This window comes from Parabacteroides sp. 52 (assembly GCF_010500925.1).
Taxonomy (GTDB): Bacteria; Bacteroidota; Bacteroidia; order Bacteroidales; family Tannerellaceae; genus QVMG01.
Genome location: NZ_QVMG01000014.1, coordinates 1 through 57,671, shown reverse-complemented (window position 1 = coordinate 57,671; position 57,671 = coordinate 1). Strand labels below are relative to the sequence as shown.

Below are 57,671 nucleotides of genomic sequence, written 5' to 3'. Positions count from 1 at the left end.
TTTGTCTGCCGGTGGTGTCTCTTCGGGCCAAAACGCGGGTACTGTCTGGCTGACGAGATTGGAAGCGTTGGCGGATGGCATCTCTGTAAGGCAACGCTTCGATACTGAAGGAGCTGTTGGCGAACATAGCTCCCATGTGTGAAGGCATATCGAAGTAGCGCAAGGAGTCGACGGTTATGCCGGCCAGGAGTTGGGGGATCTGTTTATCTGATTCCGACGGTTTGATACCTCCACGTAGATAGGTGTTCTTCGCTACCACCCATACGGAGTCGGGTAAGCGGGTTCTGATGCTTTCGATCTGTATATGGGAAGTGATGGGCATGACGGCAGTCGTATCGATCGTCGGTGATGTTTTAGCTGTCAGGTGCAGCCGGGTCAGGTTGGTGTTGATTTCTTCTTTGTATCTGATCTGCATACTGTCGACCGTAAATAGAGCCTTCATCAAATCATTGCCCGCGATATAGGAACTTGTTGTTTGGCTTGAGTCGACAGCAAAGTGCATATGAGAGACAAACATATCCAGGTCGTAAGGCAGGCTTCGAGCGATAAGGGTATCGATATCCAGGTTGCCTTTTATCTTTACGTTATTGTAGCGACCATCCATCAGGTCTGTTAATAGGAAAGAAGTCTCCAGGTCTGTATCAATCAGGCCTTGCAGGGAAAGAGTATCCGGGTTAAGAAATTCCTCGGCCAAGCAGGTAAAGTCGATTTGTCCTTTTACTGAGGCATGTACGGCGGGGGATAGAAGTAGATTGTTAGCCTCCCCCCGTATGGACAGGGATGTATTCAATCCTTCCAGGATCAATTTTTCCAGCTTTATGGAAGACAATGCCGGTTCCATTCCGTCGATATGCAGATCCATATCCAGTTCCAGATTGTCTATGCCTTGTTTGACGTCTTTGAGGAAAAAAGAACCTTTTTCTACTTGGCAACAGGCATTTACTGTAGGAATGGCATTTTCTCCCAGTTCACCCATGATGTTGACATCCAATGTGACAGCTCCGTTTGTTAGGATATTTTCCCGGTTTTGCAGATAAATATCGGGGATAAAAGACAAAAGGTCATTCATATCTGATGCCTTCAGTCCCATCTCGATGTTGATACCGATCATTTTGCTATCGGGCAGGTTGGTTACCGAGCCGTCGGCGGTAAAGGGTAGATTGTTTATCTTCATTTCGGCCCCGTATAATGTCACAGTATGAAAATGATCGGTTAATTCGATGTTGCTTTTGAGGTGCAGGGCCAGGGAGTTCTTTAAGGTATAGTCCGGGCTTTGGAACAGGATAGAGGACGATCCTGTTTCGATGGCTAATGTATTTCCTCCGTCAATCAAGGAGCCGGCCGATTGCAGGAAGAATCCTTCTATCTCTGCATACATATTGGCTTGCCGGTCGTCGTAGATGAAATGCCCTTCTATTATACGCACTTTCTGCAGGTCGATCGTCGGTAGAGAAATAGAGGAGTCGGAAGTGTCGGAAGGCTCTGTCTCATCGTTGTATATATCCCAGTTGGCCTTTCCGTCTTCCCTTATATATCCATAAAAATACGGATTATTTATACATACTTCCCCGATGGTTATTTTCTTTTCCCACAGATAATCTAAGGGATGAAGAACGAGGGTCGTCTGGCTGAAATGCAAGAGAGAATCAATCGGCTGGTTGTCGGCGACCGAATCTTTGGGGTTGTCTTTCATGGCATGGGAGAGGAGATTCCCGTTCGTTATGCGAAGTCCTAAATGGGGATAAGTCGACAGGAATGTCAGTTCTATTTTCTCACATGCGAGTTGTCCGTCAATGCGTTTATTCACCTCATTGACTACGAGCGGGGTTAATTTATGGGAAGGAAGTATGCCCCAGTTTATTATGCAGAATGCAATAAGTGGCAATACAAAAACGATTGTACAAAATGAGGCAAGTAGAATGAATAGAGTTTTCTTTTTGTTTTTCATGTGCACGCAAATAAAAAGGAACCAGGCAAAGGTAGGAAAAAGAAATCTGATGAAATAAAAAAAGGGCTGTCCATTTTTTCTTTTGGACAGCCCTTTGAGAAATGAGATAAGCGAAATATATATTTGCTTAGAACTTGAAATAATTCTTTGCGTTATTATAACTGATATCTTCGACCATTTGTCCCAGGAAGGGTAATTCAGAGGCCGGTAATTCTCCATTTTCCACATCTGTACCAATCAGGTTACATAAGGTGCGACGGAAATATTCATGACGCGGGTAAGAAAGGAAGCTGCGTGAGTCGGTCAACATACCCACAAACCGACTGAGCAATCCTAAAGAGGAGAGGGCATTCATTTGTTTTTCCATGCCATCCTTCTGGTCGAGGAACCACCAGCCGGAGCCGAATTGTATTTTTCCGGGTAGGGTACCATCCTGGAAGTTGCCGATCATGGTGGCAATCATCTCATTGGCACAAGGGTTCAGGTTGTATATGATTGTTTTGGTCAGTTTGTCGTTTTGATCCAGGCGATCCAGGTATTTAGACAATGCAGCGGCAGTGGTGTATTCTCCGATAGAGTCGCAGCCGATGTCCGGTCCTAATTTTTTGAATAGGCGGGTACTGTTATTGCGAAGTGCCCCGTAATGGAATTGTTGTGTCCAGCCTTTTTCCCAATTCATCTCCCCAAAAGCGACCAATAAGGCCGATTTAAACTTACGTATTTCTTCCCGGGTAAGATGGATGCCTCCATAGACTTTGTTAAAGATCGTGTTTATCTCTGTTTCTGTGTAGTCTTCTGCATAGAACTCTTCTACTCCATGATCCGAAAGCCGGCAGCCATGATCGGCAAAGAAGTCATGCCGTTTTTTTAAGGCTTCCAGTAATTGGGGATAAGAAGCGATAGAGATACCGCTCACTTCGGATAAACGATTGACATAGGCGATGTAAGTTTCCGGATTCTCTACGGCCATGGCTTTGTCCGGGCGCCAGGTCGGATACATCTTGATTTCGAAGCCGCTCTCCAGGGTCTGTTTATGCCATTGCAAAGAGTCGATCGGATCGTCGGTGGTACAGACTGCTTCTACGTTGTAATGCCGCATCAGACCACGGGCAGAAAACTCGGGAGATTGCAGTTTCTCATTACATTCGTCAAATATTTCCCGGGCAGTAGAAGGATTTAAAAGCTTGGTGATACCAAATCCTGTGCGTAATTCGAGGTGCGTCCAGTGATAAAGAGGGTTGCGCATGGTGTAAGGAACGGTCTCTGCCCATTTCTCAAATTTTTCCCAATCGGTGGCATCTCCGGTGCAATACCGTTCGTCTATCCCGTTTGTGCGCATACCGCGCCATTTATAATGATCACCTCCCAGCCAAAGTTCGGTGATGGAACGGAAGCGATGATCGGTAGCAACTAATTTGGGATCTAAGTGACAATGATAATCGATAATAGGCATTTTTGCCGCATGCTTGTGATAAAGATCCTGTGCTGTTTTTGTTTGCAATAGGAAATTGGAATCCATAAATGCTTTCATATGTTGTTTTTTTATTGATAATGCGTATTCAGGTAGGCAAAATAGGCAAAAAAAAGCGGAAGAAACAAGCATTGTTTTACTTTTTTGTGTGCGAACACATGGGGCGGTAACAAAATTTATTACATTTGTGCAAATGTTCATCCGCGGGGTGGGTATAGATAAGTGGAATCATTTAATAAAATAAGATAGAAAAACATGGAAAACTTATTTAGTGTAGAAGGAAAAGTGATCGTAATTACCGGAGGAGCCGGTATTTTAGGAAAAGGTATTGCCGGTTATCTGGCAGGGCAAGGAGCAAAGATTGCTATCCTTGACCGGGATGCAGCAGCCGGAGAGAAATTAGTCGGAGAAATCAATGCTCAGGGAGGGGAGGCCGTCTTTTTTGCGTCGGATGTATTAAGTAAAGAAGTATTGGAGCAAAACCGGGCGGATATTGTGGCCAAATATGGAAAGGTAGATGTTTTGTTGAATGCTGCCGGAGGAAATATGGCAGGTGCAACTATTCCACCGGATAAAACAATTCTGGATCTGGAGATTGATGCTTTCCGTAAGGTGGTAGACTTGAACTTATTTGGAACTGTATTACCAACGATGACCTTTATTCCCGAATTGGCTAAACAAGAAAAAGGATGTATCGTGAATTTTGCCTCTATCTCCTCCTTGCGTCCGTTGACACGTGTGGTAGGGTATGGTTGTGCCAAAGCGGCCATCGCCAATTTCACCAAATACCTGGCAGCAGAATTGGCACAAAAATTCGGATCCAGTCTGCGCGTGAATGCGATTGTGCCCGGTTTCTTTATCACACAACAGAATGAATCTTTATTATTGAATCCGGACGGATCTTATACCGATCGTTCCAAGTCGATATTAACCCATACTCCATTCAATCGTTTTGGTGAACCGGATGAATTGTTTGGAACCATTCAGTATCTGATCAGTGACGCCTCTAAATTTGTTACCGGCACGTTGGCTATCGTAGATGGCGGGTTCGATGCTTATACGATCTAAATAATTATAAATTATAAAATTGTCAATTATAACAGAGAAGGGAAAAGGATGACCTTCTAATTGACGATTACCGTTTACCGATTAGTAATAAACAATTAATAATGAACGAAATGTATTTATGTGAACAATCATGGCGCTGGTACGGGCCGAACGATCCCGTCAGTTTAGCCGATATACGTCAGGCTGGGGCTACAGGTATTGTAACTGCATTGCATCATATACCTAATGGCGAGGTTTGGACCAAAGAAGAGATCCTGAAACGGATAAAAACGGTAGAAGATGCCGGTTTGAAATGGGTGGCAGTAGAAAGTGTACCTGTGCATGAACATATCAAAACGCAGACGGGTGATTTTCAGAAATATATAGATAATTACAAAGAGAGTGTCCGCAACTTAGGTGCTTGTGGCGTCGAAGTAGTGACATACAACTTTATGCCGGTATTGGACTGGACCCGTACCGATCTATTGTATGAAATGCCGGATGGTTCCAAGGCGCTTCGTTTTGAGAGGGCGGCATTTATAGCCTTTGATCTTTTCATACTGAAACGTCCCGGAGCGGAGGCAGCCTATACGGAAGCGGAAAAAGCAAAAGCCAAAGCGCGCTTTGAGGGAATGAATGCGGCAGAACGGGAGTTGTTGACCCGTAATATCATTGCCGGTTTACCCGGTTCGGAAGAGAGTTTTACGGTACAGCAATTTCAGGAAGCATTGGATCGTTACAAAGATATCGATGCGGAGAAACTGCGTGCGAACCTGATCTATTTCCTGAGAGAGATCACGCCTGTTGCTGATGAGGCGGGAGTGAAGATGGTGATCCATCCGGATGACCCTCCGTATTCGATCCTGGGCTTGCCGCGTATTCTCAGTACGGAAGAAGATTTCCGCAAAATAGTGGAAGCCGTGCCGAATGAGAGCAATGGTCTTTGTCTTTGCACCGGCTCTTATGGTGTCCGCAGGGATAATGACCTGGCCGGCATGATAAGCCGTTGGGGCGAACGTATTTACTTTGTTCATTTCCGTAGTACCCAGGGAGATGCAGAAGGTAATTTCTATGAAGCCAATCATTTGGAGGGCGATGTAGATATGTATGGAGTCATGAAAGCCTTACTTGAAGTGGAGCAGAAGTTACAACGTCGTATCATTATGCGTCCGGATCATGGACACCTGATGATCGATGATTTGCATAAAAAAACGAATCCGGGATATTCTTGTATCGGACGTCTTCGCGGATTAGCCGAATTAAGAGGTTTAGAGATGGGTATCGCTAAATCTATGAAATAATACATATCTTTGTACCCGAATAAAAACGGAGACATAAAGACACTGAAGTTTTGATTATTATCTGTGTTTTTGTGTCTCCGTCTTGAAAATTACATAAAAGAAACATGGAAAAAAGAATTGTTACTTTTGGAGAGATCATGTTACGTCTGGCTACTCCGGACTATCTCCGATTCAATCAGACGGATAAACTGAATGCCACCTTTGGCGGTGGAGAGGCCAATGTAGCTGTATCGCTTGCCAATTATGGTTTAAAGGCTGAATTTGTAACTCGTTTACCCAAGAACGATATCGCACGAGCTTGTGTGATGGACTTGCGTAAATATGGAGTAGGAACCGATCATATTGTATATGGAGGGGACCGTTTAGGTATTTATTTCCTAGAGACAGGGGCTGTAGCCCGTGCCAGTAAGGTCGTATATGACCGGGCGCACTCTTCTATTGCAGATATTCAGCCGGGAATGATTGATTGGGAAGAAGTATTGAAAGGGGTGACCTGGTTTCATTGGACAGGTATTACTCCGGCCATTTCCCAGGGAGCAGCCGATGTTTGTCTGGAAGCTTTGCAGGCGGCAAACAAACTGGGTGTGACTGTTAGTTGTGACTTGAATTTCCGTAAGAACTTATGGAAATATGGAAAGACAGCGTCTGAAGTGATGCCTGCTTTGGTAGCCTGTTGTGATGTGGTCTTAGGCAATGAAGAAGATTGTGAAATGGTCTTTGGCATTAAACCGGAAGGATTTGATGTGACAGCCACTCATGGTGAAGTGAATGCAGCTGAGTTTGAGTCGGTTTGTGTACAGATGCAAAAACGTTTCCCCCGTGCGAAGAAGGTGATTATCACTTTGCGTGGTGCCGTGAATGCCAACCATAATACCTGGGGAGGTGTTTTGTATGCCGATGGTAAGCTTTATCAATCCCGTCGTTATGATATCACACATATTGTGGATCGTGTAGGAGGGGGTGACTCTTTCATGGGGGGACTTATCTATGGATTGATTTCTTATCCTTCTGATGACCAGAAGGCGTTGGAATTTGCCGTTGCTGCCTCTTGCCTGAAACATACGATTTATGGGGATTATAACCAGGTGACTGTTGATGAGGTTGAAAAACTAATGGGAGGGGATGGCTCCGGCCGTGTTTCCCGCTAATAGATCATAATAATTTACAATTTAGAATTAGAATAAAGTGGCTAAATTCAATAAACTACAAACGCTGGAAGCAATGCGTTCAACAGGTATGGTACCTGTGTTTTATCATGCCGATATAACGGTTGCTCAAAATGTGTTGAAGGCCTGTTATGCTGGTGGTGTACGGGTTTTCGAATTTACTAACCGGGGTGATTTTGCTCAGGAGGTATTTGCTGAACTTGTAAAGTTCGCTGCCAAAGAATGTCCGGAAATGATTCTGGGGATAGGCTCCATTGTGGATCCGGCTACGGCAGCTATCTATTTGCAGATAGGGGCAAACTTTGTGGTAGGTCCTCTGTTTAATCCGGAGATCGCAAAGGTGTGTAACCGTCGTTTGATTCCTTATATACCGGGCTGTGGTTCGGTCAGTGAGATTGGTTATGCTCAGGAAGTAGGATGCGATGTGTGCAAAGTATTCCCGGCAGGCAATGTGGGAGGTCCTTCTTTTGTGAAAAATGTAAAGGCTCCTATGCCTTGGTCTATGCTTATGGTAACCGGCGGTGTGGAACCGACAAAAGAAAATCTGAGTGCCTGGGTAAAAGCAGGAGTTTCTTGTGTGGGCATGGGGTCGAATCTTTTCCCAGCCCAGGTTATTGCAGCGAAAGAGTGGGATAAAATATCTGCACTTTGTAAAGAGTCTTTGGATATTATCCGGGAAGTACGCTGATTATTCTATGATCACATATGCCCGGTAACGTGTTTCCGGGTAGACAGGACAAAGCGGGAAGTATCCTTTGAGGAGCTTTCCGCTTTTCCATTTTAAGGGGTATTCCTTTTGCATGGCTTCATGAAGGGCGTAGGCTTCTTTCTCGTGTGTTATTTGAAAATAGCCGGTAGCCTCCGAAGCAACGAAACGTTCGAATATCCGCAAAGCAACCATACCCATTGTGTAGCGCATATTGATTTCCACACAGGGGTGGATGGTTACCTCTCCTCTTTCGTTGGTATATACCATCATGTCCACTCCGAGATATCCCGTGTAAATGCCTCCGTAGACTTCTTTTAAAACACGACTGACTACAGTTTGTACTTCCCGGTAGGATTCTTCTCCTATCCATTCGGTTATTTTTTTTTGCATCTTCTCCTGGGGCTCCAGGCGGTTGCCCGAATAGAATCGTTTTCCGGCTGTTTCAAACAGGGAAAGGCCTTCAAAGCTCGTCTCTCCTGATTCTTTTATATAAAACTCCATGGCGAAGTCGAGTTTTTTCTCTAAGCCTTGTTCGATGCTTATGTTTTCTTGTTTTCGGATAGCTCCGGTCACCCATTCGGCATCTTTTTCCTGTAACTCTGGATCCTCTATCCATAGGAGTCCACGTCCGGAGGAGGAGTAAAGCATTTTGAACATAAAAGGAGGGAGGTGGTGCTTCATATACAATTGCACTTCGCTCATGGAAGAACAGAAGGTGGGGGTTGTGGGAAGGGATACTCCGGGTAATTGTTCACGTATTTTATCCAGGCATATAGCTGCAGTCTTTCGATTTATTAAAGTGGTGTATGCCTCTTTCCAAGTCGGTATATGAATCTTTTCACAGGTTTGCTGCACTTCTTCGAATGCGTGTATGCTTTGGGGCGATAATCCCCAGGGGCAGGCTTCCATCAGGGGAAACGAAGAGGTTGTTAGTTCGTGAGGGTTTACCTGAGTAGCTAGTGCCGGAAAATCAGAAGGTAAAGCAGTAAAAGAGTCTATTGGAACAGGTTCTTTTACCCAGACAAAATCATGGGGAGCTGCATACCAGACAGGCAATAGGGCCAATTCTTCACGCATTCTTTGTATGTTTCCCGGTGCCGTATAGTTTACAGAGCCGATCCATACCCCCATTTCATATCCCGGATTAAAAAGATGTAATTTCACTGTTTCTTTATCGTATAAAATGAAAGTTGACAACCAAACGTTTTTACAACGCTTAACTGTCAACTTCCGTTTAGGCTGATCTCTGAGATCAGTATGCAGCCCTATTCCAGATTTTCATCAATCGCATTAATTTTCTTAATCGTCAATTCCATTTCTTCTTTGATCTTTTCGATCTTGCGTTCCATTTCTTTCACGAGACCGCCTCCTCCTTTGGAAGAAATACTGAGGAATCCGATATTGTTTTCGTATGTTTGAAGTTCATTCTTCATTCTATCGTACATACGCATTAGTTTTTCCCGTTCGCCGTACAATTTGCCTTTTCCTTTTTCATCGTTGGCCATGTCGTTCAGGTTGTTGCGGAACGATTGCATTTTACGATCGGTTCTATCGACTTTCAGTCTATCAAATTGTTTGTCTACAGCTTCATGGAATTCTTTGTATATCTTATCCTTTTCTTTGAAAGGCACAAAACCGATACCACTCCATTCGGATATATACGCTTTTAGCTGAGTCAGAGCTTCATCAGCGTCTGTAATCTCCGGCAGTGTATTGATTTTTTCAATCAATTCTTTTTTGGCTGCCAGGTTGGTTTGTTCCACGCTCTTTTGGGATACCACATTTTTATTCTTTTGTTCAAAGAAATAATCACAGGCAGTAATAAAACGTTTCCAAATAGCATCGGAATGCTTGCGTGTGACCGGTCCGACTTTTTTCCACTCTTTTTGGAGAGCAATCATTTTATCCGTAGTCTCTTTCCAGTCTGTATTTTCTTTTAATGCTTCGGCTTGTTCACAAAGAGCTTTCTTTTGTTCAAGGTTCTTTTCCATATCTTCCTTGATCCCTTTGTAGAATTCACTCTTCTTGTTGAAATAAGTATCACAGGCAGCCCGGAAGCGTTCGAATATTTTGACATTGAATTTCTTAGGAGCAAAACCGATTGTTTTCCATTTTTCCTGTAAAGCAATCACTTCTTTGTTTTTTTCTTCCCAGTCTTTAAATGTTTTGATCGTTTCAAAATCGATGGCTTCTATCTGTTCACAAATAGCAGTCTTAGCCTCCAGGTTTTCTTGTTCTCTTTCTTTCAGTTTTTCGAAATGTTCCTGGTGACGTTTGTTGATTGTTGTGGAAGCATTTTTAAAACGTGTCCACAGGTCTTCACGCAATTCTTTGGCCACCGGTCCTATTTCGCGCCATTGTTGATGCAGCTTTTGTAATTGATGGAATGCGGAGATAACATCCGTTTCTTCTTCTAATTTCTCAACTGTTTCACAAAGGGCTGTTTTCAATTCCAGATTTTTCTTAAAGTCGTAATCTCTGAACTGATTATTTATCTTGATGATATCATAGAACTTTTCGCTGTAGACCTGATAGCTTTTCCACAGATCATTGGCATGTTCTTGTGGAATCAGTTTGATCTCTTTCCAACGTTGTTGGATATCTTTGAATTCGTTGTATAATTTATTGAAATCTTCCTGGCTTTCCGTCAAGGCTTTCAATTGATCGATCAATTGAAGTTTGAGTGTGTAATTCGCTTCTTTTACCTTTTCCTCTTCAGCATGTATCGCGGCACGCTTTTCTTTATAAGAAGCGAGTAATTCTTTGAATCTAACCTCTGTTTCATCGTCCGGAGCTTTAAAATCAGCTTCTATTCCACCCTCTTCGAGGAAGATCTTTTTGAGTTCTTCCACTTCATTGCGGCGAAGTTTGTAATATGCTTGTTTTAATGATTCCACCTCGCCTCGTGCAGGTTCTGTCGCTGCGACTACCCACTCTGCTAATTTGACGATGATTTCTTCTTTGGTTAGTTTATCTGTGGCCGAGGACCCTTCTTGCTTTTCGTTTGCCGTTTCTTCAGCTACTGTTTCTGCAGGAGTAGACTCTTCCGGTTGTTCTTCAACAGCAGGTTCAGAAACAGATGCTTCCGGTTGTTCGCTTGGTTTAATTACTTCCAATGGTTCTTCTGTAGCGGGAGCTTCTTCCGTTACTACTTCAGCAACCATCTCTTCAGGTTTTGCCTGGTTTACTACGTTACTTTCTGTTGTACTACTTTCCGTCGTTTCCATCGGAGCCTTAGCATCTTCCAATTTGTTCGTTTCTTCCGGCAAATTGGTTTCAAGAGTGTCCTTCATATTCAATCACATTTAAGAAAAGGAAATCACTTTCCAAATAATTAGGTCACAAATTAAAGTAAATATTTTTGGATTACAGCATTTGAATACAATTATTTCAAGAAAACGAACGGTTTATGAATAAAAAAAGGTTTTGGGGGAAATAAAAAGGGCATAGACTGTATTCATTATACAGTCTATGCCCTCTTATTATTAATTATTCTTTATCCTAAGAATGATATCAATACCCCTGCTGCAACAGCAGAACCGATAACACCAGAGATGTTACTGGCCATACAATATTGAAGTACATGATTTTTAGGATCATGCTTCAAGGCGATTTCGTTAGCCACACGAGAGGCCATCGGAACCGCACTCAAACCGGTTGCTCCGATCAGCGGATTGATCTTCTTTTTAGTGAATAGGTTGAATATTTTGACAAACAGAATACCACCCGAGATAGAAAGGGCAAAGGCAAGGAACCCACCTATGACGATACCAATTGTTGTCCAGTTCAAGAATGCATCAACTGTCATAGTAGCTCCGACGCAAAGCCCCAGGAAGATTGTTGCCGTATTCATGATACTATTGGATATAGCGTCGAATAAACGGCTAACAGATGAACCTATTTCTTTTATCAGGTTACCGAACATTAACATACCGATCAAAGGAACTGCACTGGGGACGAACAGGGCCACAATGATAGTCACTGCTATCGGGAAGAGAATCTTCAATACACGCATATTTTTAATTTCTGTGTCTGAAGGGAACTTCTTCTCTTGTTCTTTCATGTTGATCTTCAGCTCTTTTTTGGTGCATAATAGATTTGCTACCAAAGGTATAATCACCGGAACCAGTGCCATGTAGGAGTAAGCTGCTATGGCAATAGGCCCTAATAAATGCGGGGCTAATTTGATGGTAGTAAAGATGGCCGTAGGTCCGTCTGCTCCACCGATAATACCCAACGAGGCAGCTTCCTGAGGGGTGAATCCCATCAAGATGGCCACTAATAAGACTGTGAAAATACCCAGTTGAGCCGCTGCACCAAAGATGGATAAGCGTAAGTTTCTTAACATTGGACCAAAATCGGTCAAAGCCCCTACACCCATAAAGATGATGGGAGGCAGAAAACCTGTCTTAATCAACATATAATAAAGAAAGTTCATAATACCCAGCTCGTGTGCAATCTCGTGCAATGGCATTTCCCAGATATTTTTCATGACTCCCTGAACATTGATAAGCCCTTCCTCATTCGCCTGTGTTACTCCCATTTCTCCTCCCGGGAAGTTGGCCAGTAGTACACCGAATGCTATTGGGACCAATAAGAGTGGCTCGTATTGCTTCTTGATACCTAAATAGAGCAATACCAGTGCAATGGCGTACATGATCAAGAACTGCGGTTCAGCAATAATATTACTGAACGCAGTCATCTCATATAAATTTTTTAATATATCTCCCATTATTGTATCGTCATTATTACGTCGTCTTCACCTACTGTATCACCAGGGGTGAGGAGGATGGCAGTGATAGTTCCATCAAACTCTGAGCGCACAGCATTATAGGTTTTCATTGCTTCTACATAACAAAGCAGATCACCTTTTTTTACCATATCACCTACTTTAAGTGGTGTTTCCGAAGTGTCTTTCACCAGGAAGAATTTGCCTTCTAAAGGAGAGAGCACTTCTTGTCCGGCACCGGAGGCAGGAGCGCTAGCCGGAGCAGTAACCGCCGCTTGGGGAGTTGCCGCAGGAGTAGCAGGAGTATTGCCCGTATCTCCAAAAGCAACCGTTACCCGATAGGATTGACCGTTTACATCTACGCTCATTACCTGGGGAGTAGTTGGTAGAACCATTGCTGTTGTTGCAGGAGCGGAGCTGGTGGCAGCCTGCCCTTCATTTGCTTTTTCTGCTTTCCGTTTAGCAACGTCTGCAATAAATTCAACTTTGGCTTTTCCGGAGCGGTAGGCCTCGTATTGTGCAGGGTGCATAGCGTATTCGAAGAGTTCTTCATCATCTTCGCCTACTTCCCATTGTTTTTCGTTCATCATTTTCCGGTACTTATCCAATGCGTCCGGATAGTTCGTTTGCGGGTCACCGGTGAAGAATTCGCGTCCTTCTGCTTTAGCCTTTTCAATGATTTCAGGGGCTAAGGTGCCTGGTAAGCGACCTGCTTTTCCCAGTAGCATATCCCAGATGTCATCAGCAATCATGCTCCAGCGTGCTTTTCCTTTTTCCATCTGCATCACATTCATCATAGCCAGGTTTTTTACATACTGACTGAACGGGGTAACTAATGGAGGATAGCCTACACGAGGCCATACATAAGCCACTTCATCAAATAACTTAATCAGTAACTGATCTTGAGTCATCAATGCAAGGTTATTTTTTTGTTTACTTTTATTGATTGTCTCCAGGTTCTTTTCCAAGTCGGCCATTAAGCTGCCCATCATTCCCCCCGGTAATCCGGGAGCAATCAATAGGGAATTCATCAAACGGTTTTTAGGGCTGATATACAATCCCAACCAATCGTCCATGAATTCCTGTACCATGCTGCGTACTTTCATATAGGCTTCCATATTGATTTCCGGAACGATATATCCGGCATCTTTCAACATGGCTTGTACGGTCAACAGGTCAGCGTGTCCGGTTCCCCAGGAAAGCGGTTCCATACCTACGTCGATATAATCGCAACCGGCATCACATACTTCCAGGATGGAGGCGATGCTGAAGCCCGGACCGGCGTGACTATGGTATTGGATAGGTATCTCCGGATATTTACTTTTGATGTTTTTTACGATTTGTCCCAATGAATAGGGGCGACCTATACCTGCCATGTCTTTGATACAGATCTCATCTGCTCCCAATTCAATCAGTTCCAATGCCATTTTAGTATAATATTCTACCGTATGGATAGGGGAGTGGGTGATGGAAAGGGCGCATTGTGAAATCATACCTGCCTCTTTTGCATACTGGATGGATGGTGCAATGTTACGCACATCATTCAATCCGCAGAAGGTACGGGTGATATCTGTCCCTTGCGCTTTTTTGACTTTATAAAATAACTGACGTACATCAGCCGGAACCGGACTCATCCGTAATCCGTTCAGGGCGCGATCCAGCATATGGGTTTGAATACCTGCCTCGTGGAAAGGTTTAGTCCACTCACGAACCGCTTTATTGGGATTTTCTCCAAAAAGTAAGTTTACTTGTTCAAATCCCCCTCCATTTGTTTCAACGCGAGCAAAACAACCCATCTCTATAATGGCCGGGGCTACACGGACCAGTTGGTCTACTGTGGGAACATATTTGCCGGCAGATTGCCACATATCCCTGAAAACCAAACTGAATTTGATCTCTCTTTTCATGCTATTAAATTAAGTATATGATTTTATATTTTTTCAATCTTTGTCACCTTGCCCTGTCCACCTGTGGCAGCACTAACAGCAGAAACAATTGCTGCCGTATCTTGGGAAGATATACTCCCTGTTGCAACTGCTACACGTGTCGGGTTTTGTTTTTTTACAATAACCTCCTCCGGAACATATTTATTTACCAATGCAATAAGTCCTTTGCCCAGGTAAATAACTATCAGAAGGATTATGAATACTGTAGTCATCCCGACTGTCATCAATAAAAGTCCTGTTTGAATGTTTTCCATATAATCTTATTTTGTGGCGCGCTAAAAAACGTATTGATACCAGATGTAATCAATTGGAACTATTTTAGCTAAATTAAAAAACAGTTGCAAACTTACTAAATTAGACAAGCCCCTCCAATAGCCATTTCTATAAAAAAATGAAAAAAGGGAAGGTTTGTTTTGGAATAAATATTCAATCGGAAGAAAATATGCGTATTTACTTATGAATTGTAACAAAAGTGGGTGGGTTTGTCTTTATCCTTTAATCATACAGATAAGAGTATTTGCTTTTGTTTTTCTCTCTGTTTTGTTATGAAAAATGAAATATTGATGTAAATTTGCATCTTCTTATTACAAATCATAATCAAAAGAGAATAAATAAGTATCAAATCGTAGTATGGGAAACAACAAGATTATCGGAGAGAAAATCAAGGGTATTCGTGAATCAAAGCAGCTTACTTTAGAAGAAGTTGCTTCTCGTTCCGGCTTAAGTATCGAACAAATAGAACGTATTGAAGGAAATCTGGATTTCCCATCGTTGGCCCCCCTTATTAAAATAGCACGTGTGTTGGGGGTGCGCCTGGGAACATTTCTGGATGATCAGACCGAACTTGGGCCGGTGATCTGTCGGAAAAAAGACAGTACAGATACGAACAGTATCGGATTTACGAATAATGAATCCCAAGGACGTAAACATATGGGCTACCACTCGCTCTCGCAGGATAAGTCGGGACGTCATATGGAACCCTTTCTGATCGATGTTTCTCCATCGGAAGAGGGGGTGGATTTTGTCTTGTCCATGCATGAAGGGGAAGAATTTATTTATGTCTTGGAAGGAGTGATTGAAATTAACTATGGAAAGAATACCTATATACTGAATGCCGGTGATAGTATTTACTATGATTCTATTGTCGCTCACCATGTGCATGCAGCCTCCAATGAAACAGCACGTATCCTGGGGATAGTATATACTCCTTATTGATTATATTATGGAATATCAATTACAAGAAAGAACATTGGGTCAATGGTTGGAACATTGGACTGCCGTAACGCCCGATAAAGAATACCTGGTTTATTCAGACCGTGACCTTCGCTTTACCTGGAGTCAATTCAATAAACGGGTGGACGATATGGCCAAAGGGATGCTTTCGGTGGGAATCAAACGAGGAACTCATGTAGGTATCTGGGCTACCAATGTGCCGGACTGGCTTACCTTTTTATATGCTGGGGCGAAGATTGGGGCGGTTTTGGTCACAGTGAATACAAATTATAAACAAAGCGAACTGGAATATCTGGTAAAGGACGCTGATATACACACGCTTTGTATTACAGAAGGAGTCTTTGACGGTAGCTTTGTGGATATGGTTTATACGATGCTCCCAGAATTGAAAGAATCCCAACGTGGTTATTTAAAAAGTGAACGTTTTCCTACGGTAAAAAATGTGGTTTATATCGGACAGGAAAAATACAGGGGTATGTATAACACACCCGAATTATTGCTTTTAGGACAAAATATAAGCGACAAGGAATTGGTGGAAGCCAAAGAGCAGGTTACTTGCTGGGACGTGGTGAATATGCAATATACATCAGGGACTACAGGTTTTCCCAAAGGTGTTATGTTGAGTCATCATAATATAACAAACAATGGTTTCTTTACCGGAGAAGGCATGGGTTTCACTTCGGAAGATAAACTTTGTTGCTGTGTGCCTTTATTTCATTGTTTTGGAATAACGTTGGCTACAATGAATGTATTGACGCACGGATGCACCCAGGTGATGGTGGAACGATTTGACCCCCTGGTGGTTTTGGCTTCTGTTCACAAAGAAAGGTGTACGGCTTTATATGGTGTACCTACGATGTTTATTGCTGAGTTAAATCATCCGATGTTCCATATGTTTGACCTAACATCTCTTCGAACAGGTATCATGGCCGGTGCGCTTTGTCCGATAGAGTTGATGAGGAATGTAACGGAAAAGATGCACATTACGCATATTACCAGTGTATATGGTTTGACTGAATCTTCACCGGGAATGACGCATACCACCTTGGCGGAGAGTTTTGAAGAACGTTGTACAACGGTTGGTAAAGAATATCCTTTCACAGAGGTTGCTGTAATAAACCCGGAAACAGGAAAAATATGTGCTGTGGGTGAACAGGGGGAAATCTGTTGCAGAGGTTATCTGGTGATGAAAGGATATTATAAGAATCCGCAAGCTACGGCAGAGGCTATTGATAAAGATGGCTGGTTACACAGTGGCGATTTGGGAATGAAAGAGGAGTCGGGTAATTATCGGATTACCGGACGTATAAAAGATATGATTATTCGCGGAGGTGAAAATATATACCCACGGGAAATAGAAGAGTTTCTGTATCATCTCGAAGGGGTACAAGACATTCAGGTGGCTGCTATCCCTTCCGAAAAATATGGAGAAGAGGTTGGGGCTTTTATTATTCTAAAAGAAGGAGCTTGTCTGACTACCGAAGAGGTAAAAGATTTCTGCAGAGGTAAAATCGCCCGTCATAAGATACCGAAATACGTCTTTATTGTAGATAGTTTCCCACTTACAGGAAGCGGAAAGATTCAAAAATTCAAATTGAAGGATGTAGGGTTGAAACTCTTGGCAGAACAGGGAGTAGTGCCGATATAATAAATAAGAATATATATAGGGTTAGAGCGTAAAGAAGTCAGTACTGCTGAATTTTTTACGCTCTAATAGTTTAAAGAATCAGGAGTTTTCTAAGATCCGGATATCATCCGGAATAAATCCGGTACGTATTCGCCATTCGGGGGGGTAAAGATTGTTGGCCCTATTACCTATATTTTTGACAAACCCTAAGGGATGATCGTTGTAAGTGACTAATACATACCCTTTTTCTGTATCGGTCGGAAGAAGAAGAACTTCTTTTTTTAGGTATCGGATGGCTTCTTCCCAATTAAGGGACACGGTAGGAAAAGCGGATGACTCCAGGGCATGATTTACCGCTATGCAATGATTGGGGAGAATGTCTTTTCCTTTTATTTCTCCGATCCGGATACCTGCATGCATAGGGTGTAATTGCTTTCGTATCTGTTGATACGCCTCAATCTGTGTCAATGGAAAGGCTTGTATACTATCCGTTTGTACTTCGAAATGGTATTTTTCGGATTCTTTTATCCATTTGTAAACAATCGGAGGAACCGGAAGGGAGTTTTTGTTTTTTTCTTTTTTTCTTTTTGATCTCAACGGAGATTCTTTGATTTCTCCTTTATCCTTTCGAAGTATAGCCAGGAAAAATCCTTCTCCCCGGCTTTTGTGTGGGAAAAACCTGTAAACCGGGTGATTGTATTTTAGGGGACCGGTGATCCCCCATTTTTCCTGGATAGGAATAGGGAGAGCCTCTGCTCCCAATTCATTTATGATATAATCAATGTTTTCTTCGTTTTCTTCAGTATTATAAGTACAGGTGCTATAAATCAATAATCCGCCGGGTTTGAGAGCCTCCCATATATCATGAATGATCCGTCGTTGACGGGAAGCACAAAGTTTTACATTGGCGGCATTCCACTCGGTAATGCTTGCCGGGTCTTTGCGGAACATGCCTTCACCGGAACAAGGTACATCCGTGACGATAAGGTCAAACAAATGTGTCAGGCGTCCCATTTCTTCCGGATCGTTATTGGTTACGATCGTATAAGGGGTTCCCCATTTTGTTATATTCTCTGCCAGGATATGACTCCGGGAACGAATCACCTCATTGCTGACAAGTAAACTGTTTTCCGGTAATATACTGGCCAGGTGGGTTGATTTCCCTCCGGGAGCGGCACATAGGTCTAAGCATTTTACCGGTTGCGCAATATAGTGGTGGATTGCCTGTTCCAGAAACATAGAGGAGGCCTCTTGTACATAATATGCACCGGCATGAAAAAGAGGATCAAAAGTAAAAGATAACCGCTGTGGCAGATAATATCCATCTCTACACCAATCTACCGGGTCTCCGGATACTTTTGTTATTCCTTTGAGAGGATTGACTCGGATGCTGATGGGTGCTTCAGCTGTTAAGGCTGTTTCTAACCGGGTAAATTCATTGCCAAGCAATGAACGCGTACGTTCGATAAAATCGGGAGGAAGTGTCATCATGCTGTTTCTTTGTTGCAAAAATAGTATATTTGCCCAAAACAAATTATATGCAAGCATCTCTTTTCCTGATACCTGTTACTTTAGGGGAAACAGACCACCGGAGAGTATTACCTGAGTATAACCGGGAGGTGATCCGGCAAATCAAACATTTTGTTGTTGAAAATATACGGACGGCCCGTCGTTTTTTGAAAAAGACGGATCCGGCTATTGTTATTGACGACCTTACTTTTTATGAGTTAAATAAACATACGACACCGGAACAGGTAACGGCTTATTTGACGCCTTTGTCAAAAGGAGAATCTGTCGGGGTGATTTCAGAAGCAGGTTGTCCGGCTATTGCTGATCCGGGGGCAGACATTGTGTCTATGGCGCAGCGTAAAAAATATCAGGTCGTTCCCTTGGTGGGTCCTTCTTCTATTCTTATGGGGCTGATGGCTTCCGGTTTTAATGGGCAGAGTTTTGCTTTCCTGGGATATCTGCCCATCGAAGGAAACGAGCGTACGCTGGCCATTAAAAAACTGGAAAGTCGTATTTATACGGAACACCAGACACAAATATTTATTGAAACTCCTTATCGGAACAATAAACTGGCCGAAGAACTGATCCGCACCTGTCGTCCATCGACAAAACTATGTATCGCGTGTAATATCTCTTGCGCCGATGAATATATTCATACCCGCGCCCTGTCGGAATGGAAAGGAAAGCTACCCGATATGCATAAGAAACCTACTATCTTTTTACTCTATAAATAAATCGTATGGAAGAAGGATTATATACAGCCCACGAAACGGCAGTGATAGACCCCGGATGTAAGATAGGAGATGGTACGCGTATCTGGCATTTCTCACATATAATGACAGGATGTGTGATTGGTAACTTTTGTAACATCGGACAAAATGTAGTGGTTTCGCCGCAAGTGATCCTTGGCGATCATGTGAAAGTGCAAAATAATGTATCGATCTATACGGGAGTGATTTGTGAAAACGATGTATTCCTTGGCCCCAGTTGTGTATTTACAAATGTGATAAACCCTCGTAGTGCGATCAATAGGAGAGGGCAGTATGTTCAAACTTTGGTTCGTCGAGGAGCCACAATCGGAGCCAATGCCACAGTTGTCTGCGGACATATGATCGGAGAATATGCTATGATCGGAGCCGGAGCCGTAGTCACTAAAGACATACCTGCCTACGCATTAGTGGTAGGAAATCCGTCCCGCCAGATAGGTTGGGTAAGTGAAGCCGGTGAACGGCTTGAGTTCGATGAAGAAGGATTAGCCATTTGCCCTCATGGAGGTGAGAAGTATCAGTTAAAAGACAGCGTTGTCAGCCGGCTTTATACGGACTAACCTATTTATGGCATAAGGGCAAATGGCGTAGGTTCCTACATGGCTTTCAAGCTCATATCTAGACTCTTCACCGAATGGGTAAGCGCACCGACTGAAATGTAATCGACACCTGTTTCTGCATATTGGCGCAAGGTGGCGAAAGTAATACCGCCGGAGGATTCCAGTTCGTAACGTCCACCGACCATTTCTACGGCTTTCCGGGTATTCTCTACATTGAAGTTATCCAGCATGATACGATCGATACCACCGACGTTCATAGCTTGCTGCAGTTCTTCGAAGTTGCGCACCTCGATTTCTATCTTTAGGTTTTTACCTTTTTCACGCAGGTATTCCTGGGCACGGGTGATAGCTTTTTCGATGCCACCGGCAAAGTCAACATGGTTGTCTTTCAACAGGATCATATCGAACAGGCCGATTCGGTGATTCACACCACCTCCTATTTTTACAGCCTCTTTTTCCAACATACGCATGCCTGGTGTTGTTTTACGGGTATCAAGTACGCGGGTTTTTGTTCCTTCCAGTTCCTTTACGTATTTCCGGGTAGTCGTAGCAATACCACTCATGCGTTGCATCACGTTAAGCACCAAGCGTTCGGTCTGAAGGAGTGACTGTACCTTCCCTTCGACAGTAAAGGCGATCTCCCCATATTTCACTTCCGTTCCGTCTGTGATAAACACTTCTATCTGCAGATCCGGGTCGAAAGCATGGAATATACGTTTGGCTATTTTTACTCCGGCAAGTACGCCGTCTTCCTTAATTATCAATTGGCTCTTTCCCATAGCTGTTGCCGGGATCGATGAGAGCGTAGTATGATCGCCATCACCAATATCTTCTGCGAAAGCTAACTTGATTAAGTCCTCTATAAGATTCTCCATCTTCTCTTTTTATTCTATTCTGATTGATTGTATGATTGCTTTGTCTCCCTCTGCCCGGTAGGTGATATTCACGCGGTATTCACCCGATGAGGTAGGCAATTTGCCTACGAAAAAGCCATTTTCTTTTTTATCGGCGTGGTGTAATACGGTAAAGCCAGAGGGTTTATTGGAACTAAAAAAGGTATTTAACATAACCACCGCTTCAGCCGCATTGCATTTTTTGGATGAGCCAGGCAGAGCCATATCTACTTCCTTATCTATAACCGCGGTAAGTGAAGATGCATCTCCTCCTTTCAAAGCCGTAGAAATAGGAGTGATATCAGCTGCCTGAACAGTGAAAAAAGCAAATATTAATGCCCATGTTATTAATAATCGTTTCATACTCTTCTTCCCTTTTTTAATAAGTAATACCACAAAGATAGTGATTTTTTAGAGATGCGGTATTATACAAGGGATTGAACAGTCAACACACTTTCTCTATAAACCATAAAACTGGAACCTGATAATTATAAAGAACCTACAACTGTCAGATTAAGTCTTTGCTATTCGAATAACCACAAGGCGTTTCTCCTCCGGCTTCTTTTAGAGTGAGCCTGAGCAGCCGAAAAAGAATATTAACCACTCAATATAAAGATCTCAACCGAGCCATATCCATACAAACCCCATCTTCTAAGTCTATCATCGCATTGATAAAATGAATATGGCTATATGCATTTATATCATCAAGAACAATTCTCTTTTCCTTGATTTTCTTTGTATCAAGAAGATATTGACGTTTTGTACCTTGTAATAAACAAGTGTCTGGTGTGAATAATCCTTCTTTGGATTCGAAAACAAGATTTGATGAAAAGCCATCGGTAATCAAACCTTGTTTGACGATGATAATATCATCACAAGCGGATTGTTTTAATAATTCGTCTAACCTTGTCCTGTCGGTGTATTTGAAACAGTAGTCAATGTCGTTATCTATAACGATGGAAATCGTTTTTATTTGACGATAGAAGTAAGGAATGAACTCAATCTTCTCAACTTGACTGCCATATACTACTCTGCACTTGAAAAGTCCACGTTGTACATGCCTCGGAATGAAAGATAGTACATCGGAAAGGATTATTCGTTCTCCAGAAAACTTAGCTTGTGTTCTCTCTATGCGGGCTTGATGGTAAGGTAGGTTGTACAGTTTTCCATCCTTTAGTTTAATTGCTTCGCTGAATGTTTCTTTCATAGGAATGGTAAATAAATCTTTGCTAAGACTTCACTATATTCGGATTCGGCAACGCTATTCACAGTAATTCCGCCACCGCTATGGAAATAGAATTTTTCTTCCGATTGTTCAATAAAACGAATTAAGACAGCTGTATCAAGCTCCTTCCCGTCGAAGTAACCGAATATGCCTGTATAATAGCCTCTTGATTCAGATTCTGCCTTGTTTATTATTGTTAAGGTCGATTGTTTTGGAGCACCCGAAACAGAACCAGCGGGCAACATACGAAAAACAATATCGCCAAGATGAGAAAGATAATCGCCAGAGAGTTTCCCGGAAATCTCTGAGCTAACCTGAAGAATATCGCTATTTTGCGTAGAAATACGATCGATATAACGGAATCGTTCCACTTTCACACCCTCAGCAACCATCCCGATATCGTTCCTCAGCAGGTCAACAATTGTACAATGTTCGGCAGTTTCTTTTTCATCGGAAAGAATAACTTGCTCTGCATTGGGGAGATTAGCACTAATCGTTCCTTTCATCGGATTGGTTGATATAGTGCCATTGGCAATCTTAACAAAGCGTTCTGGAGAGAAGCATACAAACTGGTTAGGTATATACAGCCCATAAGGAGATTGACTCAACAAGAAAATGTCTCTCAATCCGATATTGAGAGTAATAGGCGTCCGCACCGTTAGATTGGTAAGGTAAGAATCTCCACGCATCAAGCCTTCTGTTACCCTGTCGAATCGTTGCTTATAGTCCTCAAATGAAATGGGATTCGAAGTTATTTCAGGAAAGTGCGAAGTCGGTTTTGTTATAGTTTCCTTGATATTATTAACTTGTGGCGTACGAAAAAGAATATCAGCCTGTTCCATTGGCTGCTCTATGAAGATGCCCTTATCTTTCTCAAAGGTTACAGCAAATAAAAAAGGTATTTGGCTCTTGCCGTAAGCGTTCATCAAGGTTTGTATTTCTTGTGCTTTCATCTTAAATTCTTTTGTATGAAATTATGCATGATTGCTTCTCCATATTTTGTCATAAATGATTCGGGATGAAACTGAACCCCATACACAGCGTATTGTTTATGCGATAACGCCATGATATTTCCTTGACAGTCCGTTGCCGTTACTTTCAAGCATTCAGGCAAGTTCTTATTCGAAACTGCCCACGAGTGATACCTTCCAGCCATTATTGAAGGAGTCATCTCCTGAAATAAATCGGTATGATCTGTAATTTTTACTTCGCTTTGTATACCATGAACAGGCTTCGACAGATTATAAAGAATGGCTCCATAAGTTTCCGCTATTGCTTGATGTCCAAGACAAATACCCAATATAGGAATGTCTTTCTCATACCTTCGAACTATATCGCCTAAGATATCCGACTCAGAAGGAATTCCGGGTCCGGGAGAGAATACTATCCTGTCAAAATTATCTACTTCATTTATGTTGATTCTATCTTTAGAACGAATTTCAACAGTGTCTTTATCTACGCATACCGATTTAATCAGATGTAGTAGATTGTAGGAAAATGAATCATTATTGTCAACTAGTAGTATCCGCATTGTAAAATGAATGCAAACTTACGAAAACAAATCAGGAAGCTCTGTTAATTAGATAAAAAACTCATATGCACAAGCCGTCACTTGTTCGGAATGACCGTTTGTCTCTCGCAAAGCATTCCGATTGAAATGCTTATCGGATGAAATAAGTTAAGCGGGGATATTCGTGACATAACTTATCATATTCCCACTCCATATTCATGCTTCACCTCTGCCATTACAAACGTACTTGTCAGAGATCCCAAACTCTCAATCGTTCCCAGTACATTCAAGATGAATTCTTGATAATATTTCATATCCGGGGCATGTATTTTTAGTAGAAAATCGTACGCTCCCGATATATTGTAACATTCTGTTACTTCCGGAATCTCTTGTATTATATGAGAAAATTCAGTGGCAATATCACGATTGAGCCTATTAAGCTTAACGCTACAAAACACCACAAATCCAAGATTTAGCTTTTCTGCATCCAATACAGCAATATATTTCTTGATATATCCATCTGCCTCAAGACGTTTCAAACGTTCAAAAACAGGAGTAGTGGACAGGTTGACTTTCGCCGCAAGCTCCTTATTGGTCAGCTTGGAATTTTTTTGCAAAATACGCAAGAGATCTAAATCTATTTTATCCAATGTATCCATAGAACATTATTCTATTAAGAGTATTTTTTATTCTTTTGATTAGAAAATTGATTCTGTATAAGTGGTGAAATTAGTTATATTTTCCATATTTATGAATTGTACTGTATGATATTTCTGTATTTCATAACTTTGTCAGAAAAATAGATAGTTATACTTTAAAAGAAAAAGTAATATGGAAAAAAGAAAATGGCATTATGAGACTTTACAGCTTCACGCAGGCCAAGAACAACCCGACATTGTTACCGGTGCACGAGCAGTACCTATTTACCAGACCACCTCGTATGTTTTCCGTGATTCGGCTCAGGCGGCTGCTCGTTTTGGGTTGACGGATGCTGGAAATATTTACGGTCGTTTAACTAATCCTACACAAAGCGTTTTCGAAGAACGACTGGCTGTCCTTGAAGGAGGTATATCCGGATTAGCTGTCGCTTCAGGAGCAGCAGCCATTACTTATGCATTTGAAAACATAACAAAGGCAGGCGATCATATTGTCTCAGCCCAAACTATTTATGGAGGGACATATAACTTACTAGCAAACACTTTGCCTGCTTTCGGAATAACAACCACGTTTGTCGATCCGTCTGACTTATTGAATTTCGAAAGGGCTATTCAGGATAATACGAAAGCCATTTTTATTGAAACGTTGGGCAATCCGAACTCAAGCATCATCGATATTGAGGCGGTAGCTTCTATTGCTCACAAACATCAAATTCCTCTTATCGTTGACAATACTTTCGGGACACCCTACCTGATCCGTCCGATTGAATATGGAGCCGATATAGTGGTTCATTCCGCTACAAAATTTATCGGTGGGCACGGTTCATCTTTAGGTGGAGTGATTGTGGATTCCGGTCGGTTCGACTGGGCTGCTTCCGGAAAATTCCCTCAACTGACAGAGCCTGAAGCAAGTTACCATGGTATCCGTTTTGTTGATGCGGCAGGCCCGGCAGCATACATCACCCGTATTCGAGCCATTCTGCTTCGCGATACCGGAGCGACAATCAGTCCGTTGAATGCTTTTATTCTGCTACAAGGCTTGGAGACTCTTTCCTTGCGGGTAGAACGGCATGTGAAGAACGCATTAGCAGTGGTTCATTATCTGAAAAACCATCCGAAAGTAAAGCAGGTAAATCACCCGTCATTGCCTGAACACCCCGATCATAATTTGTACAACCGATATTTCCCCCGTGGAGCAGGTTCTATCTTTACTTTTGAAGTAAAAGGTGGTGAAAAAGAAGCACACCGCTTTATTGACAAACTGGAGATCTTCTCGCTCTTGGCTAATGTGGCAGATGTAAAATCGTTAGTTATTCATCCGGCTACGACTACACATTCGCAACTTCATGAACACGAATTACTAGAACAAGGCATTACACCAGGCACGGTGCGGCTGTCGGTAGGTACGGAGCATATTGACGACTTATTGATGGACTTAGAAAGGGGATTGGAAGAGTTATAACATTCTATATTGAATAAGCATGATGAATAACAGCCTTGAATTTGTGGGAGGTATATCGTTACTCTAACTCTGTGATTTCAACCATAATTATTCACTTTTTTGTAGAAAAGGTACATATTTTTCTCGTACTTTCGCAGTTCGAACTAAATGTAGAACAAGATGAAAGTGGCCTTTGTTGTGATTGGTAAAACGGATACGGGGTATTTTGCGGAAGCTATCAATGAATACAGGAACCGTTTAACGCATTATATCCCGTTTGAAATGACAATCATTCCAGACATTAAAAACACGAAGAGCTTGTCTGAAGCGCAACAGAAAGAGAAGGAGGGCGAGCTTATCTTAAAAGCTTTGCAACCGGGTGATTATCTGGTCTTATTGGATGAACATGGAAAGGAGTATACCTCCATGCAATTCTCCCAATATATAGAGAAGAAAACGCATACGGTAGCTAAACGGCTTGTGTTTGTGGTAGGCGGTCCTTATGGATTCAGTGAAGCCGTTTATAAAGTGGCAGTAGAGAAAATATCCCTCAGCAAAATGACCTTCTCCCACCAGATGATACGGTTAATTTTCACCGAACAACTTTATCGCGCAATGACCATTCTGAACAACGAACCTTATCATCATGAGTAACTGTTTTTCATGATGTGGACAATCTTAAAAAATATCTAATACTTTTTGTACAAGAAAAACAGGGAGTTAGATAAATATCAGGCAGGTCTTATACTAAGGAAAAGAGGTAGTTCGTTTGAATAGGTAGAAATTCAAGTTTAATAAATAAACACGTCTTATGGAAACATCTGCCACTAAAGTAAAATTGCGTTTTATCTGGACCTTCTTACCTGAGATTACTATTTCTACCTTAGCTCTATTAGGTATTATGGACTTTATCATAGCGTTATTCAAAGATTGTATAACTCCCTTGCTTTATGTTTCTCTGTTTTTTTGGATTATAATACTTGCAAGCCATATCGGTCAGTTCTTTTGGAAAAACCTTACAGTTAGTATGGTCTCTTCTATTCTGTTCGGACTTGGTTCCTTATATATGGTATTGGCTGTAGTGTCAGAGTATTCTGAGTTTCCGGCTGGTGATCCGGAAGGGTTGAGGTTATTGTTAGTCGGAATAAGCCTATTCGGAGGACTGGCTATAATGGCATTCATTATGCCGTGGAAGTACATCAGAATGTATCAAAAAAGCAGCCTTTAAGTATATAAATGGGGTGGAAACGGCTTGACAATACTGTTTCCTTTACTGATATTCAAAGAAGTAAATAGGATCAGAGTCGCCCGTTTTGTAACAGATAGTGATCGAGCAACGTGATAGCTGTCATGGCTTCCACAATAGGAACCGCCCTTGGTAGAACACAGGGATCATGTCTTCCTTTGGCTTTTAACAGGGTCTCTTCACCCTCTATTGTCACCGTTTCCTGTTCCATTAGAACGGTAGCAACCGATTTAAAAGCGACACGGAAATAAATATCCTGTCCGTTGGAGATGCCACCCTGGATACCGCCTGAATAGTTCGTTCGGGTGTTAATCTTCCCATTGTCATTAAAGAAGGCGTCGTTATGCTCCGAGCCACGGAAGAGCGGAGCATCAAAGCCATCGCCATATTCAAACCCTTTAGCAGCGTTGATTGTCAACATGGCATGGCCTAAAGAGGCGTGCAACTTACCAAAAGCAGGTTCGCCTAAACCTACCGGCACTCCTTTGGCGACACAGGTAATAACTCCGCCAATGGTATCTCCCTGGGAACGAACCTCATGGATCAGTTCTTCCATTTCCGCCGCTTTCCGGGGATCAGGACAACGAACGGCATTGTTTTCCGTCATATTCAGGTCATAAGCCGTATAATTATTTTCCAGTTTAATATGTCCGACTTGTGAGGTGTAGGCCTCGATAGTTATGCCCTTTTGTTTCAGGATAATCTTGGCAATAGCCCCAGCCACACAGCGGGATATCGTTTCCCGGGCAGAGGATCGTCCACCGCCCCGTGGATCCCGTATCCCGTATTTCATTTGGTAAGTATAGTCGGCATGAGAAGGACGATAGGTCTGTCCTATCTCTTCATAGTCGGCGGAATATTGGTTCTTATTCCATACGATAAATCCTATCGGTGTACCCGTTGTTTTTCCTTTGAAAATCCCGGAGAGAAACTCTACTTTATCCTCTTCCTTACGGGGAGTAGTGATGGAAGACTGTCCGGGACGGCGACGATCCAACTCCTTTTGGATAAAATCCATATCCAATTCTACTCCTGCCGGACAACCATCTATTATTCCTCCGATACCAGGACCGTGAGATTCGCCAAAAGAAGTAAGTCTGAAGATGTTTCCGAAAGAATTCATAGGTGTTTCGTTAAGCAGGCAGTTGACTCTTATACTTATTATATAAAGAGATTATATAGGAGGTGTAAGAGTCAACTGTCTATTATTATATTAGTGGCAGCTGCCGCATCCGCATCCGTCGTTGCCGTGACTTTGATCTCCGCAATCGCTGGAGCAATCGTCACATCCGCAACCGCATCCGCCTGCCGGTGCAGTCATCGCAGCGATTTCTTCAGCTGTAGGTTCGTGCACATCAATCACATTACCTGTGAAATGCAGTGTTTCTCCAGCCAGGGGATGATTGAAGTCCATAACCACCACGTCCTTTTTAACTTCGTTTACTGAGCCCATCATTTGTTGACCGTCAGCAGTCATCATCGGAAGAGTAGCTCCTTCTTTTACTGTCTCTGCATCGAATTTACCATCGATCTCAAAAATGTTCTTAGGCAATTCTACTACATTTTCGTCAAAGTATTCACCGTATCCGTCTGCAGGAGCTATGCTGAAGTCGAAGCTTGAACCTACCTCAAGGCCTTTCAGAGCACTTTCAAAAGCAGGAAGCATAGTACCCACCCCATAGATAAATTGTAAGGGATGTTCTGCGGTTGCCCGTTCCATCAATTCACGTTCCTCGCCTTCGCCTACGTTCAGGTCGTAAGTTACTGCTACGTATTTGTTGTTTGCAATTTTCATTATCAGTCGTTTTAATTATTAATGTGTGCAAAGATACTAATTATTTCTTATCCAATGCTTTTTTCAACGCATTCAGGGCTTCCTCCAGTAGGGCGCGGGGGCAACCGACATTCAAACGCATATGTCCTTCCCCACCGGGACCGAACATGCTTCCGTCGTTTAAAGCCAGGTGTGCTTTGTTGACGAAAAGGTTGACCAATTCTTCCTGGGACAGCTTTAATCCCCGACAATCCAACCACAAAAGGAAAGACGCCTGCGGGGCATATGTTTTGATCTGGGGTATATGATACTCTAGAAATTCAGTGACGAACCGCACATTCTCCATGACGTATTGCCGCATCTGTTGCAACCATTCCGCCCCATAAGTATACGCAGCCGTTGTGGCTGTGTAGGCAAAGAGGGTGCCCGCTCCAAATTCACCGGCCTCCAGGAAAGAATAAAACTTCTGGCGCAGTTGTTCGTCGGGGATGATTGCGTATGAACTGACAATGCCGGCAATATTAAATGTTTTGCTGGGTGCCATGAAGGTAATGCTGCAGGAGGCAGCCGTTTCCGATACAGTCGGGAAAGGATGGTGTTTGTTTCCCGGGTAGACCATCTCGGCATGTATCTCATCGGAGATAACCAGGATATGATGGCGGGCGCATATCTCAGCCAGTTGTATCAATGTCTCTTTAGGCCAGACAATACCTCCCGGGTTATGTGGGCTGCATACAATTAAAACTTTACAGTCTTTGTCGATGATGGATTCTAAATGTTCGAAGTCCATTTCGTATGTACCGTTCACCTCTTTGAGCGGATTGTACACCACCTGGCGTTGCATACTTTCCGGTACAATCCGGAAAGGGTGATATACAGGCGGTTGTATGATAACCTTATCTCCCGGTTGCGTGAAACATTGCAGGGCGAATCCAATACCTTTCACTATGCCGGGAATATAATTGATCCATTCCTGTTGGATATACCAGTGGTATTTATAGTGTACCCACTGGATGATGCTTTCGTAATAGGTATCCGGAGCAAAGGTGTATCCGAATATTTCGTGTTCACACCGTTTTTTCAGTGCGTCGACGATAAAGTCCGGTGTACGAAAATCCATATCTGCCACCCATAAAGGGAGCAGATCTTCCCGGCCGAAAGTCTCTTTCAGCATTTCTGCTTTTACAGAAAAACTGCCCTTCCGTTCAATGACTTCATCAAAGTTGTATTGTTTCATGTTTCTCTTAAACCAATTATATGCATGGATGTGATAAGGGCCAAAGATACAAATTATATTGTACTTTTGTCATCAGAAATAATGGAATTGAAACGATGGTGCGCATAGGATTACTTTCGGATACCCATGCTTATTGGGATGATAAATACGTCGAATATTTTGATAGTTGTGATGAGATCTGGCATGCAGGTGATATGGGCTCAGAGGAGATAATGCAGAGGTTGTCTACACTTAAACCATTACGTGCTGTTTATGGGAATATCGACGGGCAGTCTTTGCGCCGGCAATATCCGCTGCTTCTTTGTTTCGAACAGGAAGGGGTAAAAGTAATGATGACACACATCGGAGGATATCCGGGAAGATATGCGCCGGAAATACGTAAAGAGCTGTATACCTATCGTCCCCAACTCTTTATTTCAGGTCATTCACATATACTGAAAGTGATGTATGATAAAACCTTGGAATGCCTGCATATAAATCCGGGAGCAGCCGGGAAAAGCGGTTTTCATCAGGTACGTACCCTGATACGTTTTACAATCGATAAAGGAGAGATCCGCGATCTGGAAGTGATAGAACTGGGAAAAAGATAAACAATAAAGCAGGGCTTTACATATCCTGTTTATCCGGGGAAGGATTGCAACAGTAACTTTCTGCGAATAAAACCGTATTCTTCAGATACGGATATTCTTCTTCGAAATAGGAGCTGAATATCCCTTTTTGCCTATTCTCTTCAATTTGTTTACCGGTCCATAACTTACCCCCCAGTTTTTCCAAGACCTTTAGTTGTTCTTCCGACTTCAAACAGATGGTATATAAGGATACCTGATGCTTCACTTTTTCATCTTCATACGTATGGCGGATGAGAAAACGCGGAGCCGGTATCTCTTTGTCTTGTGCAAAAGGTCCCAAAGCCTCTTTTACTGCATTATCCAGGCTTTGATGATAAAGCACATATGCATGAAAAGGATAATCCAGAGTGTCGGGTGCTACATACTCGTTTATATTTCTTTTTACCAGGAACAACATGCCTTTATAGACCACCGCAATGCGAACGATCGGATGGAAATATTTTTTGGTAACACTCCGGCTAACCGAGCGTGCCATGCAACCCACGACCTTCCCTTTTTCATCGAGCACAGGCAGCCACATTTCTTTTTTCAGGCTTCCTTTCATCCATGAAACACGGATATGTTCGTAAAGAATGATGCCGATACCCAGTATTAATCCCAGGTCACGGTAGATGAAATGTTCCATACGTACTTCATGCGTTTCCTCCGGGAGTATGGTGTAGAACAGAATTACAAATAGATACAGGGTAAATACATTCTGCACGATTTGTACTAAAAAGTAAAACTCATTCAGGGCTGTTCGTAACAGGATACGTTTGTAGGAAGGAAAATGTGAGTCTCTGAGACGGCGTAAAACCGTTCGTCGAGAGAAACCGATGATTGCCAAAACAACGACCAGTAATACCTCGATAAGAATAGGCGAATAGGCAAATAAAATCGGTTCTATCTGAAAGAAAATGAATACCGCATAGAGGATAAAAGTAGCGGAGGCCGGTAACAATAAGAACTGATAGATTTTATCTTTACTCAACATCCGGTACAATACCAGGCAGAGGAGGCAACTGATAACGGCAATAACAAAAGAAAGTTTATAGGATAAGAAGTTATTTAAAAACATGAACAGCAGTATAGGTAATAAACCTACCGCCTGATTTTGCATATTCTTTTTGACTCTGTTCATGGGTTCGATATCCTTATTTCTCTGATAGTAACAATCCGTCCGGTTAAATGTTCATATACTCTGAGTTTCAGACATGTTTTTCCGCATGATAGGAAGAACGAACGAGAGGAGCACTCTCCACCGTTTTGAATCCTTTCTCCAGTGCTCTCTTTTTATAGATGTCAAATTGTTCCGGTCTGATATAGGCATATACCGGGATATTTTTTCTGGAGGGTTGCAGGTACTGACCGATGGTAAGAACGGATACCTTTCTTTTTATCAGGTCGTCCATCGTTTCATCCATCTCCTCTTCCGTCTCTCCCAGGCCGACCATAAGCCCCGATTTGGCAATGACATTACGCCGAGCGATATGTTCCAATACGGATAGGCTTGTCTCGTATTTAGCTGCACTCCGTACCAAAGGGCTTATCCGCCGTACCGTTTCCATATTGTGGGAGATGATTTCCGGAGCAGCATCAATCACGATATCCACTAACTCCAGGTGTCCCTGAAAGTCAGGAATCAATACTTCGATGGTGGTTTCCGGATTCACTCTTTTTATGGTACGGATCGTCTCTGCCCAGTGATGGGCGCCCATATCCGGCAGGTCGTCTCTGTCGACCGAAGTGATGACTGCATGTTTCAATCCCATTAGACGTATACTCTCAGCTACCTGTGCCGGCTCTTCAGTGTTGAGTGGCAACGGTTTGCCTGTTAATGTATTACAGAACCGACAGGAGCGGGTACATATCTCTCCCCCGATCATAAAGGTTGCCGTACCTCTGCTCCAGCATTCGCCCATATTGGGGCATTTCCCGCTGGTGCATATGGTGTGCAGACAATGTGATTCGACAATCTCTTTTGTACGGGTGAACTGATCGTTGCCTCCTAACCTGATTTTCAGCCAGTCGGGTTTTCTTACGTATGCTGCCATATGCTTGATTAGAGATTGTCAAACAAGAAGTTACTCATCTTGGTATACAGATGATAGCGGGTATTTCCTCCGGCGATGCCATGGTCTCTGTCTTTGTAGAAATGCATGTCGAACTGTTTTCCGGCTTGTACCAATGCCTCGGCATAGTCCAGGGATTGCATGAAATGCACATTGTCATCGGCTGTACCGTGAATAAGCAATAGTTTGCCTTGCAGGTCTTTGGCTTTTTCAATGGGCGAGGTGGCTTTATATCCTTCGAAGTTCTCCTGCGGGGTACGCATGAAGCGTTCGGTATAGACAGTGTCATAATATTTCCAATCGGTAGGAGGGGCTACGGCTATGCCGGCTTTGAAAGTGCCGTTGCCTGTGCTCAGGGCCATCAAGGTATTATACCCTCCGAAGCTCCATCCCCAGATGGCAAAGCGTGTGGCGTCCAGATAAGGCAATTTGCCCAATGCCTGGGCAGCCTCCACCTGGTCTCTGGATTCCAGTTCGCCCATCTTCAGGTAGGTACATTTGCGGAAGGCTTCTCCGCGGGCTCCTGTGCCTCGTCCGTCTACACAGACCACGACTATATCGTTGGCTGCCAGGTATTGCTCCCAATCAAACCCGTATTGGTCGAGTACCTGTTGCGAGTTCGGACCGCTGTATTGTGTCATCATCACCGGATATTTCTTCGACTCGTCAAAGTTAGCCGGTTTGACAATCCAGGCATTCAATTCGATATCGGAGGCCGTTTGTATTTTGATAAATTCTTTGGGTCTATAGGCATAACCGGCCAGTTTGTTGGCCAAGGCTGCATTATCCTGTAATACGCGTAAGGTCTTTTTCGATTTTGTTTCGTTTACCGTGATCCGCGTCGGTGTCTGGGCATTGGAATAGAAATGAACGAAATAGGCAAAGTTCTTACTGAATGCCACCCGGTTTACACCGGATTCGGGAGTCAACCGTGTTTTGTTCCCTTTATTGTCGATGCTGTATATCGCCCGACGGATCGGACTTTCTTCAGCGGATTCATAGTACACCGTTTTGGTAGCCTGGTCCGTGCCCAGGAAAGCCGTTACATCCCAGTTGCCTTGTGTTACCTGGCGTTGCATCACCCCGGTCGGAGAGTACTGGTAGATATGTGCATACCCATCCTGCTCGCTTACATAGGTGAAGCCCGCCTCTGTAAATTGGATGGAGCTCAACCATTCCGAGTCTACATATGCCTTGTTTTCCTCCCGCAGTATCAGGCGGAAAACACCACTTTTCGGATTGGCATAATACATATTGAAAATATTTTGGTTGCGGTTGAGTGTCATGACCGCCAGCTGGTCTGCATGGGTGGTGAATACGATCCGGGGAATATACGTCTCGGTCTCTCCCGGAACACTCAGGTGTTTGATATCTTTCGTCTCCACACTGTATGAATGAAGAGTTACCCGGGAATTCTTTTCTCCGGCTTTGGGATATTTGAAGTTGTAATAACCCGGATACGTCCCTTTCCCATATACCTGCATCGAATATTCCGGTACCTCGGATTCATCCGTACACACAAAGGCCAGGTAATCGCTTTCCGGTGACCAGGCCATCAGGTTGGTGACCGAGAACTCTTCTTCGTAGACCCAGTCGGTTATACCGTTGAGGACCTTGTTTATTTCCCCATCTTTGGTCACTTGTATCTCTGTATCGAAATCGAATTTCTTCAACCAGATGTTGTTATCAATCACATAGGCACACATCCGCCCATCCGGCGAAAAGGTCGGTATCATTAACTTCTTACCCGTATTGCTTAACGGTTTCACGAAGTTACGGCGCACATCGAAATCATAATAAGTCGCTTTGAAAGAACGGCGATAGATACGTTCAGTATCTTTCCATACGAGGATTCGGTGACCCGTACTGCTGATCTGATAGCCTTCAAAGGTATCGAAGGTGCACTCCCGGGCTTTTTGGGTGTTGAATAAGGTATCCACCGGATTCCCTGTTTTGTAAGCATATTTGATAATCATTGTCCGCTCCCGGTTGACGGCCGTATAATGTTCTCCGTCCGGCAGGGAACGCATTTCACCGATACTGGTAACCGGGCGAAAGCCGCCGTCAATAATTTCTTTCAAGTTCACACGTTTGCTACCCTGTTGTGCCGAAAGGGTAACGCACATACATATAAGAAGCAGGATCTCTATGCCTAATCGTTTCATGGAAATAAGTGATTTTGTTTAAGCCACAAACTTACATAAATAAATTAATACGGCAATGCCTCCGCCTTTTGTCGCGTGGTTAACGCTGCATAGGATGAACTTTGTCTGTTTTTCGCTACTTACGAATCGTTTTTATTTCATGAACTCTTTTCCACTGTCATCTCCTTTATAGTATGTTTCACCGGTTATTCCCCGGCCACTTTCTGTTATATTCTCAGAGCTTCCATCCGCGTAATGCACTACCCCTTTTGTCTTTCCCGTAAATCCCAATCCGGTGGATTTTAATGCAATAGCAATAACTATTAAGCCTAACAAGGCGACAACCAATAATTGCATGAAGATTGCCAAGGCGGCCATTGTACCTAACAGCCCTACTAAGTAAACGACGGACATCCATAAAGCACCGCTGAGGTTTTGGTCGAAACGAATAAAAAAGTAGACCACCTGAACCAATTGCAAAAGAAACATAATAACGATCATCATCCAGGCGAAGTCTTCAGAGCCGAAAACAGCAACAAGAAAAGCAAGGACAAGGCATATACCCGCCAAAACAATCCCCCAATAGAAGTTACACGTTACGTTTGCTCGGGATTGTATAGCGTTCAATGAACCGATAAAGCAGAGTATCTGATTGTAAATGACCCCTGCAAACAGGAAGAAATTGACAATTACCCAAAACCAACCGACCTCGTCGGGCATACAGAACCATTCCCGGTCATTCTCGATCGCAGCAAGATACACTACTTCTAATAGACAGACAGTCAGGAATAAGATATGGGAGAAGAGATACATACGATTGTTTGCATAACCGTTGTTTTTATTTATCAATCGTATGATAAATAAAGCAATAGACAAACATAAAATAATCCAGACCAATGTCTTTTCGCCTATTGTCTGAGAGACAAAATCCCCCAATTTTTCAGAAAAAGCATTCGCCATATTATAATACTCTTCTTCTTCTTCTATCTCTTTGAAGTTCTTCCAAACGTCTGCTTCCTGATAGCGTGACAGTGTGCCTTTGGGCACCGTTAAACGGATCGTTCCTATATCTATTCCTGCAAATACATCCTCTGTCACCACTAAAGGTTTTTCCCAATAAACCGTGATAAAGTGCAAATCGGAACAACCCTGGAAAATGCCGCGTCCTAAAGAGGTTACGGAAGCGGGTATTTTGGCCCACCAAAGTTCTGTACAATGCGAAAAAGCAAAATTACCGATAGAAGAGAGGGTTGAATCTCCATAAAAATAAATATTTCGAAGACGCTGACAATTGGTAAAAGCGTAATCACCAATAGATTTTACAGCTGATCCGAAATCGAATTGAAGATCTTTCAGGTTGGTACAGTCCGCAAAAGCATAATTACCAATAGTCTGTACACCCGAATGGTTTATTTTTACTTTGCGGATAGTATCACGAAGAGCATACCAGGGAGCCGGCTTTTTCTTCGTGAAATTCGGCATGTCTTCAAAGGTTTTGTAATTGTTCATAAAAACCCTTAATTCCCCATGGCCACTTAACTTCGGATTGTTATCCAATACAACTTTCATAGATGGGCTGAGGTCTATTTTTATATGATTTCCCCAACAAGCAGCCGAACAGAGGAAAAACAGGTAAGTGATAAGTGTAAATTTAAATTTCATAAGAGTTGTCATTTGACTGTTTTAAAATGGATGGAAACAAAGTGACGCAAGATAATAAAAAAATAAATTCGGCGGGTCAGTCTTTCCATATAATGAGAAGAAACCGCCTGCCCGTTTATATTTTCTGAGAGATTCTGTGCTGCTGCGCGCAGCTTTTTATACTTTTGTCGGGTGAATCAACAAAAACGATACAACGAATTCGGGGATTTTCTGCGTAGGGTGTTTCCTTACAAAGTGCAGAAGATATCCGTCAATGCCGGTTTTACCTGTCCCAACCGGGATGGGACCAAAGGCTGGGGAGGGTGTACCTATTGCAATAACCAAACCTTTAGCCCGGACTATTGCCGGACGGAGAAGTCGGTGAGTGAACAACTGGACGAAGGCATTCGTTTTTTCTCCCGTAAGTATCCGGAGATGAAATACCTGGCTTATTTTCAGGCGTATACAAATACCTATGAGGCTTTTGACGTGTTGAAACGCAAATACGAAGAGGCCTTGGCTTTTCCGGGTGTCGTGGGGCTGATTATCGGTACCCGCCCCGATTGTATGCCGGATGCCTTACTGGAATACCTGGCGACGCTTGCAAAGACCGTTTTTGTCTTGGTCGAATATGGGGTAGAGAGTACATTGGACAAGACACTGGAAAGGATAAACAGGGGGCATACCTGGCAGGAAGCCGCGCAGGCTATCGAACGAACAGCCGCTGCGGGCATATATACCGGGGCGCATCTGATATTGGGACTGCCCGGAGAGAAAAGAGAAGAGATCCTGCAACATGCCACTACCTTATCCTCTTTGCCCCTGACTACCCTCAAGCTGCATCAGTTGCAGTTGATCCGTCATACGCGGATGGGAGAAGAGTTCGAAAAACAGCCGGAGTTGTTTCATCTTTATACAGTGGAGGAGTATATCGATCTGGTGATTGATTTTATCGAGCGGTTAAACCCCCGCTTTGTCGTGGAGAGATTCGTCTCTCAGTCGCCGAAGGAGCTCTTGATTGCTCCGGACTGGGGACTTAAGAACTATGAGTTTACCGCCCAGGTGCATCGGCGCATCGAAGAAAGAGATAGCCGGCAGGGGAAACTTAGCCTTTAATCTTCTTTGGGGGTATTTTCCTTTGTTCGTAACTCACCCTGGAAAGAGATGCTTTGCCGGTTAGTCGGACTCACATAGATACTGACAGAGCCATTGTTGAATACCTTTATATTGAACTGATAGAGATCTTCGGATGTACGTGTCTGGAATTTAATCTCTGTATTTCCCTTTTTATCCTGGGAGATAAGTTCCTCCTCCATAGCTTCCGCGAAATGTAAACCGTCCCCCCCTCCGTACGGAACGCTATAAGCTCTGCCAAAATAGGGCAAATGCGAAAAGACGGAGTCACCCCGTATTTCGAGCGTATAAAGGGAGGTCAGATTGATGGCTCTTCCGCTTCTGGGTAAGGCCCTGTGTACATCTATCTTATACGAACCATTTTGAAGTAATACTTTTACCTCTTTTTCTTTCTGCTCCTTTTTGTTTTGAGCAAAAACCTGCAAAAATCCTCCTGCCAGAAGTACCAGGCTGCAAACGAATAAAGGCTTGAATTGTTTCATAGCTGTCCTTTTTTAGAAGAAACAAAGAAATGGGGCGGTTGGTTTAGGGAGTAACGATTAATGATTAACGATTAATGATTAATGATGAGTGGTTAGTGATTAGTGATTAGTGGTTAGTGATTAGTGGTTAGTGATGGGTGAAGCGTGAGAGATTATAATTTACAATTTATAATTTACAATTAATTATTAGTGACTAGCACTATCTTGGCTCCTCTTCTTGGATAAGAAGAGGGGGACCGCTGCTTGCAGTGGTGGAGCAGTTTGAATTCTTTATAAATGTATATACCTGTTTTAGAGTAACTATTTATAGCTGTTTTTTTTCTGTTGTGTATTTATTTGATATACAATATGATAATAGATCAAACTGCTCCACCCCCGGCTGAGCCGGCGGTCCCCCTCTTCTTATCCAAGAAGAGGAGCCAAGATACCTTACCTGTTACTCCAAACCTACCTGTTACTCCAAACCTTTCCTATCGCTCCAAAACCGTTCTGTCATCCGAGATACCGTCCTGTCATCTGAGATACCGTCCTGCTATCCGATATATCTTCTTGTTAACCAAACACTTTTCTGTAACCTCAAGCACTTTCTTATCACTCTAAACACCTTCCTTTCTCCAATCCAATCTCAAAGAGTTGGAAGAAAAAAACGCCATTTTATGTGTACAAAAACACAGCTCTTTTTTATTGCCGATGGGCATCGGCAACATTGCTGATCACGTTCGTCAATATTGCTGATGCGCTTCGACAATATTGCCGATGCGCATCGGCAATAGAATATACCCCCCAAAAAAAGCGAAAATATTTATAAAGAGGAAAGATCTCATACCTTTTTCTTATTTTTACAAACTGAATGTTTGCATCCTATGAAAAAACACTTTTTTCTTCTTTTCTATCTTCTCTCATCCTTGGTTTGTAGGGGTGAAGCAGATCCGCAGTTGGACTCTCTATTATATGTGTTGGATCAGAGTATCCAGGAAAGATCTATGTATACGGCAGAAAAACAGGAACGGATCCGTGCACTTGAAATGCAGGTGTATCACGCTTCTTCTACGGAAGAACGGTTTGATGTTTTGGGGTCTTTATTTGAAGAATATAAGAATTTTCAGATGGATTCGACCTTGGTCATTGCCGGCCGGCGGTTACAGATTGCGATTGAACGGAAGGACGAACGGCGTAAAAACATCTCCTATCTCAATAAAGCGGAAGCAATGATTGTGACGGGCATGTATAAAGAAGCATTGGATATCATAGACGCTTTGGACAGGGCCGCATTTACAAACGAAGAAACGGCCTATATCCATCACCTTTATCATTCGTTGTATATGTTGATGGCGGCCTATTCTGTGACCCGCGAAGAAAAGGAAAATTACCTGTTCCTGGAGAGAAACTATAAAGACTCCATCCTGCAGACGATCAATAATCCGGAAGATGTAGGTTATAAGTTGGTCTCCTGTGCTAAATTAAGGCTTGAAGGACAGAAAGAGAAGGCTTTGGAGCAAGGCTTAAAGGTGTTGGAAGAGTATACAAACGATCCCCGCATTGTCGCCATGATGGCACATACGATAGCAGAGACTTATGCCGCCTTGGGAGATAGGAGGAACCAGAAGAAATACCTGGCGATATCGGCCATAGGAGATATGCGCAGTGGGGTGAAAGAATATATGTCGCTCTCCGAATTGGCAGAATTATTGTATCAGGAAAAAGAGATAGACCGCTCTTACCTTTATATTAAATCCTCATTGGAAGATGCCATCTTCTGCAAAGCCCGCTTGCGTGCCCTGGAGATGTCCCGCATCCTGCCTATCATTAATTCGGCTTACGACATCAAGATGAAAGGAGAAAAGGAACAGCTTGTGCAATCTCTTTTTGTCATCACCTTCTTGCTTTGTATTCTCGCCATTGCTTTGGTTTATATTTATAAACAATTAAAAATATTGGCCAAGGTAAGGCAGTCGCTCAAAGAATTCAATGAGGCACTCACACGCAAAAACGAAGAACTGAACAAACTGAATGACGAATTGTCGGAGTCTAATCATGTGAAGGAGGAATATATAAGTTATGTATTTACGATGTGTTCTTCGTATATTGACAAGATGGAAGATTTCCGTAAGAGGGTTTATCGCAAGATCAAAGCCAATCAAACCGACGAATTGTATAAGGAGATACATTCCGGTACGTTGGTCAACGATGAACTCAAAGAGTTTTATAAAAGCTTTGATACGATCTTCCTGAATATCTACCCTGATTTTGTGGATGATTTCAATTCTCTTTTGCAGGAAGGCAGCCAGATCGTACCGAAAGAAGGGGAGATGTTGACGCCCGAATTGCGGATTTATGCGTTGATCCGTTTGGGCATTTGTGACAGTGTGAAGATCGCCAGCTTCTTGCATTATTCTCCTCAGACCGTTTATAATTATCGGCTGAAGGTGAGAAATAAATCCAAAACAGGGAAAGAAAATTTCCTGGAAGCTGTCAAACAGTTAGGAAAAATAGATAAATAGTATTACTTAAAGGCGTATAAAAACTTACTTTTTCTTTGTTTTTTTATTAGATCAAACCTTTGTTAATCAGTGTGTTCATTTGTTTTGTTAGTTTACTTTAACAACTTACCACCCTCTTTAACTGTTTATTCTATAAAATATCTTTGTAGAGAGATATGAAATTTCTTAAGATCTAATAAAAACATTGAACAATGAAAGTTGACCAAAAAAAATGGAAGAAACTACTCTTCTTCCTGATGGGATTCGTAATCACCATCCATGTATCGGGCCAAACCGAAAACAGAACGACCGTGAAAGGCACCCTCATTGATACTACAGGTGAGGCGGTTATTGGTGCGAATATTACTGAAAAAGGAACATTGAATGGAACGATTTCCGATTATGACGGTAATTTTTCTCTTTCGCTGGCTCCGCATGCCGTTCTTGTTGTTTCTTATATAGGGTATAAAACACAAGAAATAACTTATCAGGGACAGGCATTCCTGCGTATTACCTTGCAGGAGGATATGGAATTGTTGGACGAAGTCGTAGTCATTGGCTATGGCAGTGTGCGCAAAGAAGATGCGACCGGCTCCGTGACAGCCATTAAGATTGATGAACAAAACAAAGGAGTGCTCGTCAGTCCCCAGGATGCATTGGCCGGGAAAATAGCCGGTGTGGCTATCACCAACTCCGGTGGGCAGCCGGGTGCCGGTTCTACCATCCGTATCCGGGGCGGCTCTTCTCTTTCTGCCAATAACGATCCGTTGGTTGTCATTGACGGAGTGATCATGGGCAGTGGGAGTGCAGACGGATTAAGCAACCCGTTGAGTACCGTCAATCCGAATGATATCGAGACCTTTACCGTATTGAAAGATGCGTCGGCTACGGCGATTTATGGATCCCGTGCTTCCAATGGGGTGATTCTTATCACGACGAAGAAAGGAACATCGGGTAAAGTGCATATAAACTATTCCGGGAATGTATCCGTCAGTACGAAGAGAAATACGATAGAGGTACTCAATGCGGACGAATTTCGGGAGATTGTGACCCATCATCCGCAAGTGACTGAAGGCATGCTCACGGCTCTCGACCTCTATCCGGGCGTCGATACGGACTGGCAGGACGAAGTGCTGCGCACAGCTGTATCGACAGATCATACAGTAAGTGTATACGGTTCGTTGCAGGACAAGATGCCTTACCGACTTTCTTTCGGTTATACGAATCAGAACGGTATCCTGCAAACCTCTAATTTCGAAAGGTATACAGGCAGTGTTTCATTGACCCCTTCGTTTTTTGACGATCATTTGCGGTTGAACCTGAATGGAAAAGGAGTCTATATCAACAACCAATTTGCCGATGTCGGAGCCATAGGGGGAGCCGTTTCTTTCGACCCCACCAAACCGGTGTATAACGGGAATAAGAAGTATGAAGGCTTTTTCACCTGGACGACCGATAACACAACCGAAGGAACCAAAGCTGCTTCAGCCGGTATAAACCCGGTATCCCTGCTCCAGCTCAAAGACGATCATTCCAAGGTGAAATCGTTTATCGGAAATGCCCAGTTCGATTATAAGGTACATTTCCTGCCGGATCTGCGCCTCAACCTGAACCTGGCGATGGATTATTCCAAGAGCGACGGACAAAACTATATTCACCCCAATGCGCCATCCAATTATAGTCCGGATGATAACCAGACCGGAAGCAATTACCTTTACAACAGTACCCGCAAAAATATGTTATTGGATTTCTATGGACAATACGCCAAGGAACTGCCTTCGATAGAGAGTCGTTTCGATCTGATGGCCGGCTATTCGTATCAGAGCTACCATAAAGAATCGGATAATGTCACTTATTATCTCTCCCGTGAAACCGGACGTTTCGGAGAAAATACGGAGGTAAGTAGTGCCTTTAAAGAATTTGAATCCAAATATGTATTGCTCTCTTTCTTTGGCCGTTTGAATTATACTTGGAAAGATCGGTATCTGTTGACCTTTACCTTGCGCGATGATGCCTCGTCTCGTTTTGCAAAAGATAAACGTTGGGGTCTTTTCCCCTCTGTCGCTTTGGGATGGAGGTTGATCGAAGAACCTTTCCTGAAAGAGAATACGGTATTGAGCGATCTGAAACTGCGCTTGGGATGGGGTGTTACCGGGCAACAGGAAATTAACCAGGGAGACTATCCGTATATCTCTTTTTACCGCAACGGGAAAGGGGGTGCCATGTATCCTTTCTATGATGCAAACGGAAACGTACAGTGGATAAACGTATTGGCTCCTACGGCAGCGAATCCGAGTTTGAAATGGGAAGAAACAACGACTTACAATATCGGATTAGACTATGGTTTCTTGAATGGCAGAATCCAGGGAGCCATAGATGTGTACAAAAGAAAAACAAAAGACCTTATTAACGCGGAAGTAAATGTGCCGGCCGGTACTGACTTTGCGGAATATGTCGTTTCGAATATCGGTTCGCTGGAAAACAAAGGGGTGGAATTCTCTATCAATACCAAACCGATCGTATCCAAAGACTGGACCTGGGATGTGGGCTTCAATATCGCCTATAACGATACGGAAATTACGGAACTGACGTATAATGATAATTCCGATTCACCTGGTAAACGGTTCGAATCGACCGGTGGAGACGGAGGACTCCGCCTAAAGATTCATAGTGTGGGTTATGCTCCCGGTAGCTATTATGTATATCAACAGGTATATGACGAAGCCGGCAAACCGATCGAAGGATTGTATGTCGACCGCAACGGAGACGGGGTCATTTCCGATAAAGACCTTTACCGGTATAAAAATCCGGTGGCCGACGTACTGATGGGCTTTAACAGTAAAATCACTTACAAACAATTCGACTTCGGATTTAACGGACGTGTCAGCTTAGGTAATTATAATTACAACGGAACAGCAGCCAATGCCGCCTTGGGCATCAACGAGATATTTGGAAACAACGCGCTCTCTAATAAACCGCGGTCTGTCTTGAAAACAAACTTCCAACAACGTCAGAGGCTATCCGATTACTTCGTGCAGAATGCTTCTTTCCTGAAGATCGATAATATAACTCTGGGATATAACATCGAGAACCTTTTCGGACTCTCACATGCCCGCGTATATGCGACGGTGCAGAATCCGATTATTCTTACCAAATACGATGGACTTGATCCGGAAGTGGATGGCGGTAACGACCGCAATGTATACCCGCGTCCGCTCACTTTCCTACTGGGTGTTAACATTAACTTTTAAAAAAAACGAGTCATGAAAAATAATATGAAAATCTATTTGTCACTCCTGTTTTCCTGTCTCTTCTTGATGACAACCTCTTGTATCGGAGACCTGGACCAGGAACCCCCATTGGATAAATCGAGTCAATCCATTCATAATGAGGCCGACTGCCAGTCTTTTTTAGCAAAGATATACAGTGGTTTCGGATTGTCCGGCAATGTCGGACCCAGCGGAGATGAACCCGACTTGCAGGGAGATGATCAGGGATCCCTGGTCTTCCTGCGCGGTCTTTTGTCTATGCAGCTTTATCCCACGGACGAAGCGATATGGAACTGGTCGGACGAAGGAATTGTGGAATTATGTGAGATGAACTGGGATTATACCTTGTTTTACGCTTATACTTTCTATCAACGGGCTATGTTGAATATTCGTTATTGCAAAGAGTTCCTGGATGTTTATCCGGCCAACAGTGATATTCCGAATATTGAACTTTACCGCAATGAGGTAAGAGGGATCCGGGCAATGAATTATTATTACCTGATCGATCTTTACAGAAACCCGGGAGTGGTATGGGATGATAGTCCGACAAACGATAAGTCGTGGACTCCCTCTCAAATAGGTGCCCAAGCTCTGTTCGAACTCATAGTAGATGAACTGAAGGATCTCTCAGAAAATTCAAATCTGCCGGAAAAACCTACGATGGCGACATATGGACGTATCACGAAACCGGTCGTTCATACCTTACTCGCAAAAATGTATCTGAATGCAGAGGTATATGTCGGCACGCCGATGTATGACAAGGCGGCTGCCTATGCCACGAAAGTGATTCAGGCAGGTTTCGGACTGGAAGAGAATTATGCCAATCTGTTCTGTGGGGAAAATCACCTGACGGCCACCCATAAGAATGAGATTGTTTATGCCATCCCCTTTGATGATGTGAATGCGAAGAGTTATGGCAGTTCGATTATGGTCACTGCTGCGGCTTATGGAGGCATACTGGATCCTACTTGGTTCGGACTGACCTCTTCCTGGACCTGTCTGAAGCCGACCCAGCAACTGATCGCATTGTTTGATGGGCCTGCATCGGAGGGAAAGAAAGAAAATCAATATGGCAGTCTTATGAAGAAAGACAAACGATATCTGTTCTTCGATGTGAAGGAATACAATGAAGATGGTTCCGTGAAAGAAAGAAGGGATGTCAATACCTTGATGGGAGACTGGAATACAGGATATTTATGTCATAAGTTTACGAATCTCGGATGGGAGGGGAGCGCGGTCTCTCCGACAGGGAATCCGAATACGGACTTCCCGTTGTTCCGCCTGGCAGACCTATACCTTATCTATGCGGAATGTGCGGCACGCAATGCCGCTGGTACCAGCCGGCAAACGGCAGTGGAGTATGTAAACTTATTGCGTCAACGGGCCAATGGGGATGTTTCGCAAAACATTCAGAACTCCCAGTTGACACTCGACTTTATCCTGGCAGAACGGGCCCGTGAATTATATTGGGAAGGACAACGGCGTTCGGACCTGATTCGCTTTGGAAAATTCACCCGGAATTATGCCTGGGCATATAAAGGTGGTGTTCCGGAAGGAATAGAGAATGTGGATGATAAATTTAATATCTATCCGATCAGTGACCGGGATTTGACGGCAAACCCCCAATTGAAACAAAACCCGGGATATGAATCTTTATAAATGAATTGCTTAATAAAAAAGAAGTTATGAAAAAATATAATATATGCCTCTTGTTGATACTCATTCTAGGCCTTATGACAGCCTGTAGTGATGACAGGGATAGCAATCCTTCCCTGCATATTCCGGCCTCTTTTGTCCTGCATACTCCCGGATATGTTACGGGTATCTATGACTTAAAAAATGCGGGAACGATTGAATTGACAACGACACAGCCGGATTACGGATTTACTGCTGCGGCCACTTATAAGGTACAGGTATCCGTCGACAATAATTTTGAAGAGGAATCAAAGTATATCACGTTATCCACCGGATTTACATCTGCCCGCTTGCAGGTGCCGGCTCAGGAAGTAGCCATGGCAATGATGACCTTGTTGGAGGTATCAGCCGAAGAGGATGTGCCGACAGATCCTATTCCTTTGTATTTCCGTTTGCAAAGTACGCTCGGATCGGGGCTTTACCCTGTGTATTCAAACAGCATTGAGCTGCCGAAGGTATTAGGATACTTTGCGCTGAGTGAGGTGACGCTGCCTGAGAATATGTATCTGATAGGTTCGGTAAATGACTGGAACTGGGAGAATGCCTTTGAGATGGTACCGGTTCACTCGGCTCCGGGTAAGTTCTGGCGCGTGGCATATTTGCCCAATGATGCGGAAATAAAGTTCAATAGCGCGACATCCTGGGATGGGAATGATTTTGGTTATAACGCAGACTTTTTCTCTGTTTCTACCCTTGCTTATGCCGGATTGGAAGATGCCGGTGGGAATATAAAGGTGAAAAAAGGAGGCTGGTATATTGTGATTGTATCTACCGCTTTGGAAGGACGTGATTATACATATACCATCGAGTTCCTGGCCCCCGATGTCTACCTGACAGGGAATACGGCCGGCGGATGGGATTTCTTTGACAATACGAATAAATTCGTTGTGCCGGAAGGGGATGGGGAATTTGTCTCTCCCACTTTTGTGGCTTCTGATGAGTTGCGTATGTGCGTGAAATTACCGGATACCGACTGGTGGAAAACAGAGTTTATCGTTCTGGGTGGAAACATTGTTTACCGCGGTATCGGTGATGATCAGGAACGTGTTTCGGTAGCGGCCGGACAAAAAGCCTATTTGCACTTTACAACTGGCAAAGCATCTGTAAAATAGTGATAATCCTTTAAATCCGAAAAAATGAAAAAGATATGTATATATTTCTTATCTCTTCTCCTGGTGGCTTTGACAGCTTGTGATGAAGACTTTAACAAAGAGGTGGCTCCTCCTCAATCGAATGAGCAGGAAGAAGCGAAAGCAGTCGATTTTCAGGTGACTTTAGGCAAGGACCTGACTATACCGGTCTTTTTGAATGACTTGGATCCGGCTGCCTCTATGCAGGTAGTATCTGTCTCTTCAACGCCTTCGCTGCCGGAGGGGGCAACGCTCTCTTACCGCTTGCAGGTATCCCCAACGGAGGATTTTACGGCAGCGGTGGAACTGCCTGTCACCGGCAGTGATAAGACCCTTTCTGTCACTGCGGCAGACCTGGATAAAGCGGTACAGTCAATGTATGGAAAGGCACCGGAGGCTCGCTCGCTTTACTTGAAAACGGGGGTGTATATTACGACTGGTACATCCAGCATTTTAGGAAATGCCAATGTGGTAGGGCCTGCAACCGTGACCCCTGTCTCTTTATCGCCTGAATTGCTCTATCTGTATGTGCCGGGCAATCACCAGGGATGGAATCCGGCAGCGGCTCCTTCGCTTTATACCGAAAATATGGATATGATTTATACCGGATTTGTCTACCTGGACGGTGAATATAAATTTACCTCTGCCCCGGATTGGGACCATACGAACTACGGTAGTGCTGGGCAAGGCTTGCTCTCGAATGACGGAGGGGCGGGCAATCTACAGGCGGAAGCCGGTTTCTATTATCTGAAAGCCGATCTGAACTTATTGACTTATACGCAGACAGCTACTGTCTGGGGATTGATCGGGGATGCGACACCCGGTGGTTGGGACAATAGTACGCCTATGACGTACGACCGTGTGACTAATACCTGGACGGTGACTGCCGATATGTCTGCCGGTATGTATAAGTTCCGGGCAAATAATGCCTGGGATATTAATCTGGGTGGGGACCTGAACCAGCTTACATTCAATGGAGAGAATATATCCATTGAAGAAGGTAATTATACGTTTACCCTCCAGTTGTCCAACCCGAAAGAGGGATACAATTGCCGTCTGCAAAAGAATTAAGTATACATCTACAAATAGCTGAATCAGGGCTGTTCTTCTCAGTCGACACTCCCTGATTCAGCACTATTTACCTGGTATGAAAATAAAATTCATTTTCTTTCTATGCCTGCCTTTTACCTTGTGGGGGCAGCTTACGTCTCACCCTGTATACTTCTCAGACAAGGAGGCGGTAGAGATTGTTTTTGATGCGGCCGCAGGGAATAAGGGACTGCAGGGGTATACCGGAGATGTATATGCACATACCGGAGTTATAACGGATAAAAGCAGTCATGGACAGGATTGGAAATATGCTCCTGTGTGGGGAGATAATGCCGCTAAATACAAACTGACTTCTTTGGGAAATGACAGATGGAAACTGTCCCTCACTCCCCATGTCCGCGCTTATTATCAGGTGCCGGAAGGAGAGACCATCCTTAAACTGGCATTTGTCTTTCGCAGTGCGGATAATAAAAGAGAAGGAAAAGGAGTGGGAGGGACGGATCTTTTCCTGCGCCTGGAAGAAAATGAATTTACGCCTGTTGCACCGGAAGAAAAGAAAAGACCGGCAGATATCATAGACGGTATAAACTACGTCGATGAGCAGACAGTGACCCTGCTTTTGTATGCGCCCGGAAAAAAACATATACATCTATTGGGGGATTTCAATCATTGGGAAAAAAACAATGCATATCAATTCTATAAAGACGGGGACTATTGGTGGTATACCTTAACCGGTCTGGAGAAAGGAAAAGAATATGGTTTTCAATATCTGATTGATAATTCTTTCCGGACAGGGGATGCGTATGCGGAGAAGATACTTGATCCGAACAACGACGATCAGATACCTGCTACTGCCTATCCGGGACTGAAGGCGTATCCCAAAGAAACAGAAGGTATCGTCTCTGTTTTTTGCACCTCCCGCGATGTATATACATGGAAAATCTCAGACTTCCCGCTACCATCCCAAGAAGAATTGGTTATTTATGAGTTATTGGTCCGTGATTTCACGGAAGAAGGAACAATCGCAGCGGCATCAGCCAAACTGGATTATCTGAAAACCTTAGGGGTAAATGCTATTGAGTTAATGCCTATCCAGGAGTTTGAAGGGAATGATAGCTGGGGATATAACCCGACCTATTTCTTTGCCGCAGACAAAGCTTATGGTACACCGCAGGCGTATAAAACGTTTATCGATGAGGCACATCGCAGAGGGATGGCCGTTATTCTGGATGTGGTATTTAATCATGCTACCGGATTGCATCCGTTTGCCCAGCTTTATTGGGAGACAGAGGCACCGGCAGCAGAGAACCCCTGGTTTAATGTAACGGCTCCTCATCCGTATAGCTTTTTTAATGATTTTAATCATGCTTATAAAGGGACAAGGGAGTATTTCAAGAGGGTATTGACCTATTGGCTGGAAGAGTATAAGGTGGACGGTTTTCGTTTCGATTTCACCAAAGGGTTTACGCAGAATGAGTCCACATCCGATGCGGCTGTTAGTGCTTACGATGCTTCCCGTATTGCTATTCTGAAAGAATACAACGACCAGGTTCGTCGTGTCAAACCGGATGCCTATGTTATCTTGGAACACTTCTGTGACTCCAAAGAAGAAAAAGAATTAGCAGAAGCAGGCATGATGCTTTGGAACAATCTGAACCAGGCTTATGCGGAAAGTGAAATGGGTTGGAAAGGGAATCTCAGTGATCTTACCGGTGGCAGTTACACCTCTCGCGGATGGAAGGAGCCGGCTTTGGTCACTTATAGGGAAAGCCATGACGAAGAGAGACTGATGTATAAAATGCAGAAATATGGAAATGGGGCAATGCAAACGGATCTGTCCTTGCAATTGCAACGAGCGGCTTTGGGCTCTGCCTTTTTGTTTTGTACGCCTGGTCCCAAACAGATCTGGCAATTTGGGGAGCTCGGCTATGATGTCTCTATCGAAGAAAATGGACGGACAGGCAAAAAGCCGGTTTTATGGGAATATCTGCAAGACCCTGACAGGAAAAAGCTATATACGGCTTATTCGACATTGATAAATTTTCGTGTACAAAACCCGGCATTATTTGTTCGCCCTTCGGCTGTCCAAATGCAAACAACGGGTACGGATTGGGAGAATGGACGGGCTATTCGTTTGCAAAGTCCGGAGAAAGACCTGGTCTTACTGGGTAATTTTACGGAAAAGCAGATAGAGATGGATGCCGGTTTCACAACGACGGGCACCTGGGAAGAGTTGTTCTCAGGAGAATCTATTTCCGTAACAGAGGAAACCAAAAACAGGAAGATCTCCCTTCCTGCGCATGCATACAAATTATTTACGGTCGATAAACACCTGACAGATAATGAGAAGATTTCATCGAAACCTTTTGACTGTCACTATGATCGTCGCTCTGGGGATTTGTATCTCTATTCTTATCATCCGCTGCAGTCCGTCTGTTTGTATAATATAATCGGACAGCCTGTAGCCTTGGGAAAAGATACCGGCAGTTACAACCTGCAATCCCTTGAGCCGGGTATATATATCTTATATATAAAGATTGCCGGAAAATCATATACCCAAAAACTTATCAAATAAAAATGTGTTTTATTCATATCTTAAAAAAACGATTCATATGCTATTTAAATCGAACTATTTAATGCTTTTATGCTTCTGTCTCTGTTATACGACAGGCATTGCTCAAAAGATAACATCACCGAACGGTGATTTGGAATTGAACTTCTCTCTCCACGAAGGGGGTATCCCTACCTATCATCTGTTCTACAAACAGGGAGAAGTCATCAAACCCAGTCGGATGGGATTGGAACTGAAGCCGGAGGCCGACGGCCGTGATTTCTGGGATTTCTCACCAGAAGGTACTGTGGTACAGCAAAAAGATGAAAAGACGAATCTCTATAGTGGCTTCCGCATACTTGATTCAACGGTTTCTTCTTTCGATGAAACCTGGCAGCCTGTATGGGGAGAGACCAAGGATATCCGCAATCACTATAATGAATTGGCTGTCACATTGGATCAACCCCATACCCGGCGGCAGATGATTATCCGTTTTCGTTTGTTTGACGATGGCTTGGGTTTCCGGTATGAATTTCCTCAACAAGAGAATCTGATCTATTTTGTCTTGAAAGAAGAAAAGTCAGAATTCGCCCTGACTGGCGATCATATTGCTTTCTGGTTGCCGGGAGATTATGACACACAGGAGTATGATTATACTACATCGCGCTTAAGTGAAATACGTGGACTTATGAAAACGGCTGTTACGCCCAACTCCTCTCAAACGCCTTTCTCTGAAACAGGTGTGCAGACCTCGCTGATGATGAAAACGGATGAGAATATATATATTAACATACACGAGGCCGCTCTTGTTGATTATTCCTGTATGCATCTGGAACTGGATGATAAAAACTTTGTTTTCTCCTCTCATTTGACTCCTGATGCGCAAGGTAATAAAGGACATTTACAGGCTCCTTGTGTGAGTCCCTGGCGTACTGTGATCGTCAGCGATGACGCTCGTACGATTCTGGCATCTCATATGACCCTGAACCTGAATGAACCGTGTCGGATTGAAGATACTTCCTGGATCAAACCCGTGAAATATGTAGGTGTATGGTGGGAAATGATTACCGGAAAAAGTGCATGGGCATATACGAATGATCTTCCGAGTGTTCAGCTGGGAGTAACTGATTATACGAAAGTAAAACCGAACGGCATACACGGAGCCACGACTGCCCATGTGAAAGAATATATTGATTTTGCTTCGGAGCATGGCTTTGATGCTGTATTGGTGGAAGGCTGGAATGTCGGCTGGGAAGATTGGTTCGGTAAGTCCAAAGATTATGTCTTTGATTTTGTAACTCCTTATCCTGATTTTGATGTGAAAGAGATACAGCAGTATGCCCAACAAAAAGGGGTGAAGATGATGATGCATCACGAGACCTCCTCTTCTGTCCGTAACTATGAACGTCATATGGAAGCGGCTTATCAGTTTATGCATGCAAATGGTTACAACTCTGTGAAAAGCGGTTATGTGGGGGATATGATCCCACGGGGAGAGCATCATTATGGACAATGGATGAATAACCATTACCTGTATGCTGTCAAGAAAGCGGCTGAATATAAAATTATGGTGAATGCGCACGAGGCTGTCCGTCCTACCGGTTTATGTCGTACATGGCCTAATCTGATTGGGAATGAGTCGGCCCGCGGAACAGAATATCAGGCATTTGGAGGGAATAAATCCAACCATGTCACGATTCTTCCTTTTACCCGTTTATTGGGAGGACCGATGGATTATACCCCCGGCATATTTGAGATGGAGGTGAAGAAGATAAATCCGGGGAATCAATCCCATGTAAATGCGACTTTGGCGAATCAGTTGGCTCTATACGTTACGATGTATAGTCCGCTGCAGATGGCTGCCGATCTGATCGAACACTATATGCAATTCCCGGATGCTTTTCAGTTTATTAAAGATGTGGCGATGGATTGGGAGGACAGTAAATACCTGGAAGCAGAACCCGGTGAATATATAACGGTTGCCCGCAAAGAGAAAGGCAAAAATAACTGGTTCATAGGAAATGTATGTGGAGAAAAAGGGTTTCTTTCTACGATTTCTTTTGATTTTCTGGAGCCGGGCAAACAGTATATTGCCACCCTGTATACGGATGCCAGGGATGCACATTATAAAACCAACCCGCAGGCTTATGCGATACGTAAAGTAGTGGTGACGAATAAGTCCCGGCTTCGTCAACAATCGGCTCCCGGCGGAGGATATGCTATTAGCCTTTTCGAGGTGACCGATAAAAGGCAAACCAAAGGCTTGAAGAAATTATAAATGACTGACCTCCTCCATGCGGAAGTGGTATAAAACAAGATAAAATGAAAAAATATATTCTCTTATTCTTTTTATTTGTTTGCTTTCAGGATTCTCTTTTTTCCATAGATGTGAAAAAGATAGAACCTGCGTTCTGGTGGGCGGAAATGAATAATACGGAACTGCAGATCCTGCTCTATGGCGATCGTATTGCTGATTGTATGTTGGATATATCTGCTACCGATGTGCGTTTAAAAGAGACGGTTCGTTTGCATAATCCCAATTATCTCTTGCTTTATCTGGATCTGACAGAGGCAAAAGCCCAAACGTTTGATATTATACTCCAACGGGGAAAAGAACGAAAAACGATTGCCTACGAGTTGAAACAGAGAGAGGCACGTTCTTCTTTACGGGAAGGATTTAATGCAAGCGATGTTCTTTATCTTATTATGCCGGATCGTTTTGCGAATGGCGACGTTTCAAACGATGTTATTGCAGGGATGAAAGAAAATCAAGTAAATCGCGCAGACCCTTTTGCCCGGCATGGAGGAGACCTAAAAGGTATTCAGGAATATTTGCACTACATCAAAGACTTAGGAGTGACGGCGATCTGGCTTAATCCCATACAGGAAAATGATATGCCGGCAGGATCTTATCATGGATATGCGATTACGGATTATTATAAGGTGGACCGACGTTTAGGGACAAATGAAGATTTCAGAGAACTGACAACGCATGCCCATAAGAATGGACTGAAAGTTGTGATGGATATGATTTTTAATCATTGTGGAAGTGAGCATTTTCTTTTTCGGGATAAGCCCTCTTCCGATTGGTTTAATTTCCCACAGGGATATGTGCAGACATCTTATAATACCACGACACAATACGATCCTTATGCATCTGATAGTGATAAGAAGAAAGCCCTCGATGGTTGGTTTGTAGAACCCATGCCGGATCTGAATCAAAGAAACAGGCATGTCGCCCGTTATCTGGTACAAACAAGCCTGTGGTGGATCGAATATGCCGGCTTACAGGGGATTCGGCAGGATACACATCCTTATGCGGATTTCGACTTTATGTCTGCCTGGTGTAAAGAAATAAATGAAGCATATCCGGACTTTACAATTGTTGGTGAAACATGGTATACGAATAATGTGGGTGTTTCGTATTGGCAGAAAGACAGTAAGCTGGCTGCTCCTCGGAATTCCAACCTGCGCTGTGTCATGGACTTCCCTTTGATGGATCTTATGACAAAGGCTTTTGAAGAAGAAGCGGATTACGGAAAAGGAGTGAATCGTCTGTATGAGTATCTGGGTCAGGATGTTGTCTATGCTAACCCTTTGGAGTTATTGATCTTTTTAGGGAATCATGATACCTCCCGTTTTCTTAAAAACGAAAAAGACGCCGCGAATATGGATCGCTTGCGGCAGGCCTATGTATTCCTTTTGACCATGCGGGGGATTCCTCAGATCTATTACGGGGATGAAATCGGTATGTATGCGGATAAGAAAGACGGAGATGGTCTGTTGCGAGCCGATTTCCCGGGAGGATGGCCGGGTGATGCTTTCAATGCCTTCTTGCCTTCGGGGCGTACGGATCGGCAAAATGAAATACATTCTTTTTTGAAAAAATTGCTTTCCTGGCGAAAGAATAATGACGTTATTGCTGAAGGTGGCTTGACCCATTTTGCATCCAATAACGGAGTGTATGTGTATGAACGTACATATAATAACAAGTCCGTGGTAGTAATCCTGAATGGTACGGATAAGGGACAAACATTGGATCTGATGCCTTATCAGGAAATCTTACGGCAAGGTACAGTAAAAGATATTTTATCCGATGAGATATACCCTCTCCCTGAAAAGTTAATCCTCAATCCGAGGCATGTTCTTCTCTGGGAATTCTAACAGATGATAAGCCCAGACATACATACTATTGTAACAATGACCCCGCAGTATTTAGTCTTCTAAAACTGCGGGTTTGTTTGTAAGTTTACGTAAATTTGCCCCCTTACCCAAATAGAGAATGTAAAAATGGAAAAGAAACACTCTTTTCAAGGCCTGACACAAGAGCAGGTAATAGAAAACAGACGATTATATGGTGATAACCTGTTGACTCCTCCTCAAAAAGTTTCTTTATGGCGTTTATTCCTGGAAAAGTTTGACGATCCTATTATTCGCATTTTATTGGTCGCCTGGCTTCTATCCCTGGTTATTGCCGGTATTCATTCTTGGGGACCGGAGGCGGAAGGTTTTAAGGCTTTTTTGGAGCCTATCGGAATCTTTTTTGCCGTTTTATTGGCTACCGGTGTCGGTTTCTTCTTTGAAGTAAGAGCCAATAAAGCTTTTGATGTATTGAATAAGGTTGATGATGATACATTTGTCAAAGTGATCCGGGAAGACCGTATATGTCAGATCCCCAAAAAAGAAGTTGTTGTAGGAGATATTGTCTTATTGGAGGCAGGGGAAGAGATCCCGGCAGACGGTGTACTATTGGAGGCTATATCCATGCAGGTGAATGAATCCACGCTTACCGGTGAGCCTGTGGCGAATAAGACAGTAGATGAAAATGAGTTCGATCTGGAAGCTACCTATCCTTCGAATGTCGCCATGCGGGGAACTACCGTTGTTGACGGACATGGGGTGATGAAGGTCGAAAAGGTCGGAGATGCAACGGGCTATGGAAAAGTATATGAAGGTTCTCATATTGACAATAACATAGAAACTCCTTTGCAGATCCAATTAGCTGGATTGGCTAAAGTGATTAGTAAAGCCGGATATTCTATTGCCGGAATCACTTTTGGGGTATTGTTGGTGAAGTTATTTCTCTCCTCTCAGGGTATTCCGTTTGTTGATATGATAGGCTCTATCCTGCATATTTTTATGATTGCCGTGACCTTGATCGTGGTCTCTGTACCTGAAGGGTTGCCGATGAGTGTGACCTTGAGTCTGGCCTTGAGTATGAACCGCATGCTGAAGACCAATAACCTGGTACGTAAGATGCATGCCTGTGAGACAATGGGGGCTGCAACGGTGATTTGTACGGATAAGACAGGCACGCTTACCCAGAATCAAATGCAGGTATATGAGACGCAGTTTTATGATCTGAAAGAGCAACAATTGGGAGAGAATACCTTGAGTGATTTGATTAAAGAAGGTATCTCTGTTAATTCAACGGCTTATCTGGATTTCTCGGAAGAAAAGATAAAGACCTTGGGGAATCCAACGGAAGCAGCCTTGCTTTTGTGGTTGCAGAAGCAACAGGTGAATTATCTGGATTTGCGGGAAGGAACCCGGGTGATTGACCAACTTACCTTCTCTACCGAGCGTAAGTATATGGCAACCCTTGTGGAATCTCCTTTGTTGCGGAAGAAGGTGTTGTATGTAAAAGGCGCTCCGGAAATTGTATTGGCTAATTCCAATCAGGTGGCCATCGGTCAGACGGAAAAAGCAGTTGACCTTTGTCGGAAGGAGATTGAATCTCAGCTATTGGATTATCAGAACCAGGCAATGCGTACCTTGGGATTTGCTTATCAGATAATAGACAATGAAGAGGCGGATGCCTTTTTTGTGAATGGACGATTGGCGCATACGAATCTTACTTTTATAGGCATTGTGGCTATTTCTGACCCGATTCGCAAAGATGTGCCGGCTGCTGTTCGCAGTTGTATTGAGGCGGGTATCGATGTGAAAATTGTTACCGGTGATACGCCGGGTACCGCCAAAGAGATAGGCCGGCAAATAGGTACCTGGCAACCGACGGATACGGATCATAATATAATTACGGGACCCGATTTTGAAGCTTTAAGTGATGAGGAGGCATTGAACCGTGTCATGCATTTGAAAATCATGTGTCGTGCCCGGCCTACCGACAAACAACGCATGGTTCAATTGTTGCAACAACAGGGGGCTGTCGTGGCTGTTACCGGTGACGGAACCAATGATGCACCTGCCTTGAAAGCAGCACAGGTGGGCTTGTCTATGGGGGATGGTACCTCGGTGGCGAAAGAGGCAAGTGATATCACCATTCTGGATAACTCCTTTGCCAGTATCACACGGGCGGTTATGTGGGGACGCTCTCTCTATAGAAACATTCAGAAGTTCCTTTTGTTTCAGTTGACAATCAATGTGGCAGCCTGTTTGATCGTGCTGTTGGGCTCCTTATTGGGAGCGGAATCACCGCTTACTATTACCCAGATGTTGTGGGTAAACCTAATCATGGATACCTTTGCCGCTGCAGCTTTGGCTTCCTTGCCGCCCAATGAAAGAGTGATGAAAGATAAACCGCGCAAGAGCGGAAAAGGAGGGGATTTTATCATTACCCGGCCGATGGTCTATACTATCTTTATTGTCGGAATCTTATTTGTGGCTATTCTGATCGGCATATTATTCTTTTTTGAATCCAAAGGGGGGCTTACTCCTTATAAGCTTTCCTGGTTCTTTACCTTCTTTGTGATGTTGCAGTTCTGGAATATGTTTAATGCCAAAGCTTTTTTAGAAGGAGGTTCTGCCTTTATGCATATGAATGGAAGTAAGACTTTTCTGTTGGTGGCCTTCTTTATCCTTGTCGGTCAATACCTGATCGTTACTCTCGGAGGTGAAATGTTTAATGTGGTTCCTTTGACCTGGAAGGATTGGGGAATAATCATTGCCTCAACCTCTTTCGTTTTGTGGATAGGAGAGGGGTATCGTCTTTTTGTTTATCTTTTCTCCCGGAGAAAACAATAAATCAGTCTATAATTCCCAATTGTTCCCCCCTTTCAGGGCTGATATAAGGGGATGTATTGCGACCGTGGGATTGCATCCCACGGTTATTCACAGGAAACCCCTTCGGGGTAATCCCTACTATCTCTTTACCTGTATATATAAGCTACCTGTATATACATCGTTATCTTATTGAAAATAACCCAAATACCAACTGTGTTGACCGGCACTGTCTCGGCTCCTCTTCTTATCCAAGAAGAGGAGCCGAGATAGTGCTAGTCACTAATGATTAATTGTTAATTATAAATTGTAAATTATAATCTTTCACGCTTCACTCATCGTTCATCGTTCATCGTTCATCACTAATCACTAATCACTAACCATTAATCGTTAATCACTAATCGTTAATCATTGATCATTGGCCAAATTAAGAAATCCACGCCTTATATTAGGAAATAAT

At 43.4% G+C, this 57,671-nt stretch carries 44 protein-coding genes (1 of these 44 running past the window's edge); 22 read left to right on the top strand and 22 right to left on the bottom strand.

Features of this window, described 5'->3' with window-relative positions:
• A protein-coding gene (locus D0T51_RS09145) for an AsmA-like C-terminal region-containing protein (RefSeq protein ID WP_163728286.1) crosses the window boundary here: on the bottom strand, positions 1–1,948 show its 5' portion. It extends 1,325 nt beyond the left edge of the window; the window shows 1,948 of its 3,273 coding nt (coding positions 1–1,948); it begins with the start codon at positions 1,946–1,948; the stop codon falls past the left edge of the window.
• Positions 1,949–2,075: 127 nt separating this feature from the next.
• On the bottom strand, positions 2,076–3,479 hold the full coding sequence (gene uxaC, locus D0T51_RS09140) for a glucuronate isomerase (protein WP_163728283.1): 1,404 nt from the start codon (positions 3,477–3,479) through the stop codon (positions 2,076–2,078).
• Positions 3,480–3,674: 195 nt separating this feature from the next.
• Between uxaC and D0T51_RS09135 the strand changes: the two genes are divergently transcribed.
• The 4 genes from D0T51_RS09135 (at position 3,675) to D0T51_RS09120 (ending at position 7,621) form a co-directional block, all read left to right on the top strand.
• Positions 3,675–4,487, top strand: a complete 813-nt coding sequence (locus D0T51_RS09135) for an SDR family oxidoreductase (RefSeq protein ID WP_163728278.1) — start codon at positions 3,675–3,677, stop codon at positions 4,485–4,487.
• Positions 4,488–4,597: 110 nt separating this feature from the next.
• Positions 4,598–5,767, top strand: a complete 1,170-nt coding sequence (gene uxuA / locus D0T51_RS09130; protein ID WP_163728291.1) for a mannonate dehydratase — start codon at positions 4,598–4,600, stop codon at positions 5,765–5,767.
• A gap of 104 nt (positions 5,768–5,871) precedes the next feature.
• Positions 5,872–6,915, top strand: coding sequence for a sugar kinase (locus tag D0T51_RS09125; protein ID WP_163728277.1), 1,044 nt, complete (start codon positions 5,872–5,874; stop codon positions 6,913–6,915).
• A 37-nt stretch (positions 6,916–6,952) separates the two neighbouring features.
• Complete coding sequence (locus D0T51_RS09120; RefSeq protein ID WP_163728274.1) at positions 6,953–7,621, top strand: bifunctional 4-hydroxy-2-oxoglutarate aldolase/2-dehydro-3-deoxy-phosphogluconate aldolase; 669 nt, start codon at positions 6,953–6,955, stop codon at positions 7,619–7,621.
• Here D0T51_RS09120 and D0T51_RS09115 read toward each other — a convergent pair whose 3' ends face one another.
• The 5 genes from D0T51_RS09115 to D0T51_RS09095 all read right to left on the bottom strand — a co-directional run bounded on the left by D0T51_RS09115 (position 7,622) and on the right by D0T51_RS09095 (position 14,571).
• Positions 7,622–8,806, bottom strand: a complete 1,185-nt coding sequence (locus tag D0T51_RS09115; protein ID WP_163728271.1) for a hypothetical protein — start codon at positions 8,804–8,806, stop codon at positions 7,622–7,624.
• Between the two features lie 101 nt (positions 8,807–8,907).
• Positions 8,908–10,935 (bottom strand): DUF349 domain-containing protein, encoded by a 2,028-nt coding sequence (locus D0T51_RS09110; protein ID WP_163728268.1) that lies wholly within the window; start codon positions 10,933–10,935, stop codon positions 8,908–8,910.
• A 203-nt stretch (positions 10,936–11,138) separates the two neighbouring features.
• Positions 11,139–12,374 (bottom strand): sodium ion-translocating decarboxylase subunit beta, encoded by a 1,236-nt coding sequence (locus D0T51_RS09105; RefSeq protein ID WP_163728265.1) that lies wholly within the window; start codon positions 12,372–12,374, stop codon positions 11,139–11,141.
• A complete protein-coding gene (locus D0T51_RS09100) occupies positions 12,374–14,278 on the bottom strand; it encodes a biotin/lipoyl-containing protein (RefSeq protein WP_163728262.1) in 1,905 nt (634 codons plus the stop codon). Before D0T51_RS09100 ends, D0T51_RS09105 begins: the two co-directional genes overlap by 1 nt.
• A 23-nt stretch (positions 14,279–14,301) precedes the next feature.
• Positions 14,302–14,571 (bottom strand): OadG family protein, encoded by a 270-nt coding sequence (locus tag D0T51_RS09095; RefSeq protein WP_163728260.1) that lies wholly within the window; start codon positions 14,569–14,571, stop codon positions 14,302–14,304.
• A gap of 376 nt (positions 14,572–14,947) precedes the next feature.
• Between D0T51_RS09095 and D0T51_RS09090 the strand changes: the two genes are divergently transcribed.
• Positions 14,948–15,532 carry a helix-turn-helix domain-containing protein gene (locus tag D0T51_RS09090; protein WP_163728257.1) on the top strand — a complete coding sequence of 195 codons (585 nt, stop codon included), beginning with the start codon at positions 14,948–14,950 and terminating at the stop codon, positions 15,530–15,532.
• Positions 15,533–15,539: 7 nt separating this feature from the next.
• On the top strand, positions 15,540–17,198 hold the full coding sequence (locus D0T51_RS09085; RefSeq protein WP_163728255.1) for an AMP-binding protein: 1,659 nt from the start codon (positions 15,540–15,542) through the stop codon (positions 17,196–17,198).
• A 78-nt stretch (positions 17,199–17,276) separates the two neighbouring features.
• Here the strand turns inward: D0T51_RS09085 and D0T51_RS09080 are convergent, their stop codons facing one another.
• Positions 17,277–18,665, bottom strand: coding sequence for an rRNA cytosine-C5-methyltransferase (locus D0T51_RS09080; RefSeq protein ID WP_163728288.1), 1,389 nt, complete (start codon positions 18,663–18,665; stop codon positions 17,277–17,279).
• A gap of 50 nt (positions 18,666–18,715) precedes the next feature.
• On the opposite strand from D0T51_RS09080, the gene D0T51_RS09075 reads away from it, so the two are divergent.
• Positions 18,716–19,420, top strand: a complete 705-nt coding sequence (locus D0T51_RS09075; protein WP_163728251.1) for an SAM-dependent methyltransferase — start codon at positions 18,716–18,718, stop codon at positions 19,418–19,420.
• A gap of 5 nt (positions 19,421–19,425) precedes the next feature.
• Positions 19,426–20,013: an acyltransferase gene (locus D0T51_RS09070; protein WP_163728249.1), complete on the top strand. Its 588-nt coding sequence runs from the start codon at positions 19,426–19,428 to the stop codon at positions 20,011–20,013.
• A 35-nt stretch (positions 20,014–20,048) separates the two neighbouring features.
• Here D0T51_RS09070 and nadC read toward each other — a convergent pair whose 3' ends face one another.
• The 6 genes from nadC to D0T51_RS09040 form a co-directional block, all read right to left on the bottom strand.
• Complete coding sequence (gene nadC / locus D0T51_RS09065) at positions 20,049–20,888, bottom strand: carboxylating nicotinate-nucleotide diphosphorylase (RefSeq protein ID WP_163728247.1); 840 nt, start codon at positions 20,886–20,888, stop codon at positions 20,049–20,051.
• Between the two features lie 9 nt (positions 20,889–20,897).
• Positions 20,898–21,269: a DUF4783 domain-containing protein gene (locus D0T51_RS09060; RefSeq protein ID WP_163728244.1), complete on the bottom strand. Its 372-nt coding sequence runs from the start codon at positions 21,267–21,269 to the stop codon at positions 20,898–20,900.
• Positions 21,270–21,510: 241 nt separating this feature from the next.
• A complete protein-coding gene (locus tag D0T51_RS09055; protein WP_163728241.1) occupies positions 21,511–22,113 on the bottom strand; it encodes an aminotransferase class IV in 603 nt (200 codons plus the stop codon).
• Positions 22,110–23,084, bottom strand: a complete 975-nt coding sequence (locus tag D0T51_RS09050; protein ID WP_163728238.1) for an aminodeoxychorismate synthase component I — start codon at positions 23,082–23,084, stop codon at positions 22,110–22,112. The genes D0T51_RS09055 and D0T51_RS09050 overlap by 4 nt, the downstream gene beginning before the upstream one ends.
• Complete coding sequence (locus tag D0T51_RS09045) at positions 23,081–23,662, bottom strand: aminodeoxychorismate/anthranilate synthase component II (RefSeq protein ID WP_163728235.1); 582 nt, start codon at positions 23,660–23,662, stop codon at positions 23,081–23,083. Before D0T51_RS09045 ends, D0T51_RS09050 begins: the two co-directional genes overlap by 4 nt.
• 176 nt (positions 23,663–23,838) lie before the next feature.
• The gene (locus D0T51_RS09040) at positions 23,839–24,300 is read right to left on the bottom strand and encodes an Lrp/AsnC family transcriptional regulator (RefSeq protein WP_163728232.1); all 462 of its coding nucleotides are present in this window, start codon (positions 24,298–24,300) and stop codon (positions 23,839–23,841) included.
• Positions 24,301–24,472: 172 nt separating this feature from the next.
• Here D0T51_RS09040 and D0T51_RS09035 point away from each other — a divergent pair, with 172 nt between their 5' ends.
• The 3 genes from D0T51_RS09035 (at position 24,473) to D0T51_RS09025 (ending at position 26,966) form a co-directional block, all read left to right on the top strand.
• Positions 24,473–25,759: an O-acetylhomoserine aminocarboxypropyltransferase/cysteine synthase family protein gene (locus D0T51_RS09035; protein WP_163728229.1), complete on the top strand. Its 1,287-nt coding sequence runs from the start codon at positions 24,473–24,475 to the stop codon at positions 25,757–25,759.
• 159 nt (positions 25,760–25,918) lie between these two features.
• Positions 25,919–26,392, top strand: coding sequence for a 23S rRNA (pseudouridine(1915)-N(3))-methyltransferase RlmH (gene rlmH, locus D0T51_RS09030; protein WP_163728226.1), 474 nt, complete (start codon positions 25,919–25,921; stop codon positions 26,390–26,392).
• A gap of 157 nt (positions 26,393–26,549) precedes the next feature.
• Positions 26,550–26,966, top strand: a complete 417-nt coding sequence (locus D0T51_RS09025; protein WP_163728223.1) for a hypothetical protein — start codon at positions 26,550–26,552, stop codon at positions 26,964–26,966.
• Positions 26,967–27,036: 70 nt separating this feature from the next.
• Here D0T51_RS09025 and aroC read toward each other — a convergent pair whose 3' ends face one another.
• The 3 genes from aroC to D0T51_RS09010 form a co-directional block, all read right to left on the bottom strand.
• Positions 27,037–28,107 carry a chorismate synthase gene (gene aroC, locus D0T51_RS09020; RefSeq protein ID WP_163728219.1) on the bottom strand — a complete coding sequence of 357 codons (1,071 nt, stop codon included), beginning with the start codon at positions 28,105–28,107 and terminating at the stop codon, positions 27,037–27,039.
• A 90-nt stretch (positions 28,108–28,197) separates the two neighbouring features.
• Positions 28,198–28,779 (bottom strand): peptidylprolyl isomerase, encoded by a 582-nt coding sequence (locus D0T51_RS09015; protein ID WP_163728216.1) that lies wholly within the window; start codon positions 28,777–28,779, stop codon positions 28,198–28,200.
• A 40-nt stretch (positions 28,780–28,819) separates the two neighbouring features.
• Positions 28,820–29,995, bottom strand: coding sequence for a MalY/PatB family protein (locus tag D0T51_RS09010; protein WP_163728213.1), 1,176 nt, complete (start codon positions 29,993–29,995; stop codon positions 28,820–28,822).
• A gap of 95 nt (positions 29,996–30,090) precedes the next feature.
• On the opposite strand from D0T51_RS09010, the gene D0T51_RS09005 reads away from it, so the two are divergent.
• A complete protein-coding gene (locus D0T51_RS09005; protein WP_163728210.1) occupies positions 30,091–30,585 on the top strand; it encodes a metallophosphoesterase in 495 nt (164 codons plus the stop codon).
• A 16-nt stretch (positions 30,586–30,601) separates the two neighbouring features.
• Here D0T51_RS09005 and D0T51_RS09000 read toward each other — a convergent pair whose 3' ends face one another.
• From D0T51_RS09000 to D0T51_RS08985, 4 genes are all read right to left on the bottom strand, one after another.
• Entirely contained in the window at positions 30,602–31,744 is a 1,143-nt protein-coding gene (locus D0T51_RS09000; protein ID WP_163728208.1) for a hypothetical protein, read from the bottom strand.
• A gap of 67 nt (positions 31,745–31,811) precedes the next feature.
• Positions 31,812–32,657 (bottom strand): lipoyl synthase, encoded by an 846-nt coding sequence (gene lipA, locus D0T51_RS08995; protein ID WP_163728205.1) that lies wholly within the window; start codon positions 32,655–32,657, stop codon positions 31,812–31,814.
• Positions 32,658–32,665: 8 nt separating this feature from the next.
• The gene (locus tag D0T51_RS08990; RefSeq protein ID WP_163728203.1) at positions 32,666–34,840 is read right to left on the bottom strand and encodes a S9 family peptidase; all 2,175 of its coding nucleotides are present in this window, start codon (positions 34,838–34,840) and stop codon (positions 32,666–32,668) included.
• 132 nt (positions 34,841–34,972) lie between these two features.
• Positions 34,973–36,481 carry a leucine-rich repeat domain-containing protein gene (locus D0T51_RS08985; protein ID WP_163728201.1) on the bottom strand — a complete coding sequence of 503 codons (1,509 nt, stop codon included), beginning with the start codon at positions 36,479–36,481 and terminating at the stop codon, positions 34,973–34,975.
• A 171-nt stretch (positions 36,482–36,652) separates the two neighbouring features.
• Between D0T51_RS08985 and D0T51_RS08980 the strand changes: the two genes are divergently transcribed.
• Positions 36,653–37,576: a TIGR01212 family radical SAM protein gene (locus D0T51_RS08980; protein ID WP_163728198.1), complete on the top strand. Its 924-nt coding sequence runs from the start codon at positions 36,653–36,655 to the stop codon at positions 37,574–37,576.
• On the opposite strand, the gene D0T51_RS08975 is transcribed toward D0T51_RS08980, so the two are convergent.
• Complete coding sequence (locus tag D0T51_RS08975; protein WP_163728196.1) at positions 37,573–38,076, bottom strand: DUF4251 domain-containing protein; 504 nt, start codon at positions 38,074–38,076, stop codon at positions 37,573–37,575. The two genes, D0T51_RS08980 and D0T51_RS08975, sit on opposite strands and share 4 nt — an antisense overlap.
• An 863-nt stretch (positions 38,077–38,939) precedes the next feature.
• Here D0T51_RS08975 and D0T51_RS08970 point away from each other — a divergent pair.
• The 9 genes from D0T51_RS08970 to D0T51_RS08930 all read left to right on the top strand — a co-directional run bounded on the left by D0T51_RS08970 (position 38,940) and on the right by D0T51_RS08930 (position 57,235).
• Positions 38,940–40,577 carry a DUF6377 domain-containing protein gene (locus D0T51_RS08970; RefSeq protein WP_163728193.1) on the top strand — a complete coding sequence of 546 codons (1,638 nt, stop codon included), beginning with the start codon at positions 38,940–38,942 and terminating at the stop codon, positions 40,575–40,577.
• A 191-nt stretch (positions 40,578–40,768) separates the two neighbouring features.
• Positions 40,769–43,807 carry a TonB-dependent receptor gene (locus D0T51_RS08965; protein WP_163728188.1) on the top strand — a complete coding sequence of 1,013 codons (3,039 nt, stop codon included), beginning with the start codon at positions 40,769–40,771 and terminating at the stop codon, positions 43,805–43,807.
• 12 nt (positions 43,808–43,819) lie between these two features.
• On the top strand, positions 43,820–45,484 hold the full coding sequence (locus D0T51_RS08960; protein WP_163728185.1) for a RagB/SusD family nutrient uptake outer membrane protein: 1,665 nt from the start codon (positions 43,820–43,822) through the stop codon (positions 45,482–45,484).
• Between the two features lie 26 nt (positions 45,485–45,510).
• Positions 45,511–46,632: a SusF/SusE family outer membrane protein gene (locus tag D0T51_RS08955; RefSeq protein WP_163728182.1), complete on the top strand. Its 1,122-nt coding sequence runs from the start codon at positions 45,511–45,513 to the stop codon at positions 46,630–46,632.
• A gap of 24 nt (positions 46,633–46,656) precedes the next feature.
• The gene (locus tag D0T51_RS08950; RefSeq protein WP_163728178.1) at positions 46,657–47,721 is read left to right on the top strand and encodes a SusF/SusE family outer membrane protein; all 1,065 of its coding nucleotides are present in this window, start codon (positions 46,657–46,659) and stop codon (positions 47,719–47,721) included.
• Between the two features lie 76 nt (positions 47,722–47,797).
• Positions 47,798–50,275, top strand: coding sequence for an alpha-amylase family glycosyl hydrolase (locus D0T51_RS08945; RefSeq protein WP_163728176.1), 2,478 nt, complete (start codon positions 47,798–47,800; stop codon positions 50,273–50,275).
• Between the two features lie 61 nt (positions 50,276–50,336).
• On the top strand, positions 50,337–52,529 hold the full coding sequence (locus tag D0T51_RS08940; RefSeq protein ID WP_239056761.1) for a glycoside hydrolase family 97 protein: 2,193 nt from the start codon (positions 50,337–50,339) through the stop codon (positions 52,527–52,529).
• 44 nt (positions 52,530–52,573) lie between these two features.
• The gene (locus D0T51_RS08935) at positions 52,574–54,415 is read left to right on the top strand and encodes a glycoside hydrolase family 13 protein (RefSeq protein ID WP_163728171.1); all 1,842 of its coding nucleotides are present in this window, start codon (positions 52,574–52,576) and stop codon (positions 54,413–54,415) included.
• A gap of 126 nt (positions 54,416–54,541) precedes the next feature.
• Positions 54,542–57,235, top strand: a complete 2,694-nt coding sequence (locus tag D0T51_RS08930) for a calcium-translocating P-type ATPase, PMCA-type (RefSeq protein WP_163728168.1) — start codon at positions 54,542–54,544, stop codon at positions 57,233–57,235.
• Positions 57,236–57,671: the final 436 nt, after the last annotated feature.

Coding starts and splice junctions, on each gene's coding strand:
- D0T51_RS09135 (WP_163728278.1), top strand. CDS start 3,675: ATGGAAAACTTATTTAGTGTAGAAGGAAAAGTGATCGTAATTACCGGA.
- D0T51_RS09095 (WP_163728260.1), bottom strand. CDS start 14,571: ATGGAAAACATTCAAACAGGACTTTTATTGATGACAGTCGGGATGACT.
- D0T51_RS09125 (WP_163728277.1), top strand. CDS start 5,872: ATGGAAAAAAGAATTGTTACTTTTGGAGAGATCATGTTACGTCTGGCT.
- D0T51_RS09025 (WP_163728223.1), top strand. CDS start 26,550: ATGGAAACATCTGCCACTAAAGTAAAATTGCGTTTTATCTGGACCTTC.
- D0T51_RS08930 (WP_163728168.1), top strand. CDS start 54,542: ATGGAAAAGAAACACTCTTTTCAAGGCCTGACACAAGAGCAGGTAATA.
- rlmH (WP_163728226.1), top strand. CDS start 25,919: ATGAAAGTGGCCTTTGTTGTGATTGGTAAAACGGATACGGGGTATTTT.
- D0T51_RS09060 (WP_163728244.1), bottom strand. CDS start 21,269: ATGAAACGATTATTAATAACATGGGCATTAATATTTGCTTTTTTCACT.
- D0T51_RS09050 (WP_163728238.1), bottom strand. CDS start 23,084: ATGAAAGCACAAGAAATACAAACCTTGATGAACGCTTACGGCAAGAGC.
- D0T51_RS09070 (WP_163728249.1), top strand. CDS start 19,426: ATGGAAGAAGGATTATATACAGCCCACGAAACGGCAGTGATAGACCCC.
- D0T51_RS08945 (WP_163728176.1), top strand. CDS start 47,798: ATGAAAATAAAATTCATTTTCTTTCTATGCCTGCCTTTTACCTTGTGG.
- D0T51_RS09005 (WP_163728210.1), top strand. CDS start 30,091: ATGGTGCGCATAGGATTACTTTCGGATACCCATGCTTATTGGGATGAT.
- D0T51_RS09090 (WP_163728257.1), top strand. CDS start 14,948: ATGGGAAACAACAAGATTATCGGAGAGAAAATCAAGGGTATTCGTGAA.
- nadC (WP_163728247.1), bottom strand. CDS start 20,888: ATGGAGAATCTTATAGAGGACTTAATCAAGTTAGCTTTCGCAGAAGAT.
- D0T51_RS08940 (WP_239056761.1), top strand. CDS start 50,337: ATGCTTTTATGCTTCTGTCTCTGTTATACGACAGGCATTGCTCAAAAG.
- lipA (WP_163728205.1), bottom strand. CDS start 32,657: ATGGCAGCATACGTAAGAAAACCCGACTGGCTGAAAATCAGGTTAGGA.
- D0T51_RS09010 (WP_163728213.1), bottom strand. CDS start 29,995: ATGAAACAATACAACTTTGATGAAGTCATTGAACGGAAGGGCAGTTTT.
- D0T51_RS08990 (WP_163728203.1), bottom strand. CDS start 34,840: ATGAAACGATTAGGCATAGAGATCCTGCTTCTTATATGTATGTGCGTT.
- uxuA (WP_163728291.1), top strand. CDS start 4,598: ATGTATTTATGTGAACAATCATGGCGCTGGTACGGGCCGAACGATCCC.
- D0T51_RS09055 (WP_163728241.1), bottom strand. CDS start 22,113: ATGAAAGAAACATTCAGCGAAGCAATTAAACTAAAGGATGGAAAACTG.
- D0T51_RS09080 (WP_163728288.1), bottom strand. CDS start 18,665: ATGACACTTCCTCCCGATTTTATCGAACGTACGCGTTCATTGCTTGGC.
- aroC (WP_163728219.1), bottom strand. CDS start 28,107: ATGAATTCTTTCGGAAACATCTTCAGACTTACTTCTTTTGGCGAATCT.
- D0T51_RS08950 (WP_163728178.1), top strand. CDS start 46,657: ATGAAAAAGATATGTATATATTTCTTATCTCTTCTCCTGGTGGCTTTG.
- D0T51_RS08935 (WP_163728171.1), top strand. CDS start 52,574: ATGAAAAAATATATTCTCTTATTCTTTTTATTTGTTTGCTTTCAGGAT.
- D0T51_RS08970 (WP_163728193.1), top strand. CDS start 38,940: ATGAAAAAACACTTTTTTCTTCTTTTCTATCTTCTCTCATCCTTGGTT.
- D0T51_RS09075 (WP_163728251.1), top strand. CDS start 18,716: ATGCAAGCATCTCTTTTCCTGATACCTGTTACTTTAGGGGAAACAGAC.
- D0T51_RS09100 (WP_163728262.1), bottom strand. CDS start 14,278: ATGAAAAGAGAGATCAAATTCAGTTTGGTTTTCAGGGATATGTGGCAA.
- D0T51_RS09040 (WP_163728232.1), bottom strand. CDS start 24,300: ATGGATACATTGGATAAAATAGATTTAGATCTCTTGCGTATTTTGCAA.
- D0T51_RS09110 (WP_163728268.1), bottom strand. CDS start 10,935: ATGAAGGACACTCTTGAAACCAATTTGCCGGAAGAAACGAACAAATTG.
- D0T51_RS08955 (WP_163728182.1), top strand. CDS start 45,511: ATGAAAAAATATAATATATGCCTCTTGTTGATACTCATTCTAGGCCTT.
- D0T51_RS09085 (WP_163728255.1), top strand. CDS start 15,540: ATGGAATATCAATTACAAGAAAGAACATTGGGTCAATGGTTGGAACAT.
- D0T51_RS09015 (WP_163728216.1), bottom strand. CDS start 28,779: ATGAAAATTGCAAACAACAAATACGTAGCAGTAACTTACGACCTGAAC.
- uxaC (WP_163728283.1), bottom strand. CDS start 3,479: ATGAAAGCATTTATGGATTCCAATTTCCTATTGCAAACAAAAACAGCA.
- D0T51_RS08975 (WP_163728196.1), bottom strand. CDS start 38,076: ATGAAACAATTCAAGCCTTTATTCGTTTGCAGCCTGGTACTTCTGGCA.
- D0T51_RS09045 (WP_163728235.1), bottom strand. CDS start 23,662: ATGCGGATACTACTAGTTGACAATAATGATTCATTTTCCTACAATCTA.
- D0T51_RS09000 (WP_163728208.1), bottom strand. CDS start 31,744: ATGAACAGAGTCAAAAAGAATATGCAAAATCAGGCGGTAGGTTTATTA.
- D0T51_RS08985 (WP_163728201.1), bottom strand. CDS start 36,481: ATGAAATTTAAATTTACACTTATCACTTACCTGTTTTTCCTCTGTTCG.
- D0T51_RS09105 (WP_163728265.1), bottom strand. CDS start 12,374: ATGGGAGATATATTAAAAAATTTATATGAGATGACTGCGTTCAGTAAT.
- D0T51_RS09035 (WP_163728229.1), top strand. CDS start 24,473: ATGGAAAAAAGAAAATGGCATTATGAGACTTTACAGCTTCACGCAGGC.
- D0T51_RS08965 (WP_163728188.1), top strand. CDS start 40,769: ATGAAAGTTGACCAAAAAAAATGGAAGAAACTACTCTTCTTCCTGATG.
- D0T51_RS08960 (WP_163728185.1), top strand. CDS start 43,820: ATGAAAAATAATATGAAAATCTATTTGTCACTCCTGTTTTCCTGTCTC.